Raw genomic sequence first — 57671 nt, forward strand, 5'->3', positions numbered from 1 at the left:
CCCGGCCGCCGCGGGCCGGCCCGCCGCCACCGGCGCCCTCGGACGCCGGGCCGCCGTCGCGCCGCTGCCCCCGCTCGGGGCGTTCATTGTCGCCGCGCTCACCGCGCGGGGCCGACCGGCCGCTGTTGCCGCGGCGGTCGTCTGCGTCCCGCGCACCGCGGGACTTGGGATTCTTACGTGGTGTGTTCACCGGTGTCGTCAAAACCTTCGATGTCGTCAGGCAGGAAAGGGGCGAGGTCGGGAAGCTCGTCCAGGTCGCGCAGGCCCAGCCGCTCCAGGAAGTATCCGGTGGTGCGGTACAGGTGCGCACCCGACTCCGGGTCGTGCCCGGCTTCCTCGATCAACCCCCTCAATACGAGGGTACGCATTACACCGTCGCAGTTGACACCGCGCACGGCAGAGACCCGGCCGCGCGATACCGGTTGGCGGTAGGCCACCACGGCCATGGTCTCCAAGGCCGCCTGGGTCAGGCGGACCTCTTGGCCCTCTTTAAGGAAATGCTCGACGACCTCCGCGCATTCCGGCCGCGTGTAGAACCGCCAGCCTTCGGCGACGTGGCGCAGGTCGAAACCGCGGTCCTGGTCGGTGTACTCGCCGGCCAACTCGGCCAGCACAGCGGCGATCTCGTCGACCGAACGCTTGAAAGCGCGGGCCAGGTCGAACTCGGCCACCGGCTGGTCCACGACCATGAGCACCGCTTCCAGGCCGCGCCGCAGGTCGGCGTCGCGCTGGTGGGCCCCGCCCGGTGCCGCCGGATCCTGCGGTTTCGCGGCGGTCGCGCCGTCCTGCTGCTCTGCCGTGCTCACGCGCCCTCCTCGGTCTGCTGCTTGGCCTGGTCGAACTCGTCGGAGACGGAGATCTCACCCTCGGCGCTGCCGGTCCAGGTCACCGTCAGCTCGGCGAGCGGCTCGGGCTGGTCGAAACCGACGCTGGCGGCGCGGTAGAGCTCCAGCAGGGCCAAAAACCGCGCCACGACCTCGAAGGTACCGGTGCAGTCGGCGGTCAGCTCGGTGAAGGTGAGGGTGCCGCGCTCGCGCAGCGCCCGCACGACCACATCGGCCTGCTCGCGCACCGAGGTGCGGGTCTGGTGGATGTGGGTGACCGAAACGCTGGGGGGTTCCTTGGGCGTGAACACCCGCGCCGCCAGCGCGGCGAACTCCTGCGGGCCCAGCTTGATGAACACGTCTGGGCGCGCGTCGGCGAAGCGGTCCTCCAACGTGACCGCGCGGGCGAAGCGGCGGCCCGCCGACGCCAGATGCTCGGCCAGTACGCCGGCGACCTGCTTGTAGGCGCGGTACTGCAGCAGCCGGGCGAACAGCAGGTCGCGCGCTTCGAGCAGCGCGAGGTCGGCCTCGTCCTCGATCTCGCCCCGCGGCAGCAGCCGCGCCGCCTTCAAATCCAGCAGCGTGGCCGCCACCAGCAGGAAGTGGCTGGCCTGGTCCAGGTCCCAGGTGTCGCCGTGGGCGCGGATATAGGCCATGAACTCGTCGGTGACCTTCGACAGGGACACCTCGGTGATATCCAGCTTGTGCTTGGAGATGAGCCCCAGCAGCAGGTCGAAGGGTCCTTCGAAATTGTCCAGGTGCACCTGGAACCCGCCGTCGGCGGCTTCGTCGTCAGCGGCCATACGGCGGGGCAGGGTCGGGTCGGATCATCGTTCCAGGTTGGCACCGCCGCGGCGGTGCGCGCTTCAGTAGTTGTTGAGACGCTGGACGAGCATGCTGGACTCGCCGTTCTCCTCGAAGTCGGCGAGCAGCACCGCAACGGCCTCGCGCACGATCCGCCCGCGGTCGGCGGCCACCCCGTGGTCGCCGCGCAGGGTCAACCGGGTCTGTTCCAGGGCGAGAAGCTCGGGCGCCGAAATGTAGACGGTGATCTTCTCGTCGTGGCGCTGCCGCCCGCTGGGCTGCGGCGGGCGCGGTTCGCGTGCCCGCGGCGGGCACGCGGTCACCGCGGTGCGCGCCGCCGAGTGCTCGGCGGCCGGCGGCTGCTGCTGGGCCGCAGGCTGTTCGGCCGGCGCGGACTGGGGTGCAGGCTCGGGTTCTTCAGGGTCGCCGGAGCGGAAGAACAGCTCGTCGGCCCCTGGCAGCGTCACACGGCGTGTCCGCTGTTTGGCCACCGGGCCAGCACCTCCTTTGCCAGATCTCGGTAGGCGTTGGCGCCGGCCGACGCAGAGTCGAACCGCGTTATCGGCTCGCCCGCGACAGTGGCGTCGGGGAAGCGGATGGTGCGGTTGATGACGGTGCCGTAGACCTTGTCGCCGAAGCCGTCGATGATGGTGGACAGCACCTCGCGGGCGTGCAGGGTGCGCGGGTCGTACATGGTGCCCAGGAACCCGTCGATGACCAGGTCCTCGTTGAGGCGCTCCTGCACCTTCTGGATGGTGTCCATCAGCAGCGCCACACCGCGCAGCGCAAAGAACTCGCACTCCAGCGGGACCACGACACCGTCGGCGGCGGTGAGCGCGTTGACGGTGAGCAGCCCCAGCGAGGGCTGGCAGTCGATGAGCACGACATCGTAGTCGTCGATGACCGGGCGCAGGGCGCGCGCGAGCATCTGCTCCCGCGCCACCTCCCCCACCAGCTGCACCTCGGCCGCAGACAGGTCGATGTTGCTCGGGATCAGGTCGAGACCGTCGATGTCGGTCTTGAGTAGGACATCCTCGACGCCGACGTCGCGCTGCATGAGCAGGTTGTAGACGGTGAGTTCGAGCTCGCGCGGATCCAGCCGGCCCAGGCCCACCGACAGCGCCCCCTGCGGGTCGAAGTCGACGAGCAGCACCCGCCTGCCGAACTCGGCTATGGCCGCGCCGAGGTTGATCGTGGTGGTGGTCTTACCGACCCCGCCCTTCTGATTACACAGTGCTACAATGCGTGCCGGACCGTGGGTGTCGAGCGGTTCCGGAACCGGGTGATCCGGTTTAGGTCTGTTCGCTTGCAGTTCAGCCCCCGTGCTGCGCGTTTCCCCCCATGGGTTGCTCGCCGGGGAGTCCGGCATGTTCTCGTCGATGGAGCCTTTCGGCGCCGCATCGTCGTACTCCGACCAGCTCACAACCCTTGACCTCCCTACGGACCGGCCTCCGCCGGGCGCTTTTGCGCCTGCCGATTCACCGGCCGTCGGAAAAACTCAATATGTCGACAGCGACCAACCGTCGTGCCGCGACTCTAGAACGTCCGCGCACCATCATTCAACGCGACACTCTACGGCCTCGCACCCGGGTCTTACCGCACGTGTACCGACCGTGGCCGCACCCGCCCCCGGCGAGGGCTCACGGGGCGGCGTTGGCCCGCGGGTGGCTGGCCGCATAGACCTCGCGCAGCCGGTCGACCGTGACCATGGTGTAGACCTGCGTGGTGGTCACCGAGGCGTGGCCCAGCAGTTCCTGCACCACCCGCACGTCGGCGCCGCCGTCGAGCAGGTGGGTGGCGAACGAGTGGCGCAGGGTGTGCGGCGAAATGTCGTTGAGCCCGGCGCGTTCGGCGGCGCCGCGCAGCACGGTCCAGGCGCCCTGGCGGGTCAGCCGCCCCCCGCGGGCGTTGAGGAACAGCGCCGGCACCCCGCGGCCCGCCGCGGCCAGCACCGGCCGGGCGCGCACCAGGTAGGCCTCGACCGCGCTGCGGGCGAACCGCCCGATGGGCACCAGCCGCTCCTTGCCGCCCTTGCCGCTGAACCGCACGGCGGTGACACCCGCCGCTGCACACGGATCCGGGTTTGGAGCACTGGCAGGGGCGGCGGTGCCATCGGGGGCGGCGGGGCCGGCGGAGTTTTCCGGGGCCAGGCGGGTGATGTCGTCGACGTCCAGGCCCACCGCCTCGGAGATCCGCGCCCCGGTGCCGTAGAGCAGTTCCAGCAGCGCGCGATCGCGGACTGTGCGGGCATCGCCCTCGGCGGGCACCGCACCCAGCAGCGACTCAATGGTCTCCAGCGAGACCGCCTTGGGCAGGCGGCGCGGCGGCGCGGGCGGCCTGACCCCGCCGGCAGGGTCGGTGGGGGCCAAACCCTCGTGCAGCGCGAACCGGTGCAGTCCGCGTACCGCGACCACCGCGCGGCCCGCCGAGTTTCCGCCCAGCGGCGGATGGGTGTCGTCGCCCTCGCGGAGCCGGCGCAGGAACTCGGTGATGTCGGACTCGGCCACCGCCGCCAGGGAATCGGCCCCGCGCCCGGCCAGGAAGTCCAGGTAGCGGCGGAGGTCGCGGCGGTAGGACGACAGCGTATTGGCCGCCAAGCCGCGTTCGACCGCCAGGTGGTCCAGGTAACCGCTCAGCGCCGAACACAGTGCGGGGGCGGGCTGGGCGCCGGTGGGCTCGGGGTCTGGGGCCACCGCGGCGATCACCCGCCTTCCGCCGTGTTCGGGTTGGGCTGTTGGGGAGTCTTTTCGGCGATGATGCCACACACCGCCGACATCCTGCGGCCGACACGGCGATAGGCACCCACAAGCCGAATCGGCCCGCAGGTCAGGAGCGAACCGGAGCAACGGGGGCAAGGGGGGCGAGCGACCCCGGCGCACCGCAGTGATCATGTAGGAATGCCCGGATTTCAAAGCTGGGACCGGCATTTCCGCAGGCTCCCCACCGACCTCGCCCGGCCGGCGCCCGCCCGCCGAAACGGGCGCGCGCCGGCGCGGCGGTAGCCGGGGCCGGACTGCTCAGCCGCCGGTGCCGGCGGGCCGCAGGCCGGCGAAGGAGTCGCGGGCGGCGGTGGCCGCGGCCAGGATGCCGATGACCGCGGCGCCGTTGTGCAGCCGCTGGGCCAGGACGGCCGCCGCGGCCTCTTCCAGCGGCAGCCACCGCAGCACCATGTCGGTCTCCTCGTGGATGCGGTCGAATCCGACCTCGGCCGCCTCGAGCCGGGTCAGCCCGCGCCCGAGGAACACCTGGATGCGCTCGCTGGAGAACCCCGGCGAGGGGAAGAAGTCGGCCAGCTCGTACCAGCGCTCGGCGCGGAAACCCGCCTCCTCGCGCAGTTCGCGCTGGGCGGTCGCCAGCGGCGGTTCGCCCTCCTCGTCGCGCACGCCGGCGGGCAGCTCCCAGAGCCGGTGGCCCACCGGGTGGCGGTACTGGCTGAGCAGCAGCACCCGGTCCTGCTCGTCCAGGGCGAGCGCCACCACCGAGCCCGGATGGTCCAGGTACTCGCGCGGCACCACCTCGTCGCCGTCGGCGCCGGGCATGCGCACGTGGTCGACGCGGGTCGCGGTCTTGGCGCCGCGGTAGGCCACGGCACTGCGCTCCACCGGCCGGCTCTCCGGGGTGTCGGCGGTGTCGGCGGAATCGGTCGAGAACGGGGTGGGCCGGCCCCGCTCCTGCGCCCCGCTCATGCCTGCTCGGCGGTGCCGGGGGCGGCGGTGTCGAGGGTGTCGGCGGGCTGGGGCGCCGCGGCGGACCCGGACGGCGACTCGGCCGCGCGCACGCCTGCCGCATGGTCCAGTGCCGCCGAGACCAGCCCGCGGAACAACGGGTTGGCGCGGGTGGGCCGGGAGCGCAGCTCGGGGTGGGCCTGGGTGGCGATGAAGAACGGGTGCGCGTCGCGCGGCAGCTCCACGTACTCCACCAGCCGGCCGTCGGGCGAGAGACCCGAGAACACCATCCCGGCCTCTTCGAGCCGGCCGCGGTAGGCGTTGCTCACCTCGTAGCGGTGCCGGTGGCGCTCGGAGGCGCGCTCGCCGCCGTAGAGGCCGCGGGCGATGGAGCCCTCGGCCAGCTCGGCCGGGTACCGCCCCAGCCGCATCGTGCCGCCCATGTCGCGCTCGCCGGCGACAACGTCGGTCTGGTCGGCCATGGTGGAGATGACAGGGTGCTCGGCCTTGTCGTCGAACTCCGCGCTGTTGGCGCCCTGGAGGCCGGCGGCGTTGCGGGCGTACTCGATCACCATGCACTGCAGGCCCAGGCAGATGCCCAGCAGCGGGATCCGGTTCTCGCGCGCGTAGCGGATGGCTCCGAGCTTGCCCTCGATGCCGCGCACCCCGAACCCGCCGGGGATCAGTACACCGTCGGCGCTACCGAGCTCGCGTTCGGCGCCCTCGGGGGTGTCGCAGTCGTCGCTGGCCACCCAGCGCAGGTGCACCCGCGTGTTCTCGGCGAAACCTCCGGCGCGCAGGGCCTCGGTCACCGAAAGGTAGGCGTCGGGCAGGTCGATGTACTTGCCGACCAGCGCGATGGAGACCTCGTGGTCGGGCTGGTGCACCCGGCGCAGCAGGTTGTCCCACTCGGTCCAGTCGACGTCGCGGAAGGCCAGGCCCAGGCGGCGCACCACAAAGGCGTCCAGCCCTTCGCGGTGCAGCACCTTGGGGATGTCGTAGATCGAGGGGGCGTCGGGGGTGGAGACCACGCCGCCCTCGTCGACGTCGCACATCAGGCTGATCTTGCTCTTCAGGCTCTGCGGGATGGGCCGGTCCGAGCGGCACACGATCGCGTCGGCCTGGACGCCGATGTTGCGCAGCGCGGCAACCGAGTGCTGAGTCGGCTTGGTTTTCAGCTCGCCCGAGGGGCCCAGGAACGGCAGCAGCGAAACGTGCAGGAAGAAGCAGTTGTCGCGGCCGATCTCGTGGCGGATCTGGCGCACGGCCTCAAGGAACGGCTGGGACTCGATGTCGCCGACCGTCCCGCCGATCTCGGTGATGACCACGTCGACGTCGACGGCGTCCATCGCGTAGATGCGCGCCTTGATCTCGTTGGTGATGTGCGGAATGACCTGCACGGTGTCGCCGAGGTAGGCGCCTTGGCGCTCCTTGGCGATGACGCTGGAGTACACCTGGCCGGTGGTGACGTTGGCCGAGGCCGACAGCTCGGTGTCGAGGAAGCGCTCGTAGTGGCCGATGTCGAGGTCGGTTTCGGCCCCGTCCTCGGTCACGAACACCTCGCCGTGCTGGAACGGGTTCATCGTGCCGGGATCGACGTTGAGATAGGGGTCGAGCTTCTGCATGGTGACGCGCAGTCCGCGCGATTTCAGCAGCCTGCCGAGACTGGACGCGGTAAGGCCCTTCCCAAGGCTGGAGGCGACCCCGCCAGTTACGAAAAGGTGTTTGGTGCTAGCGGCGGTTGCCAAAAGTTGCTCCCGTGGTCGTACGGCGACGGGCCGCCCGGTTCGGCTCGAAGGGCCCGTGCGGTGTCCGGCGCCGGAGGGGTCATGCCCCATCCGCGACCTCGGACGCCACGGGCCACCAGAATAACAGCGCCGGGCACCCGCCCCGGTACGCCCGCGCCCCGAACGGGCCGGGCGGGCCCGGCACTGACCGGCCCCGACCTGCTCGCGGCCGACCGCGCCGGCGCCGGGAACCCCGCCGTATACGGATCATCCGGGCCCTGGGCCGGGGTCGCCGGCTGTGCCCGCGGGCACTGCGGATACCGCCGAAACCGGCCGGAACCGCCGCCCGGTCCCCGCCGGGCGAACGCGGCGCCGAAGCGGGCCGGCGCTGGGCCGCTACCCGCGGCGGACGGTTCCAACTGCCGGCGGTGCCGGCCATCGGTGGTTGCGGTTGATTCGGTTGATTCGGTTGCTTGCGGCGGCGGTGCCGGCGGTTCCGGCGGGTAATTCCGGCCCACAGGCGGTTCCGGTGCCCGGTCAGCCGTCGCCGCCGGCCGGAAACCCGCCCGCGCGGCCCAGCAGGGCCGTTGGCGGAGTGCCCAGCACCCCGCCCAGCCACATGCCCGTGCGGGCGGTCTCGGTGGTGTCGATACCGGTCGCCACACCGCTGCGGCCGAGCTGGAAGACCAGGTCCTCGGTGGCGATGTTGCCTGTCGCACCGGGGGCGAAAGGGCAGCCGCCGAACCCGCCGACACTGGCGTCGAGAACGGTGACACCGTGCTCGACGGCGGTGTGGGCGTTGGCGTAGCCGGAGTTGCGGGTGTTGTGGAAGTGGCAGCGCAGCCTGGCGCCGCCGACGACCCCGCGGACCCGCTCGACCAGGTCGGCCACCTGGTGGGGCACGCCCACGCCGATGGTGTCGGCCAGCGCGATCTCGCCGGCGCCCGCGGCGGCTGCGCGCCGGGCCACGTCGACCACCCGGTCGGGGTCGGTCTCACCGTCGAAGGGGCAGCCGAAGGCGGTCGAGACGGTGGCGCTGATGGGCACCCCGGCGCCGGCCGCAGCCGCGGCGATACCGGCGAACACGTCGTTCATCTCGGCGACCGAACAGCCCTGGTTGCGCTCGCAGAACCCGTCGGTGGCGGGAATGGCGACATTGACCTCGTCGACCCCCGCCGCCAGGGCGCGGTCCAGGCCGCGGCGGTTGAGCACCAGGCCGATGTAGACCACGCCGTCCCGGCGCGGCACCCGGGCCATGACCTCCTCGGCGCCGGCCATCTGCGGCACCCGCCGCGGGTTGACGAAGCTGACGGCCTCGATCCTGCGGGCACCGGCGCCCACAAGCCGTTCGACCAGTTCCACCTTCTGGGCCACCGACAGCGGCGTCTGCTCGTTCTGCAGCCCGTCGCGCGGTCCGACCTCGACGATCTCCACCTGCTGCGGGGCCATTGCACATCTTCCCGTCTGTACCGACTGCCGACCGGCGGCTGCTCCGCCGGTGCCGCGGCTTGCGAACCGGGCAAGCCGTTGGCCTTGCGTTCCCACGAGGCGGGCCGACGCTACTCCGCCCGCTCCTTGTCCACTATCCCCAGCGGTGCCGCTACGCGCCCCGGAGCGGCCCCAAGCGGCCGGCGGGCCGGTGCGGCGGCGGGAAGGGGATCATCCCACCCCCGCCGCCGCACCGGTCCGGTCCCATACCGGAGACCTTGCCCCGCTGCGGCCGCCCCGGCCCGATGGTCCGGGCGGGCCCGGCTCAGCGCAGGGCCAGCGAAGGCCGTACCTCCCAGGTCGTCCAGACCGGCCGGTAGCCCATGCGGCTCCAGAACGGCCCGGAGAGCGGGTTCATCATGGCGTAGTTGAGCAGGGTCACCTGCACGTTGTACGCGTCGAGGGCCTGGTGGGCCTCGCCGACCAGGGCCGTGCCGATTCCGCGCCCGCGCTCTTCCTCGGCGACCACGCCGTAGCCGATGTGGGCGGCGGGTGCCGACCGCACCAGCGGGGCGGCCCAGCGGGCGCGGTCGGGCGGTGAGACCCACACCAGACCGACCGGGCGGCCGCGCCGCTCGGCGAGCCACACCCACGACGGCCACCGGCTCAGAGCGCGCGCGGCAACGCGGCGGGTCTGCTCGGCGGTCTCGGGCTGGATGAACACGCCGCCGAAGAACTCCTCGTAGCGGTGCTCCTCCATCAGCAACCCGACGATCTGGGTGAGGTCCTGGGAGTCGGCCAGCCGGATGGCCACGTCGCGCGGCGGCAGAGAGGGGGGCACCCCCCTGCGCCGCTCACGCGCGGCCAGCACGCTGTAGGGCTGCAGGCCGTGCGCCTGCAGCGCGGGCACGCCCGCGACATCGCGGGCGGGCCAGGTCAACTGGGCGGCCGACTCCGAGCCGGTGCCCGTGGGCAGCTGCTGCAGCTGTTCGCGCCAACTCGACAGCAGCGAGTCCAGCGCGCGGCCGGGGTCGGGCCCGCCCACAACGGGTGTGAGCCAGTGCTGATCGGGAACGCCCCAGGTGCGGCCGATCTCGCCGGGCTGCTGCCAGGAGTACCGCATGGTGCCCGCGGCAACGGGACGGTCGGCCTCGTCGGTGACCGTCAGCAGCGGATAGGCGCCCTTGCGCGGGCGCGTTGGCGCCGGCAGCAGATGGTCGACTTCTCGCCAGCGCGTGGCCACCGAGTCAACGAGCAGGTCGAACTCGGCACTACTTCCGGGCAGCTCATCGTTGCGCACCCGGGCGACATAACCGCCCATCCCACCTCCCTGGCCGCGCGCTACCGCTCACCCGCCCTCGGCTCGCCGGCGCGGCTTAGTCTGGAGCCGATCCATGGTCACGTAACGTCGCAACACGGACACAAAGACCGTAGCGCTTCGGAGATCGCTTCGCCTGCGATTGCGGCGAGATTTCCAGGATCGTTTTAAAATTGTCGCTATGCAATTTCACGGCAGCAAAGTCCGGTACGTCCAACCGTAGCCGATTCGCCCGCTGTGACGGCGTATGGGCTCGGCGGGGACCGGCCACGGCGCTGACATGTGGCGATACACCGGTCGCGGTCCGGAACCACCGGCGTGCAACCACCGTCCGCACATGCAGGCGGCACATGCAGCCGTCAGCGGGCCGACACTCGCAAGGCGGAGCGCTCCCGGGTATCCGGCCCCCGGAGCGCCGCACAGGGCGCGTGCAGGCACACGTGCGCCCTGCGGGCGGCGGCGGGGGTCCCCACCGGAACGGGGCTCAGCTCACCCCGGCGGCGTCCATGCCGCGCAGCTCGCGCTTGAGGTCCTTGATCTCGTCGCGCAGCCGCGCGGCAAGCTCGAACTGCAGGTCGGTGGCAGCCTGGTGCATCTGCTCGTTGAGCTGGTCGATGAGCTGGGCCAGGTCGGTGCGCGGCATGGTCGAGATGTCCTTGGAGCGCTCGGGCCCGGCGTTGGAGAGGTTGGGCACCGGCGCCTTGGTCTGGGCGCCCTGCCGGTAACCCGAGCCGATCAGCTCCTCGGTGTCGACGTCCTCGCGCGCCAGCGAGTCGAGGATGTCGGCGATCTTCTTCCGCAGCGGCTGCGGGTCGATGCCGTGCTCCTTGTTGTAGGCGAGCTGCTTTGCGCGGCGCCGGTCGGTCTCGTCCAAGGCGTTGCGCATGGAGTCGGTGACGTTGTCGGCGTACATGTGCACCTGGCCGGCCACGTTGCGCGCCGCGCGCCCGATGGTCTGGATCAGCGCGCTGGAGGAGCGCAGGAACCCCTCCTTGTCGGCGTCGAGGATGGCCACCAGCGAGACCTCGGGCAGGTCGAGCCCCTCGCGCAGCAGGTTGATGCCCACCAGCACGTCGAACTCGCCCACCCGCAGCTCGCGCAGCAGCTCCACCCGGCGCAGCGTGTCGACCTCGCTGTGCAGGTAGCGGACGCGGATGTCGAGTTCGGCGAAGTAGTCGGTGAGATCCTCGGCCATCTTCTTGGTCAGCGTGGTGACCAGCACCCGCTCCTGGCGCGCGGCGCGCTCGCGGATCTCGTGCACGAGGTCGTCGATCTGGCCGTCGGTGGGCTTGACCACCACCTCGGGGTCGACCAGGCCGGTGGGGCGGATGACCTGCTCGACGACGTCGCCGCCGCTCTGCCGCAGTTCGTAGGGGCCGGGCGTGGCCGACAGGTAGACCGACTGGCCGATCCGCTCGGTGAACTCCTCCCACTTCAGCGGGCGGTTGTCGAGCGCCGAAGGCAGCCGGAAACCGTGGTCGACCAGGGTGCGCTTGCGGGAGGCGTCGCCCTCGAACATGCCGCCGACCTGCGGCACGGTGACGTGGGATTCGTCGACCACCAGCAGGAAGTCCTCGGGGAAGTAGTCGAGCAGCGTGTTGGGGGCGCTGCCGGGCTCGCGTCCGTCGAAGTGGCGCGAGTAGTTCTCAATGCCCGAGCAGCTGCCCACCTGGCGCAGCATCTCCAGGTCGTAGGTGGTGCGCATGCGCAACCGCTGGGCCTCCAGCAGCTTGCCCTGGTCCTCCATCTCGGTGAGCCGCTCGGCCAGCTCGGCCTCGATGGCCCCGATGGCGCGCTCCATGCGCTCGGGCCCGGCAACGTAATGCGAGGCGGGGAAGAGGTACATGCGCTCGTCCTCGCCCAGGACCTCGCCGGTGAGGGGGTGCAGGGTCAGCAGCCGCTCGATCTCATCGCCGAACATCTCGATGCGGATGGCCAGCTCTTCGTAGACCGGGATGATCTCGATGGTGTCGCCGCGCACGCGGAAGGTGCCGCGGGTGAAGGCCATGTCGTTGCGGGTGTACTGCATGCCGACCAGCTTGCGCAGCAGGTCGTCGCGGTCGACCTCCATGCCGACCGCAAGCTCGGCCATGCGGTCGACGTACTCCTGGGGGGTGCCCAGGCCGTAGATGCAGGAGACCGAGGACACCACGATGGTGTCGCGCCGGGTGAGCAGCGAGTTGGTGGCCGAGTGCCGCAGCCGCTCGACCTCGTCGTTGATCGAGGAGTCCTTCTCGATATAGGTATCGGTCTGCGGGACGTAGGCCTCGGGCTGGTAGTAGTCGTAGTAGGAGACGAAGTACTCGACCGCGTTGTTGGGCAGCATCTCGCGCAGCTCGTTGGCGAACTGCGCGGCAAGGGTCTTGTTGGGCTGCATCACCAGAGTGGGCCGCTGCAGCTGCTCGACCATCCAGGCCACGGTGGCGGTCTTACCGGTACCGGTGGCACCCAGCAGCACGGTATCGCGGTTCCCGGCGTTCACCCGCCGCCCGAGCTCGGCGATCGCCGAAGGCTGGTCGCCCGCAGGGGTCATGTCCGAGACCACCTCGAACGGCACCTTCTTACGCTGAATATCGGTTACCGGCCGCACGTAGCCCAACTCCCCTCGGTTCCCACTTTGCCTCCACGCTATAACCCGCCGGTGACAACGCATCCTGGCGGCAGCAGATTCCGAGGTCAACGGGCCGGGGGCGCCCGCAGCCAACGGTGGCGCAAGGCGTCCGGTCCGCTGCCCCCGCACAGGCGCCGCGGCAAAGTTCAGCGGCTTACCGGCAGATCAGTTATCCGCAGCCCGGATTCCGGGAAGGTCCGCAAACCGCGCCTTGGCGTCGCGGCTGATGACCGTCCGCCCGGTTTCGACGGCATGTGCCCCGATGATCAGGTCGTGCGCTCCGCGCGGAGTGCCGTTACGACGGATGTGCGCAAGCAACGCTGCGTGGTGTGCTGCTGTCGCATCCGTGTAGTCGAGCACCTCAACGACCGAGGTGATCGCAGCGAGAGCCCGGGCGCGTTCGGCGGCGCGTGCCGCCGTGTCCGCGCACTCAATGCCCACCCGGTACTCGGCGACGGTGACCGCCGCGATGGCAAGTTCGTCGCGGTCCAGCGACGACCTGTCCATTGTGCCCCGCTCGTAGGCGATGAGGACATTGGTATCCAGGATCAATCGTCGGCCCATGGGTCGCTCCCCTCATCCGTAACCAAGGAAAGCGCGCCGGCAACATCTTCGACGAAGCGGGCATCCGGCGGTGGGATATCGGCTAGTGCCTCACGTAGGTCGGCTCCCGTCCTGCGGGACGCAGGTCTGATCTCTGCTACGGGGTGGCGCCCGCGGGTGATGGTCACGGTCTCGCCGTGCTCTATGGCGTCAAGCAAATCGGAGAAGTTCCGAGAAGCCTCCGTCGCCGTCATAGTTCGCATGCCCACACGGTATCTGATAATCAGACCCCTGACACGGAGTGATCCCGGCGATCATGCGGTTATGCCGGGATCCGGCGCCGGATCCCGGCATAACCGCATGATCGCTGCCGCTCACGGCCCCGGAACCCGGAAATCAGGGCCCACCACCGACCTCGCACCACACGCTTCTTCAACGGGGCCGCACGCTGGATAATTGGGCTTCGGGTTTTTCTGCTCTATAGTACGGGCATGGCCAGTGATCAACTTTCCGAAGTGTTCGACCTTGTTGAAGTGCACGGGATGATCACGGGGGCGTTCGCGCTGTCGGGGCGGTGGGTTACGCGCGGGCAGATGGATACTCCGATGAAGTTGCTGGCGGTGGTGCGCGGGCGGGTGCGGTTGGATACTGATGGGATCGACCGGCCGATCGGGCTTGCGGCGGGTGATGTGGCCATCTTGAACCGCCGGTCATGGCTGGAGCTTGAGGGCGGCGAAGGCGATGGGCCGCGCCGCGAGATCCTGCCTGAGGATGAGCCCGCCGCCGCCGACCGCATCCATACCGGCAACAGCACCGACGACGTCGTCATCGGCGGGCGGGTCGACCTCAATCCCGCCGGACGGGCGCTGCTGCTGAAGGCGCTGCCGCCGGTGGGGCACGTCCGGGCGTCGGCCGGTACGCCGAACAACCTGGGCGCCAGTCTCGACCTCCTGTTCAACGAGGTCGTCGGCGACCGGATGGGGTCCGCGTTCGCGATCCGGCAGTACGGCCAGCTCCTGCTGCTGGAGGTGCTGCGCGCCTACGTCGACCAGGCCGAACTGCCCCCGGGGTGGCTGCGGGTGCTGACCGACGAACGGTTCCGGCCGGCGCTGCGTCTCATGCACGCCGAACCCGGCAAAACCTGGGGCCTGGCGGAACTGGCGCGCGCCTCGTCGATGTCGCGGACGTCCTTTGCCGAGGGCTTTCGCGACACCGCGGGCGTACCGCCGCTGACCTATCTGAACCACTGGCGGATGATGCTGGCCCAGAAGGCGCTGCGCGACGGCAACGTCCGCATCGGGGCGCTGGCGGCCGAACTCGGCTACGGGTCGGAGAGCGCGTTCAGCACCGCGTTCAAACGGCAGGTGGGCGAATCCCCGCTGCGCTACCGGCACCGGATCCGCGAGGAACCGCAGGTCCGCGCCGCCGACGAGCCGGTGGCCGATCCGGTGCAGGTCTGACTCCGGGCACTCGGCGGGCGGGCACCGCCCTCAGGCGCGTTCGCGCAGTTGCTCCCACAGCTCGGCGGCCTTGCGGTCCAGGTCCGCCGGTGTGCCGGAGTTGTCGATGACGATGTCGGCGGCGGTGCGGCGCTGTTCGCGGGTGGCCTGGGCGTTGATCCGGGCGCGGATCTGGTCCTCGTCCATGCCGCGGTTGCTCGCCACGCGGGCCACCTGCTCCTCCACCGGCACGTCGACCACCACGACCAGGTCGTAGAGGCTCCCGAGGTCGTTCTCGACCAGCAGCGGGACGTCGTAGACCACCACCGCGTCGGCGGATGCCTGAGCCATCAGCTCCTCGGTGCGCGCGCCTACCCGCGGGTGCACGATCGCGTTGAGCTTGGCCAGGCGGGCGGAATCGGAGAACACGATCTGGCCCAACCGCGGGCGGTTCAGCCGCCCGTCGCCGGTCAGTATCTCCGGGCCGAACTCCGCGACGATCTCCGCCAACCCGGACGTTCCCGGCTCGACGACCTCGCGGGCGATCTGGTCGGCGTCGACGACCAGCGCGCCGTGGGCCGCCAGCCGCTCGGCCACCGCGCTCTTGCCGGATCCGATCCCTCCGGTGAGTCCCACTCGCAGCATGTCGGCGACTCTAGACCGCCGCGGGCCCGGGCGTGCGGCCGGGGACCGTTTTGCGCAGGTGGACCAGCGCCAGGTGGTCGTCCATGCGTTCGCGGTGGGTTTCGGCGTAGCCCAGCCGGCGGCACAGCCGCAGGCCGGCTTCGTTCTGCTGCCCGGCGGAGACGGTGAACGCGGTGACGTCCGGGTGGGCGGCGGCCAGTTGCTCCTCCAGCGCACTCAGCAGCGACCGGCCGACTCCCCGGCGGCGCTGGTCGGGTGCCACGCACAGCCGGTTGACCAGTGCTGCGCCGCCTTCAGCGCGGCCGCGTACGGCGCCGACGATGCGCGTGCCCTGCACGGCCTTGAGCGCGTGGCCGCCGGCGGCGATGCCGCGGCGGACGTTGTCCAGGGTTTCGGCCAGCGGCAGGATGAACGGGTCGCCGTAGAGCTGTGCTTCGTCGACGAACGCGGCCCGCTGGAGAGTCCAGATCTCGCCGGCGTCCTCGGGCGCTGCGGTGCCGATGATCGGGTCGGGCGGCGTGGGCATCGCTGCTCCCGTCAGTGGTTCGCCAATCGAAGCCACCGGGATCATAGCGAAGGGCCGCCCCCGGTTGCGGGAGCGGCCCTTGGCGATTCGCGTGCCGATGGTGCGGCGGGCTGGACTAGCCCTCGGAGCCTCCGGCGAGCTTCTCGCGCAGCGCAGCCAGTGCCTCGTCGGAGGCCAGAGCGCCACCGGTGTCGGCGGGCTCGCCGCCGCCACTGGGTGCGGCCTGAGCCGGAGCCGCCGGTGCGGCGGGCTCGCCCTCGGGCTGCTGCGGCTCGGCCTCGGCCTGAGCCTCAGCGGCCTGGGCCTCTTCGACCTGCTTGCGGTGCGCCTCGAAGCGGGACTGGGCCAGCGCGTACTGGCGCTCCCACTCGTCGCGCTGGGCCTCGTACCCGTCGAGCCATTCGCCGCTTTCGGGGTCGAAGCCCTCGGGGTACTTGTAGTTGCCCTGCTCGTCGTAGTCGGCCGCCATGCCGTAGAGCGTGGGGTCGAAGTCGACCTGGTCCGGCGACACGCTCTCGTTGGCCTGCTTCAGCGAGAGGCTGATGCGGCGGCGGTCGAGATCGATGTCGATGATCTTGACGAAGATCTCGGTGCCGACCTGGACGACCTGCTCGGGGATCTCCACGTGGCGCTCGGCCAGCTCGGAGATGTGCACCAGACCCTCGATGCCCTCTTCGACCCGGACGAACGCACCGAACGGAACCAGCTTCGTGACCTTGCCGGGAACGACCTGGCCGATCTGGTGCGTGCGGGCGAACTGCTGCCAGGGGTCTTCCTGGGTGGCCTTGAGGGAGAGCGAGACGCGCTCGCGCTCCATGTCGACGTCGAGAACCTCGACGGTGACCTCTTGACCGACCTCGACGACCTCGCTGGGGTGGTCGATGTGCTTCCAGGACAGTTCCGAAACGTGCACCAGGCCGTCGACGCCGCCAAGGTCGACGAACGCGCCGAAGTTGACGATGGAGGACACGACGCCCTTGCGGATCTGGCCCTTCTGCAGGGTGTTGAGGAACGTTTGGCGGACCTCGGACTGGGTCTGCTCCAGCCAGGCGCGCCGCGAGAGCACGACGTTGTTGCGGTTCTTGTCGAGCTCGATGATCTTGGCCTCGAGCTCGCGGCCCACGTAGGGCTGCAGATCGCGCACTCGGCGCATCTCAACGAGCGAGGCCGGCAGGAAGCCGCGGAGTCCGATGTCGAGGATCAGACCGCCCTTGACGACCTCGATCACCGTGCCGGTGACGACGCCGTCCTCTTCCTTGATCTTCTCGATCGTGCCCCAGGCGCGCTCGTACTGCGCGCGCTTCTTGGACAGGATGAGGCGGCCTTCCTTGTCCTCCTTCTGGAGGACGAGGGCCTCGACGTGGTCGCCGACGGTCACGACCTCGCCTGGGTCGACGTCGTGCTTGATCGACAGTTCCCGGGACGGGATAACACCCTCGGTTTTGTAACCGATGTCGAGCAAGACCTCGTCTCGATCGACCTTCACGATGGTGCCTTCGACAATGTCACCGTCGTTGAAGTACTTGATGGTCTCGTCGATCGCCGCGAGGAAGGCTTCCTCGGACCCGATGTCATTGACCGCTACCTGGGGTGTCGAGGTTACCTCGGTGCTGCTCGTCATGTGTGGGTGGACTCCGGATACGGACATTGGCAGAATAGGTGCGCCGCGGATTCACGCGGCATCCGCCACCGTCGAGACGACTTCCGTACCCGAGCCATGGCCCGGATCGCTCCGCGAATCCCAGGGTGCCGACCGCCGCTGCGCCCCCGATATCCCCAGGGGTCGAGTCGAGTATGCGATCTGGCAGTCACACCGGCACGATCTGGGAGAGTCGAGTTGCGCACGCAAGTCCACAACGCTCTCGCCACAATATGAGACGCGGGGCGCCAGGTCAATCGCAAGCGCCGCGGCACGCCGGTCGTGTGCGGGTTGTGGACACAACCGCGGGAGGGCTCCGGGCTGGTCAGTCCGGCCGGCGGGCAGTGGCCGAATCCGGCCGCACCGCCGCTTTGTCCGATGGCGGAAAGGCGCGGCGGCGCATGCTCATCCGGTTGTCAGTCTTCGCCGCCGCGGCCGCGCATCCGTTTGACCTGCGATCGGCGTTTCTTCGCGGCGATCCTGCGCTCGGTGGAGCCGCGGGTGGGCCGGGTGGCCCGCCGCGACCGGGGCCCCGGGGCGATGGCCGCTGACAGCAGCGCGGCGAGCCGTTCGCGGGCGAGTTCGCGGTTGCGCAGCTGGGACCGGTGGTCCTCGACCGTGATGGTCAGCACGGTTCCGGCCAGCCGCCCGGCGAGCCGGCGCAGCGCGCGTTCGCGCTGCTCGCCGGTGAGCGACTCGGTGGCGGCCACATCCAGCGACAGCGATACCCGGGTGTCGGCGGTGTTGGCGTGCTGCCCGCCGGGCCCGCCCGACCGCGAGAACCGCCACTGGAGCTCGTTGTCGCGCAGCTCGACCCGCGGTTCCTCGCGCCGCGGGCCGCCGGGGCCGCGCGCGGGTGCCGGCATGGTGGTCGCCTCCTCGTCAAGCGATGTTTTCGGCCCGCGGTTCGGCCAGGCCGGCGATGGCCATGCGGAATACCCGTCTCGGCTTCCACATTCGGGCGTTCCTGCATGATCACTGCGGTGCGCCGGCAGGACCCTAGTGCGCGGCCTCGTGCCAAGTGCGGCCCACACCCACCGATACGGCGAGCGGCACCTGCAGATCATAGGCGCCGGCCATTTTTTCCGACACCAGTTTCCGCACACTGTCGAGTTCGCCGTCGGCGACCTCCAGCACGAGTTCGTCGTGGACCTGCAGCAGCATCCGCGACCGGTATCCGCCCTCGCGCAGCCCGGATTCGACGTCGAGCATGGCAACCTTGATGATGTCGGCCGCCGAACCCTGGATCGGCGCGTTCAGCGCCATGCGCTCGGCCATGTCGCGGCGCTGGCGGTTGTCGCTGGTGAGGTCGGGCAGGTAGCGGCGCCGGCCCAGCATGGTCTCGGTGTAGCCCTCGCGGCGCGCGCGGTCGACGACGGCGTGCAGGTAGTCGCGGACGCCGCCGAACTGGACGAAGTAGTCGTCCATCAGGGCCTTGGCCTCCTTGGGCGCGATGCCCAGCTGCTGGGAGAGACCGAACTCGCTGAGCCCGTAGGCCAGGCCGTAGTTCATCGCCTTGATGCGGGCGCGGATCTCGCTGTCGACCTGGTCGATCGGGATACCGAAGACCCGGGCGGCGATCTCGTTGTGGAAATCGCGGCCGGTCTGGAACGCCTCGATGAGCGCCGTGTCCTCGGAGAGGTGGGCCATGATGCGCAGCTCGATCTGGCTGTAGTCGGCGGTGAGCAGGTCGGCGTAGTCGTCGCCGACCATGAAGGCGCGCCGGATGCGCCGGCCGGCCTCGGTGCGCACCGGGATGTTCTGCAGGTTGGGTTCGATCGAGCTGAGCCGGCCGGTGGCGGCCACGGTCTGGTTGTAGGTGGTGTGGATGCGGCCGTCGTCGGAGATGGTCTTGATCAGGCCCTCGACCGTGGTGCGCAGCCGCGTCTGGTCGCGGTGGCGCAGCAGGATGACCGGCAGTTCGTTGTCGGTGCGCTCGGCCAGCCACGCCAGCGCGTCGGCGTCGGTGGTGTAGCCGGTCTTGATCTTCTTGGTCTTGGGCAGGTCGAGTTCGTCGAAGAGGATCTGCTGGAGCTGCTTGGGCGAGCCGAGGTTGAATTCGCGGCCCACGACCCGGTGGGCTTCGTCGACGGCCTGGCGCACGGCCGCGGCGAACTCCTGGTCGAGGGAGTCGAGGTAGGCGCGGTCGGCGGCGATGCCGGTGCGTTCCATGCGGGCCAGGACGCCCAGGAGCGGGAGTTCGAGGTTGCTGAGCAGGTCGGCACCGCCGCGCTTGCCGAGATCGAGGTCGAGCCCTGCGGCGAGGTCGAGGGTGGCGCGGGCGTGGGTGGCCAGTTCCAGGCGCTCGGCGGCGCGGGGGTCGGGGTCGCCGGTGCCGTCGCCGCCGATGTCGAGCGCGAGCTGGCCGGAGTCGGGCTGGGATTCGCCGAGCTCGCGGTTGAGGAACCGGCGGCACAGGTCGGCGAGCTCGAACTTGCGGCCGCCGGGCTGCACGATGTAGGCGGCCAGCGCGGTGTCGCTGGTGAGCCCGCGGAGCTCGAAGCCGTGCGCCCACAGCGCCAGCAGCGGCCCCTTGGCGTCGTGCAGCGCCTTGGGGTACTGGGGATCGGCCAGCCAGGAGGCGAGGGCGGATTCGTCGCCGGCCCCGAGTTGGGCCGGATCGGCGAAGAGCGCGGCGCCGGTGTCGGCGGCGATGGCCAGCCCGGTGATCCGGCCGGTGCCGGCGCCCCAAGTGCCCGACAGCGCCAGCCCGCAGCGGGAGGCGTCGCGGGCGTGGGCCTGCAGCCATTCGCCCAGTTGGCCGGGCGCGGGCGTGGTGAGGTCGACGGTGAAGGTTTCGGCAGGGGTCTCGGGCGCGGTGCCGCCGGTTTCGCCGAGCACGGCGAAGAGGCGGTCGCGCAGGGAGGAGGCGAACTCCAGGTTGTCGAACAGCGAGTGCACCGCGGAGTGGTCGGCCTGGCCGCGGGTGAGTTCGCCGACGGCGGCCTCGAGTTCGATGTCGGGGTCGAGGCGGTTGAGCTGTTGGTTGCGCAGGACCTGGTCGAGGTGGTCGCGGAAGCTTTGCCCTGCCTTGCCGGTGACCTCGTCGGCGTGGGCGACCAGGTCGTCGAGGGATCCGTACTTGTTGATCCACTTGGCGGCGGTCTTGGGCCCGACGCCGGGAACACCGGGCAGGTTGTCGGCTTTCTCACCGACGAGGGCCGCGAGGTCGCGGTAGCGCTCGGGCGGAACGCCGTACTTCGTTTCGACGGCCTCGGGGGTCATGCGCGTGAGCTCGGAGATGCTCTTGCCCGGGTAGAGCACCGTGCAGGCGGCGTCGACCAGTTGGAAGGCATCGCGGTCGCCCGATGCGATGAGGATCTCCATGCCCTCCTCGCGCCCCCGGGCGGTGAGGGTGGCGATGACGTCGTCGGCCTCGAAGCCGGGGGCGGAGACGCTGGTGATGCCCACCATTTTGAGTAGTTCCTGGACGAACTCCACCTGCGAGGGGAACTCGGGCGGGGTCTCCATGCGGCCGGCCTTGTAATCGGTGTAGGCCTCGTGCCGGAACGTGGGGCCGGAGAGGTCCCAGGTGACCGCGATGTGGGTGGGTTGTTCGTCGCGCAGCAGCTTGATCAGCATCGACGCAAAGCCGTAGATGGCGTTGGTCGACTGGCCCGTGCTGGTGGTGAACTTGTCGGCCGGCAGCGCGTAGAACGCGCGGAAGGCCATGGAGTGGCCGTCGAGCAGCAGCAGCCGCCCGCACTCGGGCGGGCGCTCCTGCGCCGTGGACGTGCCGTTCTGTCCGGGGGTCTGCTGTGTCGTCGCCACAGGCAAATCCTAGGATGCCGTGCGGACATTTGCGCGTTGCGCCATTCAGACGGACCTGCGGGCCGGCGCTGTTCGGCGCTGTTCAGGGCCGTTCGGGACCGGGCGGCGGTCCGCGGCCGGCGGAATACGGCGCCGGCGGGCAACCAGCATGCAGCAAGTACGGCAGGGGTGCGGGAGCGCCCGGCGCCTCCTGCGGGGCGGCCGGCGGGCCGTTCCCTGCTCCACATGGGAGGCGGAACAGAGCATGTCGATCGACGCGGACCGGCTCGCCGAGATCATGGGCGGGCGCAACATGGGCGGGAACCTCGGTGAACGCCTCGGCCTGGAGGTGCTGGAGGCATCGGCCGAGCGTGTGGTCGGGCGGATGCCGGTCGAGGGCAACACCCAGCCCTACGGTCTGCTGCACGGCGGTGCGTCGTGCGTGCTGGCCGAGACCCTGGGCTCGGTCGGCTCCATGATCCACGCGGGCGAGGGCCGGATCGCGATGGGCATCGAGATCAACGCGACCCACCACCGCAGCGCGACCGCGGGCGGCATCACCGGCGTAGCGACCCCGGTTCACCTCGGGCGCACGCTGGCCACCTGGGACATCGTCATCTCCGACGACCAGGGGCGCCGGGTGTGCACCTCGCGGCTGACCTGCATCGTGCGCGACGCCTGAGCGGCGGGTGCGGCGGCCGGGCCACCCCCGGGCCGCCGCACCCCGCCGCACCCCGCTGCGCCACCGCGGATGCGCCGTGCGGTTCGCCGGCCGGCACGGTGCGCTCCGACCGCCGGGCCTGCCCGCAACCGCGCGGTGGCCCATGGCCGCGTACCCGCCGCGCCCTGCCCGACCCCGCGCACCGGCACACCCGGCTCGATCACAGTACGTGATCATTGCACCGCAAGACGTGGCAAAACATGGAATTTTGCCCTGAACAGCCCATTTCTCCTCAAGAAACGACTACAGCGAGATAACGGCATGAATCAACTCAGCACCGACATGAGATCCCATCTACCGGAAGGTGAACAGTTGGGATTAAGCTCCGCTAACGCCCATGGTTAAGTGCGATCACCCTCGCCGCGGCCAGGGGCGCCAGTCCCCCTAGCGCTACCCAGCCGGTTGAACGGAGAGACCTCGATGCCAAGCAAGAAGGCCCTCAGCCTCACCGCGGCGGCCGCGGCCCTCACCCTTGGGCTGACCGCCTGCGGCGGCGGAGGCGGAGCCGAGGGCGGCGGAGGCGGTGAACCGCTCCAGTACGGATACGTCTTCCCCGAGACGGGCGACCTCTCCCACCTCGGTCCCCCGCAGATCAGCGCGGCCAAGTACGCGCTGTCGGAGATCAACGACGCGGGCGGTGTCATGGGCACCGAAGTGCCCGACATCCTGAGCGGCGACGAGGCCAACGACGCGGCCCAGGCCAACGACGCCGCCAAGCGCCTGGTCGACCAGGACGCCGACATCGTCCTGGGCGCGGCCGCCTCGGGCATGACACAGGCGATCATGGACACCGTGACCGGCGCCGAGGTCGTGCAGTGCTCGGGCTCCAACACGGCGCCCGGCCTGGCCGCCGAGGACGAGACCGGTTACTACTGGCGTACCGCGCCCAGCGACCTGATGCAGGGCCCGGTCCTCGCGCAGAAGATCGCCTCCGACGGCCACCAGAGCGTCGCGATCACCTACCGCGCCGACGACTACGGCGAGGGCCTGGCCAACGCGACGGCCGACGCGCTCCAGCAGAACGGCATCGAGGTCGCCTACAACGAGGGCTACGACCCCAACACCGCCAACTTCGACTCGGTCGTCAGCGACGTCGCCGACGCCGACGCCGACGCGGTGGTGATGGTCGCCTTCGAGGAGGGCGTGCAGATCATCACCGGGCTGATCGAGTCGGGCGTCGGCGCCGACCAGATGTACGGCACCGACGGTCTGAACGACGAGACCCTGGCCGAGAAGGTCGACGCCGAGGACCCCAGCACCGTCTCCGGGTTCCAGGGCACCGCGCCCGACAACGGCCAGCAGGAGTTCATCGACGGGCTGACGTCCTTCGACAAGGAACTGGAGGTGCTCCAGTTCTCCGGCCAGGTCTACGACTGCGCCATCACCACCGCGCTGGCCGCCGAGCAGGCCGAGAGCACCGACCCCACGGTCTTCGTCGAGGAGATGGGCGCGGTCTCCAAGGGCGGCACCGAGTGCTCCACGTTCGAGGAGTGCCGCGACCTGATCGGTGAGGGCGAGGACATCGACTACCAGGGTGTCAGCGGCCCCATCAACTTCGACGAGGACGGCAACGTCACCTCGGCCACCTTCCAGATCTACGGCTTCGACGATGAGGGTGCGCACAGCAAGCAGGACGAGATCACCGTCGACTCCGAGGAGTAGGCGGTAGACGCAGCAGGGGGGCGGTGCCGCCGGGCACCGCCCCCCTTTTTGTTGCCGGTCGGCCCCGGACCGGCCGATCCGGGGCCGCCGCGGCTACCCCGCCTTTGCCAAGGTGCCCAGGTACAGCTCGATGACGTTGGGGTCGTCCAGCAGCTCCTGCCCGGTGCCGGTGTAGGCGTTGCGCCCCTGGTCGAGCACGTAGCCGCGGTCGCAGACCTGCAGGCAGCGGCGCGCGTTCTGCTCGACCATGATCACCGAGACGCCGGTGGCGTTGATCTCGCGGACGCGGTGGAAGACATCGTCCTGGAACATCGGCGACAGGCCGGCCGTGGGCTCGTCCAGCAGCAGGACCGAGGGTTCCATCATCAGCGCGCGCCCCATGGCCACCATCTGGCGTTCACCGCCCGACAGCGCGCCCGCCTTCTGCCGGCGGCGCTGCCCCAGCAGCGGGAAGAGCTCGGCCACGGTGGCGAGGCGCCGTTGGAAGGTCTTCGGGCGCAGGAACACGCCCATCTCCAGGTTCTCCTCGACCGTCAGGCTGGGGAAGACGTTCTGGGTCTGGGGCACGTAGCCCACACCGCTGGAGACGAGCTGGTGGGCGCTGCGGCCGACGATGGTCTCACCGCGCAGGGTGATCGTGCCCCCGCGCACCGGAAGCAGCCCGAAGACCGTCTTGATCAGGGTGGACTTGCCGGCGCCGTTGGGGCCGATGATGCCCACGACCTCGCCCTCGCGCAGGGTCAGCGTGCAGCCGTCGAGGACGTTGACGCCGGGCACGTAGCCGGCCTGGACATCGTCGGCGACCAGCAGGTAGGCGGAGTGGTCCCCCACGCCCTGCGCCGGGCCGGCGTGTTCGAGCACCTCCTCGCGGTGCTCTTGGAGCAGGCTCGCGTCCTGCCGGGTCTCGGGCGGGTGGTCGAGCTGCTCAGCGGGCCCGCCCGGCTTCTCCTGCCCGCTCTGCTCGGCGTGGGCGCCCTGCTCCACCCGCTCGGCCTGCCCGCTCTGCTCGGCCTGCCCCGGCCGGCCGCCGGGGTCGTTGGGGGCGCCGGCCGCCTCGGATCCGCTCACGTCTGCTCCTCCTTCGCCTGCGCACCGCCGCCGGGTTCGTCGTCGTGGCGGGCGCCCAGGTACGCGTCGATGACCTGCTGGTTGGAGCGGATGTCGGCGGGGCGCCCTTCGGCGATCACCTGCCCCTGCGCCAGGACCACGATCCAGTCGCTGATGCCCATGATCACGTCCATGTCGTGCTCGACGAACAGGACCGTGGTCCCTTCGTCGCGCAATGCGGTGATGTGCCCCAGCAGCGACTGCACCAGCGCGGGGTTCACGCCGGCCATCGGCTCGTCGAGCATCACCATGGACGGGTCGACCATGAGCGCGCGGGCCATCTCCAGCAGCTTGCGCTGGCCGCCGGAGAGGCTGCCGGCGATGTCGTCCTTCTTGGCGTCGAGCTTGAACCGCGCCAGCAGCTCCATGGCCCGTTCGCGGTTGGCGGCCTCCTGGTCGGCCCACATCCAGCGGGCGAAGGCGCCGGCGAAGCGCTCGCCGAGCTGGCCGGGCGCGGCCAGCAGCATGTTCTCCATCACCGTCAGGCGGGTCAGCGCCTTGGTGAGCTGGAAGGTGCGGACCATGCCGCGCCGGGCGACCTTGTGCCCGGCAATGCCGTCGAGCCTGCGGCCCTGGAACGACCAGGTGCCCGCGTCGGCACGGTCGAACCCGGTGAGCAGGTTGAACAGCGTGGACTTGCCGGCCCCGTTGGGGCCGATGAGCGCGGTGATGGTGCCGCGCTGGATCTCCAGGTGCTTGACGTCGACCGCGGTCAGGCCGCCGAAGGAGCGGCGGATCCCCTCGGCTTGCAGGATCGCATCGGCCTTGGCCCCGCCGACCGCCGGTTCGGCGCCGGCCATCCGGTCGCCGTCCGCCCCCGGGGCGCCGCTCGTCGCCTCACTTGACATTGACCAGCATCTCCTTGCGGTTGCCGACGAGTCCCTGCGGCCGGTAGATGATCAGCAGCATCAGCCCCAGCCCGACGAGGGCGTGGCGCAGCGGCCCCGAGTCGGAGGTCGCCAGGAACGGCAGGACTCCCGTTGAGGCCAGGCCGCGCAGTGTCTCGTCGAAGAGCGTGAGCATGAACCACATGATGACCGGGCCGATGACCGGGCCCCAGATCGTACCGACCCCGCCCAGCAGCAGCATCGCCCACAGGTAGAAGGTGACCTGCGGCATGAACTGGTCGGGGGTGATGTTCTGCTGGTTCAGCGCGATCATGACGCCGGCCAGGCCGCCGAAGACACCACCGAAGACCAGGCTCTGCAGCTTGTAGTTGAAGGCGTCCTTGCCCAGGCTGCGTACGGCGTCCTCGTCTTCCCGGATGCCCTTGATGACACGGCCCCAGGGGCTGCGCATGAGCATCGCCGTCATCACCAGTCCGAGTGCGGCCAGCGCCCAGGTGCACAGCATCAGCCACAGCTCGTCGGCGGAGAAGTCGACGTCGCCCAGGCCGTAGGAGCCCGCCGGAACGGGGTTGGCGGCGTAGAACGCGTCGGCGAAGCTCTGCCTGCCGTAGACACCGCCGGTGACGGGGCGGGCGAAGTCCGCGCGGTAGACCAGCCGCAGTACCTCCGCCACCGCGATCGTGGAGATCGCCAGGTAGTCGGCGCGCAGCCGCAGTGTGGGGATGCCCAGTACGAGCGCCAGCACCACCGAGCAGGCCAGGCTGACCAAGAAGCCGCCCCACAGCGGCAGCCCGAAGGTCGCCACGCTGACGGCCACCCCGTAGGCGCCCACCAGCATGAACCCGACCTGGCCGAAGTTGAGCAGCCCGGTGTAGCCGAAGTGCATGTTCAGCCCGATGGCCGCGAGCACGTAGATGGCCGCGACGGGCCCGATCGCCGTCTCCAGGGAGAGGGCGAGGATCGTCATTATGTCCATCGTCCGTCTCCTCTAGCCGACCCGTTCGCGACGGCCCAGGATCCCCTGCGGCCGGACCAACAACACGACGATCATGATGAGCAGCGCCCACACGTTCATCAGCTGCGGCGAGAACCACAGCGTGGACAGCTGCGCGACCAGGCCGATCGCCAGGCCGCCGGCCATGGCGCCGTAGGCGGTGCCCAGACCGCCCAGGATCACTGCGGCGAACATCAACAGCAGCAGGTGGAAGCCCATCTGCCAGTACACCGACTGGTTCAGACCGAGGAAGACGCCGCCCAGGGCCGACAGGGCGCCGCCCAGCACCCAGACGTAGACGGTGATCCGGTCGACGTCGATGCCCGAGGATTCGGCCAGGTCGCGGTTGTCGGAGACGGCGCGCATCGCCTTGCCGACCCGGGTGAACTGCAGCATGCTCGCCACCAGCACCAGCACCGCGATGGAGACCACCATGATCCCCAGGTCGCGCGGGGTGATGGCGATCGGCCCCACTTCGATCATGTCCTGGATGCGGAACTGCACGTACTTCTGCCGGTTGGCGTCGAAGACGACCAGCAGGAGGTGGCGCAGCAGCAGCGCGATGCCGATGGTGACGATGAACATCTGGATCATCGCGACGTTGCGGCGGCGCAGCGGCCGCCACAGGAAGCGCTCCAGCAGCCCGCCGAGCAGGCCGCCGCAGACCACCGCCAGCACCGTGCCCACGACCAACGGGTTGGTGGCGAAGCCGAGTCCGGGCACGCCCTCGAAGGGCTCGTGCAGTGCGGCCAGCGCCGAGGTGCTGCTGAAGATCATCGCCATGATGGCGCCGAAGGTGACCATGTCGCCGTGCGCGAAGTTGATCAGCTTGGTGGTGCCGAAGATCAGCGAGAGCCCGACCGAGGAGATGGCGATGATCAGACCGAAGAGCAGGCCGGCCACGGTCAGCCCGACGACCTGGTCGAGAGGGCCCGAACCGGCTGCGGCCGCCGGGGTGTCGATGACGCCCTCGTCTTCGCCGCCTTCGTCTCCGGCCGCGGAGCCGCCCTGGCCGGTTTCGCCGTCCCCGCTGGAGGCGGCGTCGTCGGATCCGGATTCGCTCGGTGAGGCGGCGACGTCGCCTTCGCCTTCGGGGACGAGCTGGTAGACGACCGCGAAGCGCTGGTCGGCGCGGACCTCCACTTCGCGTTCGGCACCGGCGGGCAGTTCGAGTACTTCGTATTGGCCGGGTACCGACTCCTCGTCGAGCACCACGCGGTAGGTGCCCGCGTCGGGCAGTTCCACTTCCCAATTGCCGTCGGAGTCGGTGGTCGCCTCGCCGATCCGTTCATCGTCCTGCGAGACGGTTATGCCGATTCCTTCGACACCTTCGTCATCGCTGTCCGGTTGGCGGATCTGGCCGAATAGCGACGCACCGCCCTGGGTGTCTGCTGCTGCGGCGCCCGGGATCGCGAGGGTGGCGGCGATCAGGGTGAGCAGCAGCGTCACGAGGCGTGTGCGCACGCGCGCTCCTTGCGCATTCGTCAGTTGCCGGAGTCGGGCAGTGTCCGATTCCGGCGGTTTGTTGATCGGTGGCGTGAGTTTAGCCCGGTTTACCCCTAGTGTTCAGCGGGTCTAAAGACGCGTGATCCAAACGTCATTACTTTGTGCGCATCCGTGATCCAACCGGGACATTTCTCCGGTTGACGGCGGCCGTTCCGTGCACAGTGCGCAGCGGATCGGGCGGCCCGCGCACAACGCGCGGACGCGCGGCGCCGGCCGCGGTATCGCGGTGTCCCGGCGTGCGGTAATCCCGGTACCTGCATGCGAAAGGCCCCGGCTCGGAACGGGTCCGGGCCGGGGCCGGGGGTTGGGGCGGTTTTCGCCGCGTGCGGGCGGCGGCCGATTCACCGCTCCTGCTGGTCGCCCAGGGTCTCGACGACGGTCTCGGCGACCTTGCGCATGGTCAGGCGGCGGTCCATCGAGTTCTTCTGGATCCAGCGGAAGGCCTCGGGTTCGCTGAGGCCGTGCCGGCTCTGCAGCAGGCCCTTGGCGCGCTCGACCAGTTTGCGGGTCTCCAGCCGCTCGTTCAGCCCGCTGACCTCGGCCTCCAGCGCGGAGAGCTCGGCGTAGCGGCTGACCGCCATCTCGATCGCCGGGACCAGGTCGGCCTTGTTGAAGGGCTTGACCAGGTAGGCCATCGCGCCGGCGTCGCGGGCGCGCTCGACCAGTTCCCGTTGGGAGAAGGCCGTCAGGATGACGACGGGGGCGATACGCTCGGCGGCGATGCGCTCGGCCGCCGACAGACCGTCCAGCACTGGCATTTTGATATCGAGAATGACGAGGTCGGGCCTGTGTTCGGTGGCGAGGCGTATAGCCGTCTCGCCGTCACCGGCCTCGCCCACAACGGCATAGCCGTCCTCCTCAAGCATCTCCTTGAGGTCCAGCCTGATCAGGGCCTCGTCTTCCGCGATCACCACGCGGCTCTGCGTCGTCGTCACGTACATGAGCGTACCGAGATCCGCTAAGATAAAGAGCAGTGGCCACGGGAACTTAAGCCAATGCGTGACCTCGACCGCCCCCGGCGCCGGTCGCCCGGCTCCGTTTACCCCCAATACGGCCCCGCCGCCCTGATACGCCAACCGGTAGAGCGAGCGAGCTCAAACCTCGTACAGTGTGGGTTCGAATCCCACTCAGGGCACCACGCGCCACAGCGCCGCTCCCCCATCGGGCAGTACGGCGCGCTCGGCGCCCGCCCCGCAGATCCGCTCGATCCGCCGCTGCGGCTCTGCTCCGCGCCCGTTCCGCTTCTGCACCGGCCCCTTGCGCCCCGCCTGCACCCTGCGGACCATCCGCGGCGCCACCCGGTCACATTGCGGCCACAACACGAGCACAACCTGTGAGTACGGTCGCCACAGCCGCCCGCGGTCGCCGATCCTGGAAGAACGGGACTGTTCTGGACAGCGGCTCCGGCCCCGCCCGTCCCCGCCGCGACACGCTGTCCGCTGGAGTATGAGGAGAACCTGGTGCTGACCGCGGTGGCGGCGATCGCCCAAGCGCTGACCATCGGCGCCTGGGCCCTCGTGGCGTGGGGCTCCCAGCGCCGCCAGCCGTGGCTGCTGGCCCCGCTGGCCGCCGCAGGCGTCGTGCTGGTCGTCCTCGGCCTGTCCCTCTGGTCGTTCCTGCCGGCCGTGCTGCTGGCCGCCGGGGTCTTCGCCGAACTCGTGATCGGCTCGCGCGAACCGCCCGCACTGCGCACTGCCGACCCCGATGCCGCGCTCAGCACCGAGCGCTGGGCCGCCGCCGTGGCCGCACCCTTCCGAGCCGCCCTCGGCGAGCCCTGGGACGACCTGGAGCGCCCGCAGCTGCGCCGCCGCTACCGCAGGGCCTTCGAACGCGAGTGGGGTGTGGTCGACCGCTCATCGCTGCTGGCGGCCATCGACCGGCTCTGGACCGAGCTGCACAACGGCGACGACGCCGATCTGCACGTCGACTTCGCCGCCGCAACGCTGCGCGGCCGCCCCGTCCCCGACTCCCCCCGCGAACGGCTGGTGCGCCTCTCGCCCGAGCAGGTCGACCGGTTGCGGGCCGTCACCGGAGCCGCCCGCGGCACCGACACGGTGGTCATCGCCGCCCACCAGTGGTGGCGCTCGGCGCAGATCATCCGATTGGCGTGCGGCGGGGCGAGCCTCGAATGGCTCAGCCGGGTCGAAACCCAGAACCTGCTGCGCCGGGCGGCCGCCGACCTGCAGCGCCGCTACGCCGGCTGGCAGCAGCTCACCGAGGCGTTCCACGGCGGTTACCTGCTCACCTACGCCCAGCGGGGTCCGGGGTGGGACCGCACGTGGACCGCGCTGGGCCTGCTCGCCTTCGATCCGGCGAGTCCGTGGAACCAACTGCCCTGGGATATGCCGCTGGACCGGGTCGGCCACGAGGCCGGCGTGCCCAGCGCGCTGCCGCACTGACCGGCGGGCAGGTGGGCCGGCGGCGGGGTGGCCGCCAAGCCCGGTCGGCCCCTCCCCGGTGAAGCCTCGCGGCCCCGCCGGGGTGAGGGCCGGTATGCGGACGCGCATGCTCCGCTGTGCCCCTCGGAGTGCCGGCCGTATAGAGCGGCTGGTTCCGGCCGGTTCCCCGGTTTCGGGCTAGTTCCCGTGGGCGATGGCGTCGCCGATGCGGTGTACGCGCAGCGAGTTGGTCGACCCAGGGGTGCCGGGCGGGCTACCGGAGACGACGACGATCTTGTCGCCCTTCTGGTAGATGCCCATCTCCAACAGCTCGCTCTCGACCTGGGCGACCATTTGGTCGGTGTGGTCGACCCAGGGCACGCAGTGGGTCTCGGCTCCCCAGGTCAGGGCGAGTTGCGAGCGCGTGGAGTCCTGCGTGGTGAAGGCCAGCAGCGGAATCGGCGAGCGGTAGCGGGCCAGGCGGCGCGCGGTCTCGCCGGACATGGTGAAGGCGACCAGTGCCTTTGCGCCGACGGTGGCTCCGACTTCGGCGGCGGCGCGGGCGATGGCCCCTCCGGTGGTTTCGGGCACCCGGTTGAGGACGTGCGAGGCGCGCAGGGACTCCTGCTCGGCGGCCGCAACGATGCGGGCCATGGTCTCGACGGTCTCGATCGGGTACTGCCCCACGCTGGTCTCGCCGGAGAGCATGACCGCGTCGGCGCCGTCGAGGACGGCGTTGGCGACGTCGGAGGTCTCGGCGCGAGTGGGCCGCGCCGAGTTGATCATGGACTCCAGCATCTGGGTGGCCACGATAACCGGCTTGGCCTTGTCGCGGCACCGCTCGACGGCGCGTTTCTGCACCATCGGGACGTTCTCCAGGGGAAGCTCGACGCCGAGGTCGCCGCGGGCGACCATGACGCCGTCGAAGACCTCGATGATGTCCTGGAGCCGCTCGACGGCCTGCGGTTTCTCGATCTTGGCGATGAGCGGAACCCGCACGCCGACGTCGTCCATGATCCGGTGGACGTCATCGGCGTCGGCCGGGCTGCGCACAAAGGACAGCGCGACCATGTCCACGCCCTGCTCAAGGGCCCAGCGCAGGTCGGTTTCGTCCTTCTCGGTGAGCGCCGGCACGCTGACCGAGACGCCGGGGAGGTTCAGTCCCTTGTGGTTGGAGACGCGGCCGCCGATCAGCACCCGGGTCTGGACCTCGGTGCTGGTGGCCTTGGTGCATTCGAGCACCACGTTGCCGTCGTCGATCAGGACGCGGTCGCCGGGGCGGACATCGCCCGGCAGGCCCTTGTAGGTGGTGGAGACCCGGTGCCGATCGCCGGGGACGTCCTCGACGGTCACCGTGAACTGGTCGCCGGCGGCCAGTTCCACGGGACCGTCGGGGAAGGTGCCCAGGCGGATTTTCGGCCCCTGCAGGTCAGCGAGGATCCCGACGCTGCGTCCGGTGGCCTTGGAGGCCGCCCGGACGTTGGTATAGCTGGCCTGGTGGTCCTCATGCGTTCCGTGGCTGAGGTTGAGTCGCGCTACGTCCAGTCCCGAGTCGACGAGCGCGCGGATACTCTCCGGGCTCGAAGTCGCGGGACCGAGAGTCGCGACGATTTTTGCTCGACGTGTCACGCTTAACACTCTAAAGCGTCTGGATAGTGCAGTGGTCTAAACCAGGTTGCGACTAGGAGTACACCTGGTCGCTACTCGGCGAACGCGTCCAGCAGGGCGCCGTTGAACGCCGGGATATCGTCGGGTTTGCGGCTGGTGACCAGTTTGTTAGGCCCCGCCGCGCAGACGACGACCTCCTCGTCCGACCACTCCCCGCCTGCGTTGACGATGTCCGTGCGCAGGCTCGGGAACGAGGTGAGCCGGCGCCCGGCGACCGCGTCGGCCTCGACCAGGGTCCAGGGCGCGTGGCAGATCGCGGCGACCGGCTTGCCTGTGTCAAAGAACTCCTTGGTGAAGGAGACCGCACGCGGGACGGTGCGCAGGAAGTCCGGGTTGGCGACGCCGCCCGGCAGCACGAGACCGATGAAGTCGGCGGCGCCGACGTCGTCGACTGTGGCGTGCACGGTAAAGGTGTCGCCCTTGTCCAGGTGGTTGAAGCCCTGGATCTGCCCCGCTGAAGTGGAGACGAGCTGCGGCCGGCCGCCGGCCTTCTCAACCGCCGCCCAGGGCTCGGTCAGCTCGATCTGCTCGGTGCCCTCCGGGGCGGCGAGGAAGGCGACAATGGAGCCGCCGAGGTCGGTAGCCATGGGTTTCACGTCCCCCTTCGCGTGCGTGGCGTGCTTGGCGCGGTGGCCTGCCGGCGGGCCGCGGCCGGTGCCCTGCCGCGGGCGCGGCGGGCCACTGGGGTTTCCGCTGCCCAGGATGCGGGGGCTTACGCGTGGCGGCCGCCACGCTCGGGCGCGGCTGTGCCGGTGCCGGGCTTCGGGGACCGGTCTTCAGGAACTCGGGGGTTCGACGGGGCGGGTTTGCAGCCGACGGGCGTTCGCCGCGTCGCCTTGGGCCCGGGCGCTGGTCTTTGCACCCGGGCGCAAGGCGGCGCGGTGGCCTCAGCCGGTGCGCGCGGTCGCGGGGACGTCGGCTGCGAGGCGGCCGTAGTCGCGCAGGATCTTCAGGTTGGCGACGGTGCGCATTCCGCGCCATTCGTTGCGGGCGCTGCCCGCCCAGCTGTCCCAGTTGATGTCCCAGCCGCCGTCGTCGCGCTGCTGCTCGGTGAGGGCGTCGAGGTTGGCCGAGATCTCGGATTCGGTGAACAGCCGCCGTGCAATGTGGTCGGGGCGGAAGGCGAGGTCCAGCGGCTTGTGGACGTGGCCCCGGGCTTCTGGGTCGGTCTCGATGACGGCGCGGATGGCCGGGGTGAGCCGCTCGAACTCGGCCTCGGCGCGCTTGCGGTCGGATACGTGCTCCAGGAAGGTGCACACCGCGATGGCCTCTTCGGGCTTGGTCCAGCGCAGGGCACCGATGCGGGTCCAGCAGTAGGCGGTGGCGCGGTCGCGCCAGGCGTGGCAGACGCGGCGGCGGTGCATCAGGCCGACCAGCGCGGCCGTGGGGTTGAGCGCACCGCTGAAGTCGTCGGCCTCGCGCCACCGCGGCGCGGCCTCGGTGTGGCGGACCGTGGGCAGCACCGGCGGCACTCCCCCGTTGTCGTGGGTGACGCTGGTGAGGTAGCGGCCGATGCCTTCGGCGATGTCGCCGGGGATCGGGCCGAGTTCCTCCAGGTAGCGCAGGGCCATGACGACCGCTGCGGGCTGGCTGCCGTGGCCGCGCAGGTCGGGTTCGAGTCCGTTGCCGTATCCGCCGTCGAGGTTGCGGTAGGACTCCAGGGCCGAACGGATGGGGCCGGGCGGTCCGTTGCGGAAGTGGTAGGCGAAGCGGTGCCGGTCGATCAGTCGGGCGTTGCGCGAGATGAAGTGCTCCGCGGAGCGGAGGGCTTCCGGGGTCACTGAGGTCATGCCACGAATGTACGCCTGACATGCGGCACCCCATCAAAGGCGAAATGCCCGTTAGCTCCCGTTTTTACTAGCTTCTTTACCTGCAATATGCCTGATTTGAGACATTGATCGCTGCGAAAAATCACGATTCCTTAACGCGGCTCGGGCTCTTCGCCGCTCCTGTTGCGCGCACGGCGCCGCCGCACCAGCAGCACCAGCGCCACCAGCCAGGTCAGCCCCACGAACACCCCCACCGCGAACTCGACCTCCAGCAGCAGGTGCTCGGGGTAGATCACGCCGGTGAGGTAGTGGTCGATGAACCCGCTGGGCGGCAGGCCCTCCATCCCCGCCTGCCTGCGCGCCCAGTCCTCGACCAGAGTCAGCGGGCAGTGCCACTCGAAGTCGACGATGCCCACGGCGTAGGCACATACGGCGAGATGCGGCCAGATCGCGTGCGGCCGCCGCCATACCGGCAATCCGCCCAGCGCCACGTAGCACAGGAAGCCGAAGTGGATCAGCATCGCTGCGTCGGCGATCAGGCGGAAGCCCATGTACGGATTCCTGCCCACCGGCCCCACCGGGATGCCCGCCGGCGCACCGCTTCCGGCTCCGCCGGCACCGGCCGCGCCGGAGCCCGGCTCCCCTGCCCGCTGCCCCGCGTGCCCGCAGCCCTGCAGGCAGTGCTGAAGGCGGTACCGCAGGAAGCGATGCGGGCCGCCGGCGGCTGCGCCGGCGGCCCGCGGGATCTCGAAAACCCGTGCCGGAGACTGCGTTCGGCCGCGGGGTTGGGGCGCGCCCGAATCGAGCGGAGCGCCACGGCCGGAAGCGGCTGCCCGCCCCCGGCCTGCCCTGCGGCGGCTCGCGGTCAGCCCGCGGTCAGCGGACGCTCCGTGGGCGGGATGGCGGTGGGCAGGCTGGTGCCGCCGCCGCTGAGGTAGCGGTCCACGCCCGCCGCAGCGGAGCGGCCCTCGGCGATCGCCCACACGATCAGCGACTGGCCCCGGCCCATGTCGCCGGCGCAGTACACGCCGTCGACGGTCGTGGCGTAGTCGGTGTCGCGCACGACGTTGCCGCGCCCGTCCAGCTCCACCCCCAGCTCCTCGATCAGCCCGGCCTTCTGCGGGCCCACGAAGCCCATCGCCAGGGTCACCAGGCCGGCCGGGATCTCGCGCTCGCTGCCGGGCACCGGCTCGAACCCGGACGCGGTGCGCTGCACGTCGACCAGCTTCAGCGCGCGGACGCGCCCCTGGTCGTCGCCGAGGAACTCCAGCGTGTTGACGGAGTAGAGCCGCTCGCCGCCCTCCTCGTGGGCGGTGCTGACCTTGTAGACCATCGGCATGGTCGGCCAGGGCTGGTTCTGCGGGCGCTCCTTGGGCGGCTTGGGCATGATCTCCAGCTGGGTGACCGAGGCCGCACCCTGGCGGTGCGCGGTTCCCACGCAGTCGGCGCCGGTGTCGCCGCCGCCGATGACGATCACGTGCTTGCCCTCGGCGCTGATCGCGGGCTCTGCGAAGTCGCCCTCCTGCACCCGGTTGGACAGCGGCAGGTACTCCATCGCCTGGTGCACGCCGTCGAGCTCGCGCCCGGTCACCGGCAGGTCGCGCCAGGCGGTGGCGCCGCCGGCCAGCAGCACGGCGTCGTGCCGGGCACGCAACTCGTCGACGCCGAGGTCGGCGCCAACGTCCACGCCGGTGCGGAAAACGGTGCCCTCGGCCCGCATCTGCCCCAGCCGGCGTTCGATGTGGCGCTTTTCCATCTTGAACTCGGGGATGCCGTAGCGCAGCAGCCCGCCGATGCGGTCGGCCCGCTCATAGACGGTGACGTCGTGGCCGGCCCGGGTGAGCTGCTGGGCGGCCGCCAGCCCGGCCGGTCCCGAACCCACCACCGCCGCGGTTTTGCCGGTGCGCACCCGCGGCGGCTGCGGCCGCACCCAGCCTTCGGCCCAGGCGCGGTCGATGATGGAGTTCTCGACGTTCTTAATGGTCACGGCCGGCTGGTTGATACCCAGCACGCACGCCGACTCGCACGGGGCCGGGCACAGCCGCCCGGTGAACTCCGGGAAGTTGTTGGTGGCGTGCAGCCGCTCGATTGCCTCGCCCCAGTCGTGGCGGTAAACCAGGTCGTTCCACTCGGGGATGAGGTTGCCCAGCGGGCAGCCGTTGTGGCAGAACGGGATGCCGCAGTCCATGCAGCGAGACGCCTGCTTGACGACCGCGCCGCGGTCGAGGTCCTCGTAGACCTCGCTCCAGTCCTGGATGCGCACGTCGACGGGGCGGTGAGCGGGCAACTCCCGCTCGGTGATCTTGAGGAAACCCTTCGGGTCAGCCATGGTGGTGTCCCTCCTTTCGTATCCGGCCGACGTTCAGGACTGTGCTGCGGCCATGATGGCCTCGCCGACATCCCGGCCCGCGCGCTCGGCCTCGGCCTGGGCGGCCAGCACCCGCTTGTAGTCGCGCGGCATGACCTTGCCGAACCGGGTGGCGGCGGTGCCGAAGTCGGCCAGCAGCCCGGCGGCGACGCCCGACCCGGTGGCCTCGCGGTGGCGCTCCAGCACGTCGCGCAGGAACTCCAGGTCGGTGTCGTCGAGCGGGTCGATGTCGACCATCCCGCCGTTGACCCGGTCGGGGTCGAGATCGAGCACGTAGGCGATACCGCCCGACATCCCCGCGGCGAAGTTGCGCCCGGTACTGCCCAGGACGACGGCGCGCCCCCCGGTCATGTACTCGCACCCGTGGTCGCCGACGCCCTCGGCGACGGCGAGCGCGCCGGAGTTGCGCACGCAGAACCGCTCGCCCACGACCCCGCGCAGGAACACCTCGCCCGAGGTCGCACCGTAGGCGATGACGTTGCCGGCGATGATGTGGCGCTCGGGGGCGAACGGCACGTCCTCGGGCGGGCGGACGGTGATCCGGCCGCCGGAAAGCCCCTTGCCGACGTAGTCGTTGGCGTCGCCGGACAGCCGCAGCGTGACACCCCGCGGCGCAAACGCGCCGAAGGACTGGCCCGCCGAGCCGGTGAAGGCGATGTCGACGGTGTCCTCGGGCAGGCCCTCGGCGCCGTAGCGCTTGGTGATCTCGTGGCCGAGCATCGTGCCGACCGTCCGGTTGACGTTGCGCACCGGCAGGTCCAGCTTCAGCGGCTCACCGAACTCCAGGGCGCCCTCGGCCAACTGGATCAGCGTGTTGTCCAGCGCCTTCTCCAATCCGTGGTCCTGGCCGCGGACCCGGTGGCGGTGGTCGTCGGCCCACGGGCCGACCTCGTGCAGGACGGGTGCCAGGTCCAGCCCGGAGGCCTTCCAGTGGTCCACCGCCCCGGCGGTGTCGAGCAGGTCGACGGCGCCGACGGCCTCGTCCAGACTGCGGAAGCCCAGGGCCGCCAGGTACTCGCGGACCTCCTCGGCGACGAACTCGAAGAAGTTCACCACGAAGTCGGCCTGGCCGGAGTAGCGCTTGCGCAGCTCCGGGTTCTGCGTGGCCACACCCACCGGGCAGGTGTCCAGGTGGCACACGCGCATCATGACGCAGCCCGAGACCACCAGCGGGGCGGTCGCGAAGCCGTACTCCTCGGCACCCAGCAGCGCGGCGACGATGACGTCGCGCCCGGTCTTCATCTGCCCGTCGGCCTGCACGACGATGCGGTCGCGCAGCCCGTTGCGCAGCAGGGTCTGCTGGGTTTCGGCCAGCCCGAGCTCCCAGGGGGTGCCGGCGTGCTTCAGCGAGGTCAGCGGCGATGCGCCGGTGCCGCCGTCGTGCCCGGAGATCAGTACCACGTCGGCGTGCGCCTTGGACACGCCTGCGGCGACGGTGCCCACGCCCGCCTCGGAGACCAGCTTCACGTGCACCCGCGCCTGCGGGTTGGCGTTCTTCAGGTCGTGGATGAGTTGGGCGAGGTCCTCGATGGAGTAGATGTCGTGGTGGGGCGGCGGCGAGATCAGGCCGACACCGGGCGTGGAGTGGCGGGTGCCGGCGATCCACGGGTACACCTTGTGCCCGGGCAGCTGGCCGCCCTCGCCGGGCTTGGCGCCCTGGGCCATCTTGATCTGGATGTCGTCGGCGTTGGTGAGGTAGTGCGAGGTCACCCCGAACCGGCCCGACGCGACCTGCTTGATGGCGCTGCGCCGCAGGTCGCCGTTGCCGTCGGGGGTGAAGCGGCCGGAGTCCTCGCCGCCCTCGCCGGTGTTGGACTTGCCGCCCAGCCGGTTCATGGCGATGGCGAGGGTCTCGTGGGCCTCGGCCGAAATCGAGCCGTAGGACATCGCGCCGGTGGAGAACCGCTTGACGATCTCCGAGACCGGTTCGACCTCCTCGATGGGCACGGGCTCGCGCACGCCCTCCTTGAGGCGGAACAGCCCGCGCAGGGTCATCAGGCGGCTCGCCTGGTCGTCGATCCCGGCCGTGTACTCCTTGAAGATCTCGTAGCGGCGCGAACTGGTGGCGTGCTGCAGCTTGAACACGGTCTCGGGGCTGAACAGGTGCGGTTCGCCCTCGCGGCGCCACTGGTACTCGCCGCCGACGGCGAGCCGCCGGTGGTCGGCCGGGTTGTCGGCGTAGGCGGTGCCGTGGCGCTCGGCGACCTCGGCCGCCAGCACGTCGAAGCCGATGCCGCCCAGCGGCGAGGGCGTGCCGGCGAAGCACCGGTCGATGACCTCGGCCCCCAGGCCCAGCGCCTCGAAGATCTGCGCGCCGGTGTAGGAGCTGACCGTCGAGACGCCCATCTTGGACATGATCTTCAGGACGCCCTTGCCGAACGCCTTGACCGTGTTGGCCACGGCCTCGTCGGCGCCGATACCGCCGATGACACCGCGCTCGACCATGTCGCGCACCGTGGCCAGGGTCAAATACGGCGAGACCGCCGAGGCGCCGTAGCCCAGCAGCAGCGCCACGTGGTGGCATTCGCGGACGTCGCCGGCCTCGACCACCAGGCCGACCTCGGTGCGGGTCTTCTCGCGCACCAGGTGGTGGTGGACGGCGCCGGTGAGCAGCAGCGACGGTATCGGCGCGCGGTCGGGGCCGGCGCCGCGGTCGGAGAGGACGACGATGTGGGCGCCGTCGGCGATGGCCGCCGACACCTCGGCGCAGATCTCGTCGAGCCGCGCCGACAGCGCCGCTCCGCCTCCGGCGACCTCGTATGTGCCGTTGGCGGTGAAGGTGCGGAACGCGGGGTTGCCGCCCGCGGCGGTCCCGGCGCGCACGATCGAGGCGAGACCGGCCTCGTCGAGCACCGGTGTGGGCAGCACGATGCGCCGGCAGTCCTCGGGGTCGGGCGAGAGCACGTTCTCCTCGGCGCCCAGCGCGGTGTGCAGGCTGGTGACCAGCTCCTCGCGGATGGCGTCGAGCGGCGGGTTGGTCACCTGCGCGAAGCCCTGCGAGAAGTAGTCGAAGAGCTGGCGGGACTTGGCCGACAGGGCGGCGACCGGGGTGTCGGTGCCCATGGACCCGATCGGCTCGGCACCGGTGCGCGCCATCGGGGTCAGGATGATGCGCAGCTCTTCCTCGGTGTAACCGAAGACCTGCTGGTCGTGCACCAGGTCGCCGACCGGGGCGGGCTCGCCGGGGTCCAGCTCCGACAGCGCCACCACGCCGCGCTCCAGCCATTCGGCGTAGGGATGCTGGGCCGCCAGCTCGGCCTTGATCTCCTCGTCCTCGATGATGCGGCCCTGCTCGGTGTCGACGACGAAGATGCGGCCGGGCTGCAGTCGGCCCTTGCGCACGATGCGCGAGGAGTCGGTGTCGAGCACGCCGGCCTCGCTGGCGAGCACGACCATGCCTTCGTCGGTGACCCAGTAGCGGCCGGGGCGCAGGCCATTGCGGTCCAGCACCGCGCCGACCAGCGAGCCGTCGGTGAACGAGACCGAGGCGGGGCCGTCCCAGGGCTCCATGAGCATGGAGTGGAACTCGTAGAACGCCCGCACCTGCGGGTCCATCTCGGCGTGGTTCTCCCACGGCTCGGGGATCATCATCAGCACCGCGTGCGGCAGCGAGCGCCCGCCCAGGTGCAGCAGCTCCAGGGCGGCGTCGAAGGACGCGGTATCGGAGTCCTCGGGGTCGATGATGGGGAAGATGCGCGAGATCTCGCCGGGCAGCAGGTCGCTGGCCAGTGTGGCCTCGCGGGCCCGCATCATGTTCCGGTTGCCCTTGACGGTGTTGATTTCGCCGTTGTGGGCGACGAAGCGGAAGGGGTGGGCCAGCGGCCACGACGGGAACGTGTTCGTGGAGAACCGCGAGTGCACCAGCGCCAGGCCGCTGGCGAAGCGCCGGTCCGACAGGTCGGGGAAGAACGGCTCCAGCTGCGGCGTGGTGAGCATGCCCTTGTAGGTGATGGTGCGCGGCGACAGGCTCGGGAAGTACACGCCGGCCTCGTGCTGGGCGCGCTTGCGCAGGCAGTAGGCGTAACGCTCCAGCTCGACACCGCCCAGGCCCGCGGCGGCGGTGCCCTCGGCGCCTGCCAGGAAGAGCTGCCCGAAGTGGGGCATGACCTCGCGCGCAGCGGGTCCGCAGAAGTGCGGGTCGCAGGGCAGGTCGCGCCAGCCGAGGACGCGCAGGCCCTCCTCGGCCGCGATCGCGTCGATCGCGGCGGTGGTGGCGGCACGCTCGGCGGAGTCGGCGGGCAAAAACGCGATGCCCGTGGCGTAGCGGCCGGCTTCGGGCAGGGCGAACCCGCAGACTTCGCGGTAGAGGGCGTCGGGGACCTGGGTGATGATCCCGGCGCCGTCGCCGTCCTCGGGGTCGGCACCCGCGGCGCCGCGGTGGTCGAGGTTGCGCAGCACCGTCAGCGCCTTTTCGACGATTTCGTGGCTGCGACGGCCGGAGAGGTCGGCGACGAATCCCACGCCGCAGGCGTCGTGCTCGTAGGCACTGTCGTACAGGCCCTGTTGAGTGGACTCGGCGTTCGCTTGGCCGGACGAACGCTGCACCTGGCCAGCAGGCATCTACCCTCCTGTCGTCGTACGTATGGGCTTCTCGGGAAAGCGCATCCGGGACGACATTGGCCCTGCTGCGTCAGCATGCGAAGGCGGTTCCTGCTGGCACCGGTCCCACAGCCGGCGTTGGCGCCGGACCTGTGTCACGTCCTCGTGGTAACCGGTGTTGGCCCAGTTCAGTGGCCACACTCGTGTGTCAGTCAGTTATACAAGCGGTCCAGCCCCGAGGTGAAATCGGTGGTCTAGACCAAAGCGAACGCGGGCACCGCCACAGTGCGGTGCCCGCCGCGGGAGGGTCGGCGTCGACCCGCCCACTCGGAGCTAGCCGTGATCTTTCCAAGCGACGTGCTCGGCAAACATCCCTTTTGCCCCGATCCACGTTGATCCGGCAGTGGATCCGACATGCGAAACGTGGAAAACGGTACCCCGCCCCGATCCGGCCGCGGGCACCGGGGGGAGTCTCGGTTCACAGCCAGCGTACCCGCAGGCAACAGGACCGACATAAAGGCGCGGTCAGTTTCGGTTGCGACCCGTGCCACATACCGCGGCCCGCGGCCGGCGCGGCTGTGCAGGCCACAGGGTTACGGGGACCGCCGGCGCGGCCGTCCCGTACCGCTTTGGCCGCCGGTTCCCGGGGCGGACCGGGGCCGCCACCGCCGCCGCTGCGGCCGGCGCCGCCGGCCGAGGCCGGAACACCGCGGCGCCAACCCCCTCCCCCGATGCGGGATGATCTAGAGGTGCACGACGACACCGGCGCCCCCTTCTTGGGGCGCACCGACCAGCAGGATTCCGCCCACCGCTCGGCCCTGTCGGAGCTGCTCGCCAACCAGGGCATCGCCGCGCCGCGCGTGTACCGGGTACTCGCGGCGCTGGCCGAAGGCGGCTGGTGGTCCCCGCGCGACCTGGTGCACCGCACGGCGGTCGCCCACCGCGCGGTCCGGGCCGTGCTCGACGCGCTGGCCGGCGACGGCGAGGCCGAATGGGACCGCACCGGAACGCGGGTGCGCCTGCTGCGGACCGGCGACTACGCGGGCTGCGCCCGCCCCGAGCCCGCCGACCCCGTCGCCCACCTCGCCGGCGGCCGCACCCGGGCGGCAGCGGAGCTGGACCGGCTGATCGCAGAGGCGCCCGCCCCGCGCACCGACCTGGACCACGTGACCGCGACCGCCGGCACCGCGCTGCGCCGCGCCGTGCTGCTGGACTCCGCTTTCGCCCTCGACGGCGCGCGACTGCTGTGCGTGGGCGACCACGACCTCACCTCGCTGGCCGCGACCCTGGTGCACCCCGGGCTGGAGGCGGTGGTGGTCGACATCGACGAGCGGATGCTGGCCTATATCGACGCCGCCGCCGAGCGCCTGGGCCTACCGGTGCGCTGCTACTTCGCCGACCTGCGCCTGGGGCTGCCGCCGGCCGTGCGCGAAAGCTGCGACCTGGCCTTCACCGACCCGCCCTACACCCCCGAAGGTGTCGAACTCTTCCTGCGCCGCAGCTTGGAGGGCCTGACGGCCCCCCAGCGCGCCCGGGTGCTGCTGGCCTACGGCGCCAGCGAGACCACACCGGCGCTGACCGCCCGGACCCAGGCGCGGCTGAGCGCGCTGGGCCTGGTCACCGAGGCGCTGTGGCCCGAGTTCAACCGCTACCTGGGCGCCGAAGCGATCGGGGCGTCCGCCGACATGTACCTGCTGCGGCCCACCGGCCGCACCCCGCAGGGCACGCGCGGCGCGGCCGCCAAGGCGCGCGTCTACAGCCGCGGCGCCAACGCCGCCGAGGCGGGCGGCGCGCTGGAGGAGGCCGATGCGCGCGCCGTACTCCAACGCGCTGCGGCCGATACCGCCGTGGGCGAGTGGCCGCGCGCAGCGCTGGAACCGCTCCCCCGCACCGCCGAACCGGCCGGGCCCGACGGCGGCGAGGGCGACGGCGGCGCAGCCGACCCGCGTGGCGCCGCCGCGGCACCGCGCACCCCCCGCAGCGTCAAGCTGGGCACCTGGCTGGAGTCCCCCGCCGAAGCCGGCAGCGCAGCGGTGGACCTGACCGGAGGCTGGTCGGATCTGCTGGCCAGAGCGGTGCTGGCCGCGCCGGACGGCGCGGTCGCCGCGGTGGTGCCCGCCACCCACCCCCAGGTCCGCGACCAGGCGGGCCAGCGGGAACTGGCCGCACTGCTGGCGCCGCGCTTCACGGTCCGGTTCCTGCGCGGCATCCCCGGGCCGCGGCTGACCACCGTGCAGGCCACCGAGCGCACCGCCGGCGGCGGTTCGGGGGCCGCTGCCGGCGATGCGGCCGAGGAACTGCTGGCGCATTGCCAGCGACGCGCCCACGGCAGGCTCGCGGGCACGCTGCGCGAGGCAATGGTGCGGGTCGCCGCCGCAGCCGGGCGCACCGTCAACAAGCGCACGGCCCGGCACGCGGTCGCCGCCGCCGCGCCCTGGCTCAGCGGGCACACCCTGCTCGATCTGCCGGCGCACCGGATGCCGCAGCTGCGGGCCGCAGCGGCGGAGCTGGCCGAGCAGGCCGCCGGCGACCGCGCCGATCCGCCCGGCGGCCCCGCCGCAACCGGGACCTGATCCGGCCGCAGCCGGATCGGCCCCGATCCGGCTGCTCCGGCTGCGGCCGGCCCGCCGCGGAACCCGGGCGGTCAGGCCACCGGCGGGTTCGCGGCCTGCTGCTGCTCCTGGAGGTTCTCCAGCTGCACGACGCGGTTGTACATGAAGTCGCGGAAGCCGCCCAGCACGATCAGCGGGGAGACCAGGCTCTCGCGCTCGGCCGGATCGGTGGAGTCGACCGACTGCACCCAGGTCACGGTCAGGTAGTGCCCGCTGACGGTGGCCTCGGCGGCGCTGTAGCCGGCACCCAGGCTGGAGAACGGGTCCTCCTCGGCCGCGGGAACCGTGATGAAGCCCGCAGGGTCGGCCTGTTCGCCCTTGGGCGGCTGCAGAGCCGTCGCAACGGCCTGGGCGGCCTGCTGGTCGCGCAGATTGAAGATGGTGGCCGCTCCGACGTGGTCGGCGGAGGTGTAGCCGGCCTGCGCGGCCTGGGTGCAACCGGCGTCGGACAGCGCTGTGCGCACCCGGTCGCCCCACACGGCGGCGGAGCAGTCCTTGCCCAGCGACGACGACTGCAGCTCGAAGGTGATGCCCTGGCTGTCGCTGTCGATCTGCTTGTTGTCCTCGCCGAACAGCTCTCGCTTGTTCAGCGGGCGGGAATCGGACTCGCGCGTGGCGAGCACCTCATTGCCGGAGTCGTGGATCTCGTAGGCCGTCGGTACGGGGTTGGCCGGAGCGGCGGCCCCGCCGGAGACGAACTGCAGAACGAGGACGACCACCAGCGCCACCACCGCGACCCCGAGCACACCCAGCAGGATCGGCAGCATCCGCCCGCGCGGCTTGGCGCGGGAGGAGCTCCTGCGCCGGCGGCGGGCGCCCTTGCGGCGAGCGGGACCCGCGGCCAGACCCTCGATGGCGGAGTCGGCTTCGTCGGTTTTTCTCCGCCGGCCGGGGGTACCGGACACAGACGACTTAGAAGACACCAGAACCTCTCGGACGGTCGCGGGGGGCGTGTTCTCATGTAGCGGGGTGAAACGGCGGTGGCGCAGGTGACCATGCCGCCGGTCCGCAAATCCTAGCTTGCAGCGGCACCCGCGCCATCCCGCCCTCCGGCCGCCGCGGACCGCAGCGCGGCCGCGGCGGCGGATCACTGCTGCTCGGCGGCCTCCACCTGCCGGTAGACCCACGTGGAGGCGTTCATCGCCGCGACGTTGAGGGTCGAGAGGGTGCGGGTGTCGTCGTCGCCGGGCTCGCTGCCGTCGGCGGACGCCACCCAGTACACCGCGAGGTAGTGTCCCATAACCTGCGCGGTCGCCTGGCTGTAGCCCTTGTGCAGCCCGTCCATGCCGCCCTTCTGCGGCAGCAGGAACCCGGGGGCGGTCTCGGAGTCGCCGGGGTCCAGCGCCGCGGCCACATCGCCGGCGGCCTCGGAGTCGGCCAGGTCGAACAGGGCGAACTGGGCGACGTACTCCTCGTTGCCGCTGAGGTAGACCGCGCTGCCCGCGGAAGTGCAGTCGCCGTCGACCAGCGACTGGGCGACCTCCTCGCCCCACACCAGCGACGTGCAGGTTTCGGTCACCTCGGCCTGGTCGCGGACCAGCTTGCTGCCGTCCAGTTCGAGTTCCTCTGTGCCGGAGCTGAACACGTCGTCCTTGACGAGCGTGCCGGAGCTGGGGCCGCCGCGCTCGGCGATGGGCTCGAACGCGTCGTCCTGGGGCTGGGCCTGGTAGAGGGCGGGGACCAGCGTGGAGTGGCCCTCCGGCGGGGCGACGATGGCGCTGCTGCTGCCGCCCAGGCCGGGTCCGCCGGCCGGTGCGCTCGCCAACTGGTAGCCGAGGACACCGAGCAGCGCCAGCAGCGACGTGCCGCACAGCACCAGCAGTGTGCCCAGCATCGCACTGCCCCGCTTGCGCCGGCTCTGCTCAGCGAGGTTGTGGACGATCTGGTTGGGGCCGTCGCCCAGGACACTGACACGGCGCAGCGCCGACGCGGAGAACTTCGAGACGGGGTCGAGCCCGGCGGAGGTGCGCCCCGCGCGCCGGCCGCCGGCCTGCTGCGCTGAGGACGCGGCGCGCCGCCCGTTCTTGCCGCCCCGGGCACCCTTGCCGGAGCGGCCCGGCGAATCGGTGCGCCCCTGGGGCGCCGTGTCGGCTTCGCGCGCGGCCCCGCGACCGCGGCCGGAGCGACCGCCCCGGCGCGTATTCGCGGCCGGGGTGTCATCGTCGGTGCCGCGATCGGTGTTGGTGTCGTCGGCCTCGGTGCGCTCCCGGGGTGCGCGGGCCGGTGCGTCCCGGCGCGAACGCCTTCGGCCCGATGGCCCGGTTGGGTCGGATTTGCTCACGTGGTCAACTCATCCATCCTCGGGCGGTGCGGTGCCCTTGCCTCCCGGCCGCCCGGCTGTGCCTGTCTCTTGGCTGGTTTCTCCCGCGCCGTCGGAGTCAGATCCGCCGGCATCGCTGTCGGCGGAGGTCGCGGGGTCGGTGTCGAACACCTCGGTTCCGGCGTCGTGGCCCGCGGGGACAACCCGGCTGGAGAAGGAGTCCAGCCGGCGGCCGGCCCACAGGAAGTAGCCGAGGGCGGCCGCGAACACCAGGACGGAGGTCCAGTTGTTCAGCCGCAGGCCGAGAATCACGTGCGCAGGGTCGACGCGCAGGTACTCGATCCAGAACCGACCCACACAGTAGCCCATAACATAGACCGCGAAGAGCCGCCCGCCGTCCATCCGATCGCCATAACGCCTGCCCAGCCAGGCGAGCAGTACCGCGAGTGCAAGGCACCACAGTGACTCGTAGAGGAACGTGGGGTGGTAGGTGCTGTAGTACTCCGAGCTGCTCCCGGGAAGCAGCTGCATACCCGGACGCGGGGCGCCGTTGGCGTTGTAGGAGTAGTCGAGCGAGATGTGCACGGCCCACGGCAGGTCGGTGGGCCGGCCGAACAGCTCCTGGTTGAAGTAGTTGCCCCAGCGGCCCAGCGCCTGGGCGAGGGGGATGGTGGGGGCGATGGCCAGGGAGAGTTTCGACAGCGAGATACCGCGCCGCCGCGCCACCAGCCACACGCCCACCGCACCCAGCGGGACCGCGCCCCAGATGCCCAGGCCGCCGTTCCAGATGTAGAGCGCCTCGACCGGGTTGCGGCCCGGTCCGAAGTAGAGCTGGTAGTCGCTGATGACGTGGTAAAGGCGCCCGCCCAGCAGACCCAGCAGCACCGCGGGCACCGCGAGGTCGATGATGGTGCCCTTTTCGCCGCCCATCGCCGCCCAGCGGCGCTCGCTCCAGAAGACGGCGGCGATCACGCCGGCCAGAATGCACAGCGCGTAGAAATGGATGGTCACGGGTCCGAGCGAGATCGAACTCACATCGGGGCTGGGGATGGCCGCGAGGGCGCGGCCGGGACCGGCCGCGCCCTCGGGGGCGATCAGCGAATTCGTCATCGCGCGGATCTGTTCCTTGGGGTCAGGGTGAGGCTTGCGGGTCGGGCGAGGCATCGGCGGCCGCCCCGCTGGCGGCGCCGTCGAGCGGCTCGGTGTCGACCTCGCCGGCTCCCGCCTCCTTGACCGCGTTCCTGACACCGTCGCCGGAGAAGGCGGCGTCGCCCATCAGTTCGCCGTTGACATAAACCGCGGGTGTTCCACCGAAGGCGTTCGCTCCGGAAGAGTACCTTTCCTTGACCGCGGACGTGGCATCGATGACCTCCTTGACATAAGTGTCCTGGAGGAACGAGCTGTCCAGGCCGTTGTCGTCGCCCCATGCGATGAGTTCGGCCACGCCCATCTGCTGCATCTCCTGCTCGCTCATCTGCTGCTGGGCAGCGGACTGCAGCTCGGGCAGGTACTCGCCGGTAAATTCGGCGACGACCTTGCTCTCGGAGTCGACCCGCTTGGCGAAGCCGGAGTCGTCGATGCCGGCCTCCTTGCCCCACTGCTTGAGGTCACCGGTGGCGAAGCCCTTGCTGCCCTCGGCCGGCTGGTTCTCGAACAGCAGGTCGTTGTACTGGACGTACTTGCCGTAGTCGGCGGCGGACCGGGCTGCTGCGGCGCCGCGCAGCGAGTTGGCGTTCAACGGGGCCTGCGACTGGGCGAAGATGCTCACCGGCCGGTAGTGCACGATCGCCTCGCCCTCGGCGGCCAACTGCTGCAGGGTCGGGCCGCTGGCGGTCTCGAACTGCTTGCAGGCCGGGCACTGGAAGTCGGCGTAGACCTCGACCACCGGGGCTTCGACGCCCTCCTCGGCCACGACGACGCTGCCGTCCTCTTGCAGCTGCTGCTGGGGCAGTTCCTCGTAGCGGTTGGCGAACTCCTGCTCCTGCGCGCGCTGCTGCGACAGGAAGAAGTAGCCGCCGCCCACAACCACCAGCACGACGGCCAGTGCGGCGCCGACGACGCCCAGCATCTTGTTGCGCTTGGCCCTCTGCTTGGCCTTCTCCCGTTCCTGCTTGAGTCGTTGGCGGGACGCTTCCCGCGCAGCCTTGCCCATCAGCCGATCACCGTGATCCGTAGTCTCTTCGTTGGTCTGGGCGCCGTGGTCGGCGGGCGGCGAGTGCGCCGGTGCGCTGCTCGGCCGCGTTCCCGAGCGCCGTGCCCTTGGCCGGGGTCCCCTCCGCGGGTCCCGCCTCCGCCGGCGCGCCCGTTGCCGCCGGACGCGCCCCGGGGTGGTTCAGCGGTAGAGGCCGAACACCTTGTCCAGCGCGAACGGCGAGCGCGGCCAGATCACCATGATCGCGGCCAGCGCGGCGAAGCCGAGGTCGCGCGCGATGTCGAGCCCGTACTGGGTCTCGCCCGGGTCGACCGGCCCGCCGGTGCCGAAGCACCCGCAGTCGATGGCCAGCCCGCGGGCCCACGCCGAGGCGATGCCCGCGATGAACACCAGCATCAGCAGGCCCGAGGCGGCGCCCACGTAGCGGGTGGCCAACCCCATGACCAGTAGCAGGGCCAGTGCGAACTCCAGCAGCGGCAGGGTGAAACCGATGAGTTGGCTGAGCTCGGGCGAGAAAAGCTGGTAGGCCTCGACGGACTGCACCGACAGGGCGGGGGGCAGCTTGCTGATGGCGGCGAAGGCGAGCACGGCGGCCATGCCGACGCGCGCCAGCAGGGTGACCCAGGGCTGGATCGCCGCCCAGCGGCTCGGTGCCGGTTCAGCGGCGCCTTGGGCGCCTGAAGCCGGCGGGTGTGTGGTGTCCAATGTCGGTATTCCCGGGGGCTAGGGCGGTCTGTACAGCTGTGCAGGGGGCCGCCACCGGAAGTGGCGCACCGTGCGGATACTACTCTAGGTCCGCACGCCAACACGCGGAGTCGGAAATCCGCACCGCGCGTCCGCGGCCGCAGGGTGTCCCCGCTGCACAGTAACGATGCGCGGCGCCGGGGTCATGCCCGCCAACGGCGCCCGGGGGGCTACTCTCACGCAACTTTTACTTCTCTTACCTGCCGCTACCCGCCGCGCTCCGCTCCGGCCGGACCGCCGCGCCGACCCGGCCGCCGCCGGGGCCGGCGGGTCAGCCGGCCGGCCCCGCCGGCCGGGCGCCGTGTTCAGCCGCGGCCCTCGCGCACACCCTGCGCCAACTCCGCGGCAAAGGAGCGCACCGCGCTGAGTCCGGTCTCCGGATCGGGGGCGTCCAGCACCCGCTGGCAGAAGCCCGCACCGGCGATGACGCCGTCGGCATAGGCGGCCACCTCGGCGGCCTGGGAGCGGTTGGAGATACCCAGGCCCACGCACACCGGCGGCCCGCTGCCGCCGGTTGCGCTCCTGGTGCGCGCGACGAGCTTCTCGGCGGTGCCCGCGACCTGGGTGCGGGTTCCGGTGACGCCCATCAGCGAGGCGGCGTAGACGAAGCCGCGGCTGGCTCCGGCGGTCAGCGCCAGGCGCTCGTCGGTCGAGGACGGCGCCACCAGGAAGATCCGGTCCAGCCCGGTGGCGTCGGTGGCCTCGAACCACTCCCCCGCTTCCTCGGGGATGAGGTCGGGGGTGATCACGCCCGCCCCGCCCGCGGCGGCGAGGTCGGCGGCAAAGCGCGCCGGGCCGTAGCGCTCCACAGGGTTCCAGTAGGTCATCACCAGCGCCGCGGCACCGGTGGCGGCCGTGGCCTGCACGACCCGCAGCACGTCGGCGGGGGTGGTGCCCGCCGCCAGCGCAGTGTCGGCGGCCCGCTGGATGGTGGGGCCGTCCATGGTGGGGTCGGAGTAGGGCAGCCCGACCTCGACGACGTCGCAGCCGCCCGCGACCATCGCCTCGATCACCCGGATCGAGGAATCGGGGTCGGGGAAGCCCGCAGGCAGGTAGCCGATGAGGGCGGCCCGCCCGGCGTCCTTGGCGCGGGCCAGCGCGGCCTGCAGTGTCGTCTCGCTCATGGTCCCTCGCTCGTCTCGCCCGCTGACTGCCGTACGCCCGCTCACGCCTGGTCCCCGCTGTCGCCGTCGACGAGCCCGAAGTAGGCGGCGGCGGTGTCGACGTCCTTGTCCCCGCGCCCGGACAGGTTCACCACGATGACGCCTTCGGGGCCCAGCCGGGCGCCGATCTCGCGTACGCCCGCCAGCGCGTGGGCGCTCTCGATCGCCGGGATGATGCCCTCGGTGCGGCTGAGCAGCTTGAACGCCTCCATGGCGGCCGCGTCGGTGACCGCCCGGTAGGTGACCCGGCCGCTGTCGGCCAGCCAGGCGTGCTCGGGCCCCACCGCCGGGTAGTCCAGCCCGGCGGAAATCGAGTGGCTGGGCAGGGTCTGGCCGTGCTCGTCCTGCAGCACGTAGGTGCGGGCACCGTGGAAGACTCCCGGGCTGCCGCCGGAGATCGCGGCGGCGTGGCGGTCGGTCTCCACACCGGCACCGCCCGCCTCGAAGCCGTAGAGGGCCACGTCGCTGTCGGGTACGAACGCGGCGAAGACGCCCATCGCGTTGGAGCCGCCGCCCACGCAGGCGGCGACCGCGTCGGGCAGCCGCCCGGTCAGGTCCAGCGCCTGGGCGCGGGCCTCGGCGCCGATGACGTAATGCAGGTCGCGGACCAGCGCCGGGAACGGGTGGGGGCCGGCCACGGTACCGAACAGGTAGTGCGTGGTCTCGACGTTGGCGACCCAGTCGCGGAAGGCCTCGTTGATGGCGTCCTTGAGCGTGCGGCTGCCGATGGCCACCGGCACCACCTCGGCGCCCAGCAGCCGCATCCGGGCCACGTTGAGCGCCTGGCGCCGGGTGTCCTCCTCGCCCATGTAGATGACGCAGTCCAGGCCCATCAGCGCGCAGGCGGTCGCGGTTGCCACGCCGTGCTGGCCGGCGCCGGTCTCGGCGATCACCCGGGTCTTGCCCATGCGCTTGGTCAGCAGCGCCTGGCCGAGCACGTTGTTGATCTTGTGGGAGCCGGTGTGGTTCAGGTCCTCGCGCTTGAGCAGCACCCTGGCGCCGCCGCAGTGCTCGGCGAAACGCGGGGCCTCGGTCAGCAGGCTGGGGCGGCCGGTGTAGTCGCGCAGCAGCGCGTCGAGTTCGGCGCGGAAGCCGGTGTCGTTCTTGGCCTTCTCCCACTCCCGGGCGACCTGGTCGAGGGCGGCGATGAGGGCCTCGGGGCTGAACCGGCCCCCGTAGCGGCCGAAGTGCCCGCGGGCGTCGGGCCGATCGTGGTCCATAGGCGCGGATGGCATGTTGTTCTCCATGTCGGCGCGCGGAGCGCGCGCCCTTTGCGGTCGTGGAGGCCGGCGTCCGGACGCGGGCGCCCGGGCGCGCCGGCCATTGGAGGGTCGGCGCTGCTGCGGGGGCCGCCGCGTCGCTGCGCGGCGCCCCCTAAGACCATCGCCGGCCGGAGCGCACCGGGCCGGGGCTGCGGCCGGTGCCGGGCAGCCCGGCGCGGGCGGGGACCGGGCCCGAAGGAGCCCCCACGGTCAGCTCCGGTCCCGCAGGGCCGGGTGCGCGCCGGCGGTGACGAGGTCGGCGACCGCATCGCGCGGGTGGCGGCCGCTGACCAGGCTCTCGCCGACCAGGACGGCATCGGCGCCGTGGCCCGCGTAGGCCAGCAGGTCGTGCGGGCCGCGGACACCGGACTCGGCGACGCGGACGCGGTCCGCCGGGATCAGCGGCGCCAGGCGGGAGAACGTGTCGCGGTCGACCTGCAGGGTGCGCAGGTCGCGGGCGTTGACGCCGATGACGGTGGCCCCGGCGTCGAGCGCGCGGGTGACCTCGTCGGCGGTGTGTACCTCGACCAGCGGGGTCAGCCCCAGCGAGCGGGCACGCTCGACCAGGGAGATCAGGGCCTGCTGCTCAAGTGCCGCGACGATCAGCAGCACGGCGTCGGCACCGTGCAGCCGCGCCTCCCACAGCTGGTAGGAGCTGATAACGAAGTCCTTGCGCAGCAGCGGGGTCGGCACCGCCGCGCGGACGGTGTCGAGGTCGGCGATGCTGCCCTTGAAGCGCCGCTGTTCGGTGAGGACGCTGATGAGTGCGGCGCCGCCGGCTGCGTAGTCGCGGGCGAGCGCAGCGGGGTCGGTGATCTCGGCGAGTGCGCCCTTGGACGGGCTGGAGCGCTTGACCTCGGCGATCACCTGCACGCCGGGGCTGCGCAGCGCCGCGGCAACGTCCTGGGGCCAGGGCACGGACTCGGCCGCCTCTTTGAGCCGCTCCAGGGGTGCGGCCGCCTGCCGATCGGCGAGATCGGCGCGCACTCCCTCGACTATTTCGTCGAGCACGCTCACGTGGGACTGCCCCCTCATTTCGCCGGTGGGTGAACGCGGATCGTCCCGCTCGTGCGGGAAGGTCCGGGCCGCCCGAGGTGCCCGCGGGTGGGCGGGCGGCGCGCCCGGGTGCCCAAGCGCCCGATCGCCGGGGCCGGGCCGGCACCGGGAGCGGGCCGCCCCGCGTTCGGGTACTACCGATCGTATCGAGTCCGGGCGCACCCGTGGCCAAGTCCCCCCATTCGGCGGGGAACCGACGCGTGGCTAGCCGGGCGCGAGGAACTGGCCGAACGGCAGGTTGCGCACCACCCAGAACACCAGCAGCACGGCGAGGAACGACCACAGCCACGCGGGGTGCACGTTCTGCGGCGGTTTCGCGCGCGGCGGGGCGGGGCGGAAGGACCGGTAGAGCCAGTAGAAGTAGGCGTAGGCGATGAAGGGCGCGATCGCCATCATCATGGGGTTCATCTGCACGGCGCCGACGACGTCGAGCCGGGTCAGCGCGTGGATGGCGCGCATGGTGCCGCAGCCCGGGCACCAGGTCCCGGTGATCGCCAGCCACGGGCAGGTGGGGTAGTTGCCGGACTCGTTGGGGTCGACGAAATGCAGCAGTGTGGCGCCCGCCAGTGCGGCGGCGCCCAGCAGCAGCGGCGGCACACCCGGGTGCAGGCGGCGCCGCTGCGGTGCGCGCGCGGTCTCGTTTGCGGCCATCGGTCAGCCGGCTCCATGGTCCTTATGGCCTGCAGGGCGGGGGGGGGTGGCGGACGAGCGTGCCGCCGCCAATCTACTGCGGGCTGCGCCGGGCGTCCATGCGCCCGGCGCGGGTGCCCGGCAGGGGTCAGCGGGCCGCGGTGGCCTCGGACTCCGACTCTTCGCCGGCGCCGGCGGCCTCGGCCGGCTTCTCGGCGGCGGCGCGGTTCTTCGCGGACTTCTGCTGCTGCTCGGCCTGCAGCGCCTCCCACTCCTGGCGGGTGGGCGGGGTGGGGCGCGGGTGTTTGCGGCCGAGCCCGGCCTTCTTCATGATGCCGGCGACGGCGGCCAGGACGACGCTGGCGGCCAGCGCGACGGCGGACCACATCACCACGTTTTCGTCCAGGATGATCGCAAACCCGGCAGCGGTCCACACGATGATCCAGGACACGGTCAGAAACCAGGCGGCGACGGTGTTGCCGTGGTCCTCGTGGTGTTCGTCGTCGGCCATCAAGGCTCCTTCGGGTTCTCGTGATCGGTAAGGGGCGCGGACCGGCCGGCACCGGCGCGGCCGTGTTCGCGGACGGCCCCGGCGCCGGGATCGGGGCCGGGTTCGACGGTGGGGTCGGCGCCGCTGCTCAGTGACTTCCACAGCTCGGCGGGGTCGCCGGAGTCGGCGGCGCCCGGGGCGCTGTGGCGATCGTACCTGCTGCCCATGCCGGGCCAGGCAGCCCCCCGGAGCAGCGTGTAGGCGCCCGCGGCGACCATCAGCACGGCTCCGGCGGCGGCGAGCGCGGGCCAGGCCGCGGCCAGGTGCAGCGCCTCGACCTCGCCGTGGGCGGTGGACCGGTCGGCGGCCGCATCCGCCAGCGCTTGGGGGCGGGTACCGCGCCAGACACCGGCCGCGCCGATGATGCCGAACAGCGCGACGATGCCGCCGAGGACCCGGCGCGCCAGACCGCGGGTGGCGAGCACGGCGGCCAGGGCCGCCAGCCCGGCCAGGCCCATGGCAAAGGCACCGGGGGCGGTGTCGTCGCCGGTGAGGGCGACGGGTGCGGGGGCCAGCGAGCCGCCGAGCGCGATCTCGGCGCGGGCCCAGGTGCGTCCGGAGGCTCCGGCGAGCGCGCCGGCGCCGGCGGCCAGGGCGATCAGCACGGCGGCGTACTCGGCGCGGCTGCGGCGCTGGGTCACGATGCGTCCCCGGCGGCGGTGCCGGTGCGGTCGGGGCCGCCACCGGCACCGCCGCCGCGTCCGCCCTGGGTGCTCTGGTCGCCCAGTGGCAGTTCGCGCGCGTCGAAGCAGGTGCGGTCGCCGGTGTGGCAGGCGGCGCCGGTCTGGTCGACGCGGATCAGCAGGGTGTCGCCGTCGCAGTCGAGTGCGGCGCTGACGACCCGCTGCACGTTGCCCGAGGTGGCGCCCTTGACCCAGTACTCGCCGCGGCTGCGCGACCAGTAGGTGGCGCTGCCGGTGGCGAGGGTGCGGCGCAGCGCCTCGTCGTCCATCCAGGCGAGCATGAGCACCTCGCCGGTGTCGTGCTGCTGGACGATGGCGGGGAGCAGGCCGTCGGGGTTGCGGGTGAGCCGGGCCGCGATCTCGGGCGCGAGCCGCGGGGAGGCGGTGCCGGAGGCGCCTGCGGGAGGGCTGGTGCTCATGGCTCCAGCCTATTTGCCCCGCGCCGGAGGCTGCCGCGGGGTCGGCTCAGCGGGCGCGGCGGGCCGCGCAGCGGCTCGGCGGCGCCGATCGCCCGTCGGGGCCGCGCCCGGACCCGGCTGCCCCGTAGTGTTTCCAACACCGCACCATCGCCCGCCGCCCGGGCCCGACCTCAGGAGTCCAGTGACCGCCGAGCTGCTCACCGCCGACCTGGCCGCCAAGCCCGACACGCTCTTCGCGCTGGCCGACCGCCTCGCCCGCCATGACCCCTACAAGGCGCTGCCGCGCCTGCTGGAGGACGAACCCGCGGGCATCCTGCTGCTGGGAATGGGTGCTGCGCGCCACGCCTGTTCGACCGCTGCGGCGCGGATGCGGTTGGCGGGGCTGGGTGCGGTCGCCGAGTACGCCTCGGCCGAGGCGTCGCTGCCGCCGGGACCCGACACGCTGGTGGTGGCGGTGGCCGCGGGCGGCGGCAACCGCGAACTGTGCACGATCCTGGACACCTACGTCGAGCAGTCCTCGATCATCGTGCTGACCGACGCGCCGGACGGGCCGGTGGCGCGCTACGCCGACATCCTGGTGCCGCTGCTGGCCGGCGAGGAACGCAGCGGACTGTCCTGCCGCGCGTTCCAGCACGCGCTGGCGCTGCTACTGCTGCTGGGCTACCGGTTGGGGGCACCGCCGCTGGGCGGCGACATGTCGCTGACCCTGCGCCGCTGCGCCAACTCCACCGCCGGACTGGTGGAACGGGCACCGGAGTGGGTACCGCGTGCCGCCGAAGCGCTGCGCTCGCCGCACGGGCTGCACCTGGTGGCCCCTGCCGAACGGCTGTGCTCGGCCCAGCAGGGAGCGTTGGCGCTGCGGCAGGGTCCGGTGCTGGCGGCCCACGCGACCGAGTCGGGCGAGTGGTCGCACACCGATCGCTACCTGGCGGCGGTTTCGGACTACCGGGCCCTGCTGTTCGCCGGCTCCCACTACGACGAGCGCACGCTGGACCACCTGCTGGAGCTCAAGGGGCGCGCGGTCGCCGTGGGCGGCGAGGTGCCGGGGGCGGCGATGAGCGTGCGCTACCCGGGCGAGAACGACCCGGATGTGAGCCTGCTCACCGAACCGGTGGTGGCCGAGCTGCTGGCCGCCCACTGGTGGTCCGAGCGCGAACGGGCGTAGGCCGCCCGCCCGGCGCGGGAGCAGCGGGCGGCGCGGCCGCGCCCGGGGCGGTTCCGGCGCGGGCCGTGTCCCCTGCCGGGCCTTGCCGGACCTGTGGCGGACCTATGCCGAGCTGCGCACCCATGAGGCGTGCAGGTCGGCGTAGACACCGGGCTCGGCGGCCAGCTCGTGGTGGGTGCCGCGCTGGGCGATGCGGCCGCCGTCGAAGACGATGACCTCGTCGGCCGCCTCGGCGGTTGAGAGCCGGTGGGCGATGGCGACCGAGGTGCGCCCGCGGGTCAGGCGGTCCAGGGCGCGCTGGATGCGGACCTCGGTGTCGGGGTCGACGGCCGAGGTGGCCTCGTCCAGCACGAGCAGGTCGGGGTCGGCGATGTAGGCGCGCACCAGGGCGACCAGTTGGCGCTCGCCGGCCGACAGCGACTCGCCGCGCTGGCCCACCGGGGTGTCCAGGCCGTGGGCCAGGGTGGACAGCCAGTCGGCCAGGCCGAGCTCGGTGATGGCTGCCTGCAGCTCGGCGTCGGTGGCCTCGGGCCGGGCGAAGCGGATGTTGGCGCCCAGCGAGCTGTCGAACAGGAAGCCTTCCTGGGGCACCATCACCATCCTGGTGCGCAACGACGAGAACGCCACCTCGCGCAGGTCGGAACCGTCGATGAGGACCCGGCCCTGGACCGGGTCCATCAGCCGGGTGAGCAGTTTCACGAAGGTGGTCTTGCCCGAGCCGGTCTCGCCGACCACGGCCACGCGGGTGCCGGGCTCGATCTCCTCGTCGACGGAGTCGAGCACGGTGGGGCCGCCGGGGTAGGCATAGGAGACGGCGTCGAAGCGCACACGCACCGGCCCGCGCGGCAGCTCGACGCCTGCTTCGCCGGGGTCGGCGATGTCGGGGACGGTGTCGAGGATGCCCAGCACCCGCCGCCATCCGGCGATTGCGTTCTGCGCCTCGTTGAAGATTTCGGTGGCCATCATCATCGGCTGGATGAACAGGGTCATCAGGAACAGGAACGCCACCAGCTCCCCCGCGGTGATGCCGCCGCCGATGCCCAGCAGCACGCCGGCGACCACCACGGCGGCGTTGCCCACCGCCGCGACCATTTCGGCGAACGGCGAGACGGCCATGGACAGCCGCTGGGCCTTGACCTGGGCGGTGCGGGTGGCCAGCACGCTGGTGTCGATGCGCTGGGCGGTGCGCTCCTCGGTGCCGTGGGCGCGGATGATCGCGGCGCCCATCACGGTCTCGCCGATGGCGCCGAGCATGTCGCCGGTGCGTTCGCGCACGGCGAGGTAGGCACGGGAAAGCAGGGCCTGCAGCCAGCGCGCGCCGAACAGCAGCGGTAGGAAGCACACCCACACCAGCAGGGTGAGTTCCCAGGAGTAGACGCCCATGAGCACGGTGGCGACCAGCAGTTGGCCGATGCTGACGATGAGCTGCAGGCCGCCCCACTGCATGAACGTGCTGATCTGGTCGACGTCGGCGGTGACGCGGGCGACCAGGGCGCCCTTGCGTTCGCTGTTCTGGGTCAGCACCGACAGGTCGTGTACGTGGCGGAACGCCTTGCGCCGCAGGGTGGCCAGTGCGGATTCGGTGGCGCGGTAGAGCCGCACGTTCATCAGGTAGGCGCTGACCGTGGTGATGACGAGCAGGACCGCGCACAGCGCCACGGTCGTGGCGACGAAGTCCAGGTTCGGGCCGCCGGAGCCGAGCCCGCGGTCGATGATCTGCTGGATGGCGATGGGCACGATGACCTTGCCGGCGGTGGCCACCACCGCCAGCAGCAGGGTCAGCCCCAGGCCGCGGGCGAATTCGGGGGACAGCTGCAGGCCGCGCCGGACGGTGGCCAACGCGCCGTCGCTGTTGCGGTGCAGCCCGCCCTGCGGCGCGTCACCGCCGGGTCCGGGTTCGTCGGTGCCGGGCTCGCGGCGCCCGGGTTCGGCGGCGGGGGCGCTCATCGCACGATCTCCTCGGTGTCCTCGGTCTGGTCGGGGGTCTCGCCGGTGCCGCCGGCCGCCGCCGGGGACGGACGCAGGCCGCGGATCGGGGGTTCGCCCTCGGCCTCGTCCGTGTCGGGTTGGCCGGCACGTTCGGCGGCGGCGCGCTCGTAGGCGGTCACCAGGCGGCGGTAGCCGGCCGAGCGCTCCAGCAGTTCGGAGTGGGGGCCGCGATCGAGCACGGTCCCGCGCTCCAGGTAGACGACCTCGTCGGCGAGTTCGATGGTGGCGCGGCGGGAGGCGACCACGAGCACGGTGGCGGCGAGGTCGGTTTCGCGCAGTCCGGCGAGGATCTGCGCCTCGACCTGGGGGTCGACCGCCGAGGTGGCGTCGTCCAGGATGAGCAGCCGCGGCTTGCGGGCCACGGCCCGGGCCAGGGCCAACCGCTGGCGCTGGCCGCCGGAGAGGCTGGTGCCGCGCTCGCCCAGGCGGGTGTCGAGCCCCTCGGGCAGTGCCGCGATGAAGGAGTCGGCGCGGGCCAGGCGCAGCGCTGCCCACACCTCGGTGTCG

General features: G+C 71.4%; 48 protein-coding genes, 1 tRNA gene and 2 pseudogenes (1 of these 51 running past the window's edge). 7 read left to right on the forward strand and 44 right to left on the reverse strand.

The window, feature by feature from the left end; all coding sequences use genetic code 11:
- The 13 genes and pseudogenes from ACYVD5_RS23200 to ACYVD5_RS23260 all read right to left on the reverse strand — a co-directional run.
- Positions 1-190, reverse strand: a pseudogene (locus ACYVD5_RS23200) (pseudouridine synthase); the annotation flags it as partial.
- On the reverse strand, positions 174-716 hold the full coding sequence (gene scpB, locus ACYVD5_RS23205) for an SMC-Scp complex subunit ScpB (protein ID WP_461003294.1): 543 nt from the start codon (positions 714-716) through the stop codon (positions 174-176). The gene scpB and the pseudogene ACYVD5_RS23200, both read right to left, overlap by 17 nt.
- Positions 717-802: 86 nt before the next feature.
- A complete protein-coding gene (locus ACYVD5_RS23210) occupies positions 803-1627 on the reverse strand; it encodes a segregation and condensation protein A (RefSeq protein ID WP_461003245.1) in 825 nt (274 codons plus the stop codon).
- 63 nt (positions 1628-1690) lie between these two features.
- Positions 1691-2119 carry a hypothetical protein gene (locus tag ACYVD5_RS23215; RefSeq protein ID WP_461003246.1) on the reverse strand — a complete coding sequence of 143 codons (429 nt, stop codon included), beginning with the start codon at positions 2117-2119 and terminating at the stop codon, positions 1691-1693.
- Positions 2092-3051, reverse strand: a complete 960-nt coding sequence (locus tag ACYVD5_RS23220) for a ParA family protein (RefSeq protein ID WP_461003247.1) — start codon at positions 3049-3051, stop codon at positions 2092-2094. The genes ACYVD5_RS23215 and ACYVD5_RS23220 overlap by 28 nt, the downstream gene beginning before the upstream one ends.
- Positions 3052-3268: 217 nt before the next feature.
- Complete coding sequence (locus ACYVD5_RS23225; RefSeq protein WP_461003295.1) at positions 3269-4330, reverse strand: site-specific tyrosine recombinase XerD; 1062 nt, start codon at positions 4328-4330, stop codon at positions 3269-3271.
- 315 nt (positions 4331-4645) lie between these two features.
- Positions 4646-5314 (reverse strand): NUDIX domain-containing protein, encoded by a 669-nt coding sequence (locus ACYVD5_RS23230; RefSeq protein ID WP_461003248.1) that lies wholly within the window; start codon positions 5312-5314, stop codon positions 4646-4648.
- On the reverse strand, positions 5311-7041 hold the full coding sequence (locus ACYVD5_RS23235) for a CTP synthase (RefSeq protein WP_461003249.1): 1731 nt from the start codon (positions 7039-7041) through the stop codon (positions 5311-5313). Before ACYVD5_RS23235 ends, ACYVD5_RS23230 begins: the two co-directional genes overlap by 4 nt.
- Positions 7042-7557: 516 nt before the next feature.
- Positions 7558-8469: a hydroxymethylglutaryl-CoA lyase gene (locus ACYVD5_RS23240; protein WP_461003250.1), complete on the reverse strand. Its 912-nt coding sequence runs from the start codon at positions 8467-8469 to the stop codon at positions 7558-7560.
- Between the two features lie 304 nt (positions 8470-8773).
- Positions 8774-9769 (reverse strand): GNAT family N-acetyltransferase, encoded by a 996-nt coding sequence (locus tag ACYVD5_RS23245; RefSeq protein ID WP_461003251.1) that lies wholly within the window; start codon positions 9767-9769, stop codon positions 8774-8776.
- A gap of 481 nt (positions 9770-10250) precedes the next feature.
- Positions 10251-12356: an excinuclease ABC subunit UvrB gene (uvrB, locus tag ACYVD5_RS23250; protein ID WP_461003252.1), complete on the reverse strand. Its 2106-nt coding sequence runs from the start codon at positions 12354-12356 to the stop codon at positions 10251-10253.
- 186 nt (positions 12357-12542) lie between these two features.
- Entirely contained in the window at positions 12543-12941 is a 399-nt protein-coding gene (locus tag ACYVD5_RS23255; protein ID WP_461003253.1) for a type II toxin-antitoxin system VapC family toxin, read from the reverse strand.
- The gene (locus ACYVD5_RS23260; RefSeq protein WP_461003254.1) at positions 12926-13183 is read right to left on the reverse strand and encodes a type II toxin-antitoxin system Phd/YefM family antitoxin; all 258 of its coding nucleotides are present in this window, start codon (positions 13181-13183) and stop codon (positions 12926-12928) included. The genes ACYVD5_RS23255 and ACYVD5_RS23260 overlap by 16 nt, the downstream gene beginning before the upstream one ends.
- Positions 13184-13411: 228 nt before the next feature.
- Here ACYVD5_RS23260 and ACYVD5_RS23265 point away from each other — a divergent pair, with 228 nt between their 5' ends.
- Positions 13412-14380, forward strand: coding sequence for an AraC family transcriptional regulator (locus ACYVD5_RS23265; protein ID WP_461003255.1), 969 nt, complete (start codon positions 13412-13414; stop codon positions 14378-14380).
- 30 nt (positions 14381-14410) lie between these two features.
- Here the strand turns inward: ACYVD5_RS23265 and coaE are convergent, their stop codons facing one another.
- The 5 genes from coaE to polA form a co-directional block, all read right to left on the reverse strand.
- Positions 14411-15004 (reverse strand): dephospho-CoA kinase, encoded by a 594-nt coding sequence (coaE, locus tag ACYVD5_RS23270; RefSeq protein WP_461003256.1) that lies wholly within the window; start codon positions 15002-15004, stop codon positions 14411-14413.
- A 10-nt stretch (positions 15005-15014) separates the two neighbouring features.
- Positions 15015-15530 carry a GNAT family N-acetyltransferase gene (locus ACYVD5_RS23275; RefSeq protein ID WP_461003257.1) on the reverse strand — a complete coding sequence of 172 codons (516 nt, stop codon included), beginning with the start codon at positions 15528-15530 and terminating at the stop codon, positions 15015-15017.
- 115 nt (positions 15531-15645) lie between these two features.
- On the reverse strand, positions 15646-17151 hold the full coding sequence (gene rpsA, locus ACYVD5_RS23280; protein WP_461003258.1) for a 30S ribosomal protein S1: 1506 nt from the start codon (positions 17149-17151) through the stop codon (positions 15646-15648).
- A gap of 434 nt (positions 17152-17585) precedes the next feature.
- Complete coding sequence (gene arfB / locus ACYVD5_RS23285; RefSeq protein WP_461003259.1) at positions 17586-18035, reverse strand: alternative ribosome rescue aminoacyl-tRNA hydrolase ArfB; 450 nt, start codon at positions 18033-18035, stop codon at positions 17586-17588.
- Between the two features lie 133 nt (positions 18036-18168).
- Positions 18169-20940, reverse strand: a complete 2772-nt coding sequence (polA, locus tag ACYVD5_RS23290; RefSeq protein ID WP_461003260.1) for a DNA polymerase I — start codon at positions 20938-20940, stop codon at positions 18169-18171.
- 244 nt (positions 20941-21184) lie between these two features.
- Here polA and ACYVD5_RS23295 point away from each other — a divergent pair, with 244 nt between their 5' ends.
- Positions 21185-21601, forward strand: a complete 417-nt coding sequence (locus tag ACYVD5_RS23295; RefSeq protein WP_461003261.1) for a hotdog fold thioesterase — start codon at positions 21185-21187, stop codon at positions 21599-21601.
- A gap of 459 nt (positions 21602-22060) precedes the next feature.
- Positions 22061-23302: an ABC transporter substrate-binding protein gene (locus ACYVD5_RS23300; RefSeq protein WP_461003262.1), complete on the forward strand. Its 1242-nt coding sequence runs from the start codon at positions 22061-22063 to the stop codon at positions 23300-23302.
- 93 nt (positions 23303-23395) lie between these two features.
- Here the strand turns inward: ACYVD5_RS23300 and ACYVD5_RS23305 are convergent, their stop codons facing one another.
- The 5 genes from ACYVD5_RS23305 to ACYVD5_RS23325 all read right to left on the reverse strand — a co-directional run bounded on the left by ACYVD5_RS23305 (position 23396) and on the right by ACYVD5_RS23325 (position 28671).
- Positions 23396-24187, reverse strand: coding sequence for an ABC transporter ATP-binding protein (locus ACYVD5_RS23305; protein ID WP_461003296.1), 792 nt, complete (start codon positions 24185-24187; stop codon positions 23396-23398).
- A gap of 179 nt (positions 24188-24366) precedes the next feature.
- Positions 24367-25257 (reverse strand): ABC transporter ATP-binding protein, encoded by an 891-nt coding sequence (locus tag ACYVD5_RS23310; RefSeq protein WP_461003263.1) that lies wholly within the window; start codon positions 25255-25257, stop codon positions 24367-24369.
- Positions 25247-26233 (reverse strand): branched-chain amino acid ABC transporter permease, encoded by a 987-nt coding sequence (locus ACYVD5_RS23315; RefSeq protein ID WP_461003264.1) that lies wholly within the window; start codon positions 26231-26233, stop codon positions 25247-25249. The genes ACYVD5_RS23310 and ACYVD5_RS23315 overlap by 11 nt, the downstream gene beginning before the upstream one ends.
- 12 nt (positions 26234-26245) lie before the next feature.
- The gene (locus tag ACYVD5_RS23320; protein ID WP_461003265.1) at positions 26246-27715 is read right to left on the reverse strand and encodes a branched-chain amino acid ABC transporter permease; all 1470 of its coding nucleotides are present in this window, start codon (positions 27713-27715) and stop codon (positions 26246-26248) included.
- Positions 27716-28098: 383 nt separating this feature from the next.
- A complete protein-coding gene (locus tag ACYVD5_RS23325; RefSeq protein WP_461003297.1) occupies positions 28099-28671 on the reverse strand; it encodes an ANTAR domain-containing response regulator in 573 nt (190 codons plus the stop codon).
- A gap of 147 nt (positions 28672-28818) precedes the next feature.
- Here ACYVD5_RS23325 and ACYVD5_RS23330 point away from each other — a divergent pair.
- Positions 28819-28895, forward strand: a tRNA-Leu gene (locus ACYVD5_RS23330).
- Here the strand turns inward: ACYVD5_RS23330 and ACYVD5_RS23335 are convergent.
- A complete protein-coding gene (locus ACYVD5_RS23335) occupies positions 28885-29007 on the reverse strand; it encodes a hypothetical protein (RefSeq protein WP_461003266.1) in 123 nt (40 codons plus the stop codon). The genes ACYVD5_RS23330 and ACYVD5_RS23335 overlap by 11 nt on opposite strands.
- A 210-nt stretch (positions 29008-29217) precedes the next feature.
- Between ACYVD5_RS23335 and ACYVD5_RS23340 the strand changes: the two genes are divergently transcribed.
- A complete protein-coding gene (locus ACYVD5_RS23340) occupies positions 29218-30156 on the forward strand; it encodes a DUF1266 domain-containing protein (RefSeq protein ID WP_461003267.1) in 939 nt (312 codons plus the stop codon).
- 177 nt (positions 30157-30333) lie between these two features.
- Here the strand turns inward: ACYVD5_RS23340 and pyk are convergent, their stop codons facing one another.
- The 6 genes from pyk to gltB form a co-directional block, all read right to left on the reverse strand.
- Complete coding sequence (gene pyk, locus ACYVD5_RS23345) at positions 30334-31764, reverse strand: pyruvate kinase (protein WP_461003268.1); 1431 nt, start codon at positions 31762-31764, stop codon at positions 30334-30336.
- Positions 31765-31835: 71 nt separating this feature from the next.
- The gene (locus ACYVD5_RS23350) at positions 31836-32390 is read right to left on the reverse strand and encodes a type 1 glutamine amidotransferase domain-containing protein (RefSeq protein ID WP_461003298.1); all 555 of its coding nucleotides are present in this window, start codon (positions 32388-32390) and stop codon (positions 31836-31838) included.
- A 300-nt stretch (positions 32391-32690) separates the two neighbouring features.
- Positions 32691-33593 carry a prenyltransferase gene (locus ACYVD5_RS23355; RefSeq protein ID WP_461003269.1) on the reverse strand — a complete coding sequence of 301 codons (903 nt, stop codon included), beginning with the start codon at positions 33591-33593 and terminating at the stop codon, positions 32691-32693.
- A gap of 131 nt (positions 33594-33724) precedes the next feature.
- A complete protein-coding gene (locus tag ACYVD5_RS23360; RefSeq protein ID WP_461003270.1) occupies positions 33725-34123 on the reverse strand; it encodes a DUF2784 domain-containing protein in 399 nt (132 codons plus the stop codon).
- Positions 34124-34437: 314 nt separating this feature from the next.
- Entirely contained in the window at positions 34438-35901 is a 1464-nt protein-coding gene (locus ACYVD5_RS23365) for a glutamate synthase subunit beta (RefSeq protein ID WP_461003271.1), read from the reverse strand.
- 33 nt (positions 35902-35934) lie between these two features.
- Positions 35935-40500, reverse strand: a complete 4566-nt coding sequence (gene gltB, locus ACYVD5_RS23370) for a glutamate synthase large subunit (RefSeq protein WP_461003272.1) — start codon at positions 40498-40500, stop codon at positions 35935-35937.
- Between the two features lie 728 nt (positions 40501-41228).
- On the opposite strand from gltB, the gene ACYVD5_RS23375 reads away from it, so the two are divergent.
- Positions 41229-43052, forward strand: a complete 1824-nt coding sequence (locus tag ACYVD5_RS23375) for a bis-aminopropyl spermidine synthase family protein (protein ID WP_461003273.1) — start codon at positions 41229-41231, stop codon at positions 43050-43052.
- Positions 43053-43123: 71 nt separating this feature from the next.
- On the opposite strand, the gene ACYVD5_RS23380 is transcribed toward ACYVD5_RS23375, so the two are convergent.
- The 12 genes and pseudogenes from ACYVD5_RS23380 to hisI all read right to left on the reverse strand — a co-directional run.
- Positions 43124-43996 (reverse strand): hypothetical protein, encoded by an 873-nt coding sequence (locus ACYVD5_RS23380; protein ID WP_461003274.1) that lies wholly within the window; start codon positions 43994-43996, stop codon positions 43124-43126.
- Positions 43997-44178: 182 nt separating this feature from the next.
- Complete coding sequence (locus ACYVD5_RS23385; RefSeq protein ID WP_461003275.1) at positions 44179-45372, reverse strand: hypothetical protein; 1194 nt, start codon at positions 45370-45372, stop codon at positions 44179-44181.
- A 9-nt stretch (positions 45373-45381) separates the two neighbouring features.
- Positions 45382-46461 (reverse strand): prolipoprotein diacylglyceryl transferase, encoded by a 1080-nt coding sequence (gene lgt, locus ACYVD5_RS23390; protein WP_461003276.1) that lies wholly within the window; start codon positions 46459-46461, stop codon positions 45382-45384.
- A gap of 22 nt (positions 46462-46483) precedes the next feature.
- Positions 46484-47503 (reverse strand): DsbA family protein, encoded by a 1020-nt coding sequence (locus ACYVD5_RS23395; protein WP_461003277.1) that lies wholly within the window; start codon positions 47501-47503, stop codon positions 46484-46486.
- A gap of 180 nt (positions 47504-47683) precedes the next feature.
- Positions 47684-48208: a MauE/DoxX family redox-associated membrane protein gene (locus ACYVD5_RS23400; protein WP_461003278.1), complete on the reverse strand. Its 525-nt coding sequence runs from the start codon at positions 48206-48208 to the stop codon at positions 47684-47686.
- A 344-nt stretch (positions 48209-48552) separates the two neighbouring features.
- Positions 48553-49371, reverse strand: coding sequence for a tryptophan synthase subunit alpha (gene trpA / locus ACYVD5_RS23405; RefSeq protein ID WP_461003279.1), 819 nt, complete (start codon positions 49369-49371; stop codon positions 48553-48555).
- A gap of 41 nt (positions 49372-49412) precedes the next feature.
- A complete protein-coding gene (gene trpB, locus ACYVD5_RS23410; RefSeq protein WP_461003299.1) occupies positions 49413-50630 on the reverse strand; it encodes a tryptophan synthase subunit beta in 1218 nt (405 codons plus the stop codon).
- A gap of 252 nt (positions 50631-50882) precedes the next feature.
- A complete protein-coding gene (trpC, locus tag ACYVD5_RS23415; protein WP_461003300.1) occupies positions 50883-51689 on the reverse strand; it encodes an indole-3-glycerol phosphate synthase TrpC in 807 nt (268 codons plus the stop codon).
- Positions 51690-51932: 243 nt separating this feature from the next.
- Positions 51933-52379 carry a DUF2752 domain-containing protein gene (locus ACYVD5_RS23420; RefSeq protein ID WP_461003280.1) on the reverse strand — a complete coding sequence of 149 codons (447 nt, stop codon included), beginning with the start codon at positions 52377-52379 and terminating at the stop codon, positions 51933-51935.
- 127 nt (positions 52380-52506) lie between these two features.
- Complete coding sequence (locus ACYVD5_RS23425) at positions 52507-52869, reverse strand: HGxxPAAW family protein (protein WP_461003281.1); 363 nt, start codon at positions 52867-52869, stop codon at positions 52507-52509.
- Positions 52869-53549 (reverse strand): Trp biosynthesis-associated membrane protein, encoded by a 681-nt coding sequence (locus ACYVD5_RS23430; protein WP_461003282.1) that lies wholly within the window; start codon positions 53547-53549, stop codon positions 52869-52871. The genes ACYVD5_RS23425 and ACYVD5_RS23430 overlap by 1 nt, the downstream gene beginning before the upstream one ends.
- 89 nt (positions 53550-53638) lie before the next feature.
- Positions 53639-54010, reverse strand: a pseudogene (gene hisI / locus ACYVD5_RS23435) (phosphoribosyl-AMP cyclohydrolase); the annotation flags it as partial.
- 181 nt (positions 54011-54191) lie between these two features.
- Here hisI and ACYVD5_RS23440 point away from each other — a divergent pair.
- On the forward strand, positions 54192-55175 hold the full coding sequence (locus tag ACYVD5_RS23440) for an SIS domain-containing protein (protein WP_461003283.1): 984 nt from the start codon (positions 54192-54194) through the stop codon (positions 55173-55175).
- 102 nt (positions 55176-55277) lie between these two features.
- Here ACYVD5_RS23440 and ACYVD5_RS23445 read toward each other — a convergent pair whose 3' ends face one another.
- A complete protein-coding gene (locus tag ACYVD5_RS23445; RefSeq protein ID WP_461003284.1) occupies positions 55278-57122 on the reverse strand; it encodes an ABC transporter ATP-binding protein in 1845 nt (614 codons plus the stop codon).
- A protein-coding gene (locus tag ACYVD5_RS23450) for an ABC transporter ATP-binding protein (protein WP_461003285.1) crosses the window boundary here: on the reverse strand, positions 57119-57671 show its final stretch. 1451 nt of this gene lie beyond the right edge of the window; 553 of the gene's 2004 nt are visible here — the last part of the coding sequence; its start codon lies beyond the right edge, outside the window; the stop codon is at positions 57119-57121. Before ACYVD5_RS23450 ends, ACYVD5_RS23445 begins: the two co-directional genes overlap by 4 nt.

This window comes from Streptomonospora sediminis (genome assembly GCF_054778995.1).

Excerpts from the sequence above, each read along its gene's own strand:
- ACYVD5_RS23210 (WP_461003245.1), bottom strand. The coding sequence starts at position 1,627 with ATGGCCGCTGACGACGAAGCCGCCGACGGCGGGTTCCAGGTGCACCTG.
- ACYVD5_RS23230 (WP_461003248.1), bottom strand. The coding sequence starts at position 5,314 with ATGAGCGGGGCGCAGGAGCGGGGCCGGCCCACCCCGTTCTCGACCGAT.
- ACYVD5_RS23240 (WP_461003250.1), bottom strand. The coding sequence starts at position 8,469 with ATGGCCCCGCAGCAGGTGGAGATCGTCGAGGTCGGACCGCGCGACGGG.
- ACYVD5_RS23245 (WP_461003251.1), bottom strand. The coding sequence starts at position 9,769 with ATGGGCGGTTATGTCGCCCGGGTGCGCAACGATGAGCTGCCCGGAAGT.
- ACYVD5_RS23255 (WP_461003253.1), bottom strand. The coding sequence starts at position 12,941 with ATGGGCCGACGATTGATCCTGGATACCAATGTCCTCATCGCCTACGAG.
- ACYVD5_RS23260 (WP_461003254.1), bottom strand. The coding sequence starts at position 13,183 with ATGCGAACTATGACGGCGACGGAGGCTTCTCGGAACTTCTCCGATTTG.
- ACYVD5_RS23265 (WP_461003255.1), top strand. The coding sequence starts at position 13,412 with ATGGCCAGTGATCAACTTTCCGAAGTGTTCGACCTTGTTGAAGTGCAC.
- coaE (WP_461003256.1), bottom strand. The coding sequence starts at position 15,004 with ATGCTGCGAGTGGGACTCACCGGAGGGATCGGATCCGGCAAGAGCGCG.
- ACYVD5_RS23275 (WP_461003257.1), bottom strand. The coding sequence starts at position 15,530 with ATGCCCACGCCGCCCGACCCGATCATCGGCACCGCAGCGCCCGAGGAC.
- rpsA (WP_461003258.1), bottom strand. The coding sequence starts at position 17,151 with ATGACGAGCAGCACCGAGGTAACCTCGACACCCCAGGTAGCGGTCAAT.
- arfB (WP_461003259.1), bottom strand. The coding sequence starts at position 18,035 with ATGCCGGCACCCGCGCGCGGCCCCGGCGGCCCGCGGCGCGAGGAACCG.
- ACYVD5_RS23295 (WP_461003261.1), top strand. The coding sequence starts at position 21,185 with ATGTCGATCGACGCGGACCGGCTCGCCGAGATCATGGGCGGGCGCAAC.
- ACYVD5_RS23300 (WP_461003262.1), top strand. The coding sequence starts at position 22,061 with ATGCCAAGCAAGAAGGCCCTCAGCCTCACCGCGGCGGCCGCGGCCCTC.
- ACYVD5_RS23310 (WP_461003263.1), bottom strand. The coding sequence starts at position 25,257 with ATGTCAAGTGAGGCGACGAGCGGCGCCCCGGGGGCGGACGGCGACCGG.
- ACYVD5_RS23315 (WP_461003264.1), bottom strand. The coding sequence starts at position 26,233 with ATGGACATAATGACGATCCTCGCCCTCTCCCTGGAGACGGCGATCGGG.
- ACYVD5_RS23350 (WP_461003298.1), bottom strand. The coding sequence starts at position 32,390 with ATGGCTACCGACCTCGGCGGCTCCATTGTCGCCTTCCTCGCCGCCCCG.
- ACYVD5_RS23355 (WP_461003269.1), bottom strand. The coding sequence starts at position 33,593 with ATGACCTCAGTGACCCCGGAAGCCCTCCGCTCCGCGGAGCACTTCATC.
- ACYVD5_RS23360 (WP_461003270.1), bottom strand. The coding sequence starts at position 34,123 with ATGGGCTTCCGCCTGATCGCCGACGCAGCGATGCTGATCCACTTCGGC.
- ACYVD5_RS23365 (WP_461003271.1), bottom strand. The coding sequence starts at position 35,901 with ATGGCTGACCCGAAGGGTTTCCTCAAGATCACCGAGCGGGAGTTGCCC.
- gltB (WP_461003272.1), bottom strand. The coding sequence starts at position 40,500 with ATGCCTGCTGGCCAGGTGCAGCGTTCGTCCGGCCAAGCGAACGCCGAG.
- lgt (WP_461003276.1), bottom strand. The coding sequence starts at position 46,461 with ATGACGAATTCGCTGATCGCCCCCGAGGGCGCGGCCGGTCCCGGCCGC.
- ACYVD5_RS23395 (WP_461003277.1), bottom strand. The coding sequence starts at position 47,503 with ATGGGCAAGGCTGCGCGGGAAGCGTCCCGCCAACGACTCAAGCAGGAA.
- trpA (WP_461003279.1), bottom strand. The coding sequence starts at position 49,371 with ATGAGCGAGACGACACTGCAGGCCGCGCTGGCCCGCGCCAAGGACGCC.
- trpB (WP_461003299.1), bottom strand. The coding sequence starts at position 50,630 with ATGGACCACGATCGGCCCGACGCCCGCGGGCACTTCGGCCGCTACGGG.
- ACYVD5_RS23420 (WP_461003280.1), bottom strand. The coding sequence starts at position 52,379 with ATGGCCGCAAACGAGACCGCGCGCGCACCGCAGCGGCGCCGCCTGCAC.
- ACYVD5_RS23425 (WP_461003281.1), bottom strand. The coding sequence starts at position 52,869 with ATGGCCGACGACGAACACCACGAGGACCACGGCAACACCGTCGCCGCC.
- ACYVD5_RS23445 (WP_461003284.1), bottom strand. The coding sequence starts at position 57,122 with ATGAGCGCCCCCGCCGCCGAACCCGGGCGCCGCGAGCCCGGCACCGAC.